The sequence below is a fragment of the Jhaorihella thermophila genome, assembly GCF_900108275.1.
Classification (GTDB): domain Bacteria; phylum Pseudomonadota; class Alphaproteobacteria; order Rhodobacterales; family Rhodobacteraceae; genus Jhaorihella; species Jhaorihella thermophila.
The window spans coordinates 1-55,596 of record NZ_FNVD01000013.1 but is presented as its reverse complement, the minus strand read 5'-3'; the positions used below and the strand labels follow the sequence as shown (position 1 = coordinate 55,596).

Here is a 55,596-nt window from a genome sequence, read left to right as displayed (position 1 = left end):
GCGTGTCCAGCAGAAAGGATACCCAAAGCCCCGCCAGCGCTGACACGGCCCCCAGCAGGGCGGCGCCTATCGCCATTGCCTCGGGCGTGCGGACGAGCGGCCGAGCGGCGGCGGGCGGGATCACCAGCATGGCCGCGATCAGCAGAACGCCAACCACCTTGATCGCCACGGCCACCACGATGGCAAGCGCGAGCGTCAATCCCAACTCCTCGCGCCGCGGGTCAAAGCCGCTGGCGCGGGCCAGATCGGGGTTCAGCGTGGACATCAGCAGCGACGGCCAGCGCCACGCGGTCAGCCCGGCGACCACCGCCGCGCCGCCCCAGATCACCGCCAGATCGGCCCGGTTCACGGCCAGAATGTCGCCGAACAGAAAGGCCATCAGGTCCAGCCGCGCGGCGCCCCGGTCGGCCAGCAGCGCCACCGCCACCAGCCCCGCGGCCAGCGCGGTATGCGCCGCCACGCCCAGCAGGGTGTCCATCGCATAGCCGCGCCCCGACAGCGCCGAAACCGCCAGCGCCATCGCCAGCGCCGCCCCCAGCACCGCCGGCACCAGCGGCAGCGACAGCGCCAGCGACAGCGCCACGCCCAGGATCGCCGCATGCGCCGTGGCCTCGCCGAAATAGGCCATCCGCCGCCATACCACGAAACAGCCCAGCGGCGCGGCGGCCAGCGCCACCCCGACACCCGCCAGCGCGGCCCGGATCAGGAAATCGTCCAGCATGGGTTTCAGGTCTCCGTCTCGTGCGCGTGTCCCGGATGCGGGTTCGGGTGGTCGTGATCGTGGCTGTGGTGGTGCTCGTGGCGATAGAGCGCCAGCGTGCCGCCCGTGCCGGTGCCGAACAAGGCGCGGTATTCCGGGGCGCTGGCGACCACCTCGGGCGTGCCTTCGCAGCAGATATGGCCGTTCATGCACAGCACCCTGTCCGAGGCCGCCATCACCACATGCAGGTCGTGACTGACCATCAGCACCGCGCAGCCGGTATCCCGCCGCACGGCCTCGATCCGGCGGTAGAAGGCGGCCGAACCGGGCTGGTCCAGCCCCTGCGTCGCCTCGTCGAGCATAAGAATCTGCGGATCTTCCAGCAGGGCGCGGGCCAGAAGCACGCGCTGGAACTGCCCTCCCGACAGGTCCGCCATCTGCCGGTCATGCAGGTCGGGGACCCCCGCCTGGTCCAATGCGGCCAAGGCCTCGCGCGTGCCAATGCGGCGCGGCAGGTTCAGGAACCGTTGCACGGTCATCGGCAGAGAGGCGTCGATCGCCAGCTTCTGGGGGACGTAGCCGATCCGCAGACCCGGCGCGCGGACCACGCGGCCCCGCGCCGGCACGATGGCGCCGATCAACGCCCGCAGCAGGGTGGACTTGCCCGATCCGTTCGGGCCGACGATGGTGACGATCTCGCCGGATCGGATCTCGAAATCGACGTCCTGCAGCACCACGCGCCCGTCCAGCCGGACCGACAGGTTTTCGGCACGGATCAGCGGCGCGGTCATCGGCCTGTCTCCGCCGCGCAGCCGGGGCACAGCCCTTCGGCTTCGACCACCACGCGTTCGATGGCAAAGCCCGCCGCCCGCGCCACGGCCCCCAGCCGCCCCTGTTCCAGCGCGGTTTCTGCTTCGGCCACGGCTCGGCATTCGCGGCAGATCAGAAAGGCCGGCACATGCGCCTCTCCCGGATGGCTGCAGGCGGCATAGGCGTTCAGCCGCTCGATCCGGTGCGCCAGCCCGTGCCGCACGAGAAAATCCAGCGCCCGATAGACGACGGGCGGCTGCGAGCCCATGCCGTCCTCGGTCAACACCGACAGGATGTCATAGGCGCCCATCGCCCGGTGCTCCTGCAACAGAATCTCCAGCACCCGGCGGCGGACCGGGGTGAGCTGCACACGCGCCACGGCACAGCGCGCTTCGGCTGCGTCCAGCGCCTGCGAGATGCAATGGCTGTGGTCGTGGCGTTCGAATCCGACGGCAGACATGGGGTTCCCGCAATATCAAGATTGACATGTTATAATGTAACACTTATCAATGCGCGCCGATCCCGACAATATCCAAGGTTCATCGATCATGAAATTTCTTCTGGCCACCCTGATCCTTCTGCTGGCTGCCCCCCTGCGGGCAGAGACGCCCCGCGTTGTCGCCGACATCGCCCCGGTTCATGGCATCGTCGCCGAGGTGATGGAAGGCGTCGGCTCACCCGACCTGCTGCTGTCGCCCGGCGTCTCGCCGCACCACGTCACGCTGCGTCCGTCGCAGGCGCGGGCGATGCAAAAGGCGGATCTGGTGGTGTGGATCGGTCCGGCGCTGACCCCATGGCTGGAAAAGGCGCTGGAATCGCTCAGGCGGGGCGAGCAAATCGCGCTGCTCGAACTGCCGGGCACGATCGTGCTGCCCTTTCGGGACCATGACGATGACGCGCAGGACCGCGAACACGGTGAGGAGCACAGGCACGCCCAAGGCCACGGCGACGACCATGCGCAGGGCGCGGCCCGCCCGCTCGCCCACGACCATGACCAAGATCGTGAGAACGACCACGGCCACGATCATGCCGGAGGACCCGATCCGCACGCCTGGCTGGATCCGCGCAACGCCGCCCTGTGGGCCGGAGCGATCGCCGAACGGCTGTCGCGGATCGACCCGACGAATGCCGACCGATATCGCGCGAACGCGCGCACCTTCGCCGATCGCATGCACGCGCTCGAAGACGAGATTGCGGCGCGGCTGGCCGATACCGGCCCCTATCTCGCCTATCACGATGCGTTTCAGTATTTCGAAACCCGCTTCGGGCTGAAGCTTGCCGGCGTGATCGCAGCCGGGGACGCGGCCGACCCGGGTGCGGCCCACCTGTCGGCGCTGCGACGGCATCTTGCCGAAAAGGGCGTCGCCTGCGCCTTTCGCGAACCGCAACTCGACCCCCGCCTGATGCAGGCCGCGCTGGAGGGGCTCGACCTGCGCATTGGCGTGCTTGATCCACTGGGCCGCGATCTCGAACCGGGGCCGGGATTCTACGACTCCCTCCTGCGCAACCTCGCCGCCGGTTTTGCCCAGTGCAGGCCCGGTAGCTGAGCTGGCGCCGGAACCGCCGGGCCGCCCTTCATCTTGCCCGAAATACTCTGGGGGGTGCGGGGGGCAAAGCCCCCCGCCTCGGTCGGATCGCGTGAGCGATCCGAAACGGCTTGTCCCTTGAAGGGCGCAAGGACGCCCCTAGCTGAACGTGCCCGCCACCCGTCCCAGCAGCATGAACGCCCGCGCCGTGCGGGTGTCGGCCAGGGCCGTGATCTCGGCGTCGGTTGCGGTCTGCTCGAACTCGGTAAAGGTCTTGTCGAAACGGCGCAGAAAATGGTGGGCGGCATCGCGAAAGATCGGATCCTGTTTCATCCGCCCGGCCGTCAGCGCCAGCGAGCTCCGGTCGCGGATCCCGCCCAGCGCGGCCACCTCGCGCCCGCGCGCGCCCTGGGCAAAGCGCCGCCAGATCTCGGGGCGCGCCATGTCCGGGCGCAGGTCATCCATGTAGATCCCGTCCTGGCTCAGCAGGGTCAAAACGTCCTGCGCCGCCCGGATCAGCAACGCCGCCTTGCGGTCGCGCAGCGCCCGGCGCAGGGCGGCAAAGCCTTCCTCGTCCTCGGCGGTTTCGGGAAAGTTCAGCGCGCGGATGAAATCCTCGTGCGTCAGCGGCGGGTCAAGGCTGTCCGCCGGGGTGCCCAGCGCCAGCGCCGCCTGACCCTGCGGGTCGGGCTCGGTCGGCGCGTGCGGCTCGGGGCGGGGGGCATCGCGGCGCACCGAATGAAAGGTGGCCAGCGCCGTCTCGGTTTTTTTCGCCGCCTGCGCGATTTCGTCCAGCTTGCGCGTAACCGAAGGCTCGGCTGGAATGGCGCCGCGCTGGGCCTGAGCAATCTGCGTCTGACGGATCGCCTCGATCGCGGTCTGCAGGCGCTGGCTTTCCTCGCGCATGATCCGCGCGGTGCGCGCCGCCACCGCCGCCACCCAGATCATCGCCACCGGCAGGAAAACCGCCAGCATCGTGATGCCGAACCGCAGACCCGAAAAGCCCGCGACCTGATCTTCGGGCGACAGCACCAGAAACAGCGTTGCCACCACCAGCCACAGCAGTGTCAGCAGCACGGCGGCGACTTCGATCCCGGTGATCCTGGGGCGGTCGGACTCGCCGCCCCGGCCCAGGGGCGACAGCGGGCTCTTGCCGGGGCCGGACGTGGGCGCGGTCATGCGGGATCCCCCGTCAGGAATAGACGATCTTGACGACCTCGTAATAGCGTTCGCCGCCCGGCGTGCGCACCTCGACGCTGTCGCCGACTTCCTTGCCGATCAGCGCGCGGGCGATGGGCGACTTCATGTTCAGCAGGCCCTTTTCGACATTGGCCTCGTGTTCGCCCACGATCTGCCAGGTCTTTTCCTCTTCGGTCTCTTCGTCCACCAGGGTCACGGTGGCGCCGAACTTGATCGCGCCGGTCAGGGTCGAAGGGTCGATCACGTCGGCGCGGCCCAGGATCGATTCGAGTTCCTTGATCCGGCCCTCGATGAAGGATTGCTTTTCGCGGGCCGAGTGATACTCGGCATTCTCGCTCAGGTCGCCATGTTCGCGCGCCTCGGCGATTGCCTTGATGATCGTGGGGCGTTCTTCGGTCTTCAACTGCTTCAGTTCTGCCTCGAGCGCGGCATAGCCGGCGGGCGTCATCGGGATCTTTTCCATGCGAATCCTGTCGATGTTCGTCCATGTGAAAATGCAACGCCCCCGCCGCGGCAGCGACGGGAGCAGGCGTTTGGGTCATGGCATTCCTGACTCAATCCGGGGGGAGAATGCAAGAGAAAGGCGCGACGTCGGCGGCCATCCGCAGGGGATTTCCGCTGCACGGGTCAGGCGCCCGTGATCTGCGGGTCGCCTTCGCGCAGCATGCCGACAAGCGCGGCGTGATAGCCCGCCTCATGCAGCGCGGCCAGCAGTTCGGCCGCCTGCGCCCGTTCCACCGCGGCGAGCAGACCGCCGGCGGTCTGGGGGTCGAACAGCAGGTCGTGGCGCCCCCCCGCCGGCAGGGACAGCGCCAGCGCCCGGTTCTGTGGGAATAGGATGGAGCGGATCCCCGCTTCGGCCAGCTCAGCCGCCCCCCGCATCAGCGGGATGTCGTCGAGGTAAAGTTCGGCCGCGCAGCCCGATGCTTCGCACAGTCCCATGAGATGCCCGGCCAGCCCGAAGCCGGTGACATCGGTCATCGCATGCGCGCCCGACAGGATCCGCGAGGCCGCGCCCTGCGGCTGGCACATCAGCGCGAGCGCATCCGCCACCCAGTCGCCGCGCGCGCGCCCGCCCATCTCGGCCGCCATCAGAACGCCGCTGCCCAGCGGTTTGGTCAGGATCAGCGCATCGCCCGGCCGTCCCCCGGCCAGCGTCACCGGGTCGCCGTCGCACAGGCCGGTGACGGTAAATCCGACCGTCAGCTCGTCGCCCATCGAGGTATGCCCGCCCACGATCGCCGCGCCGGCCTCGCCCATGACCTCCTGCGCGGCGGCCATGATCTCGGCCAGGGTGCGTTCCTGCAACTCGGGCGACATGCGCGGCAGGATCAGCGACGCCGTGGCGGCCTGCGGCTGCGCCGCCATGGCCCAGACGTCGCCCAGCGCGTGGACGGCGGCGATGCGGGTCATCACCGCCGGATCCTCGACCATCGCCCGCAGGTGGTCCGAGCTTATCACCTGCCGCGCGCCGCCCGTTTTCAGCAGCGCCGCATCGTCGCCCGGCAGCGGCTCGATATCCGACCGCGCCGCCCCCGCCACGGGCGCCAGACCCGCCCGCAGCGCCGCGCGCCCCACCTTGGCCCCGCAGCCGCCGCACATCGGCTTGTCGCCGATGGCCTCGGGCAAACCTTCGGCGTGCATCGGCGGCAGTTCGGGCGGCTCCATCGCGGGCAGGTCGCGGAACTTCTCCATGAAGCGCCGGTCGATCCGGTCCTTCCACCGCCACATGAGGCGGCCGGCGTAGGCAGTGCCGAACTTCTCGGCCAGTGCCTCCTTGCCGCCCAGCGAGACCAGTTTCAGGTAATCCTTTTGCGGCCGGTAGGGGCGCAGTCGGTGGCCACTGAGCGTCGCGCAAAGGTTGTCGAACAGAACGGGCGCCTCGCGGACCGCATAGACCCCGGCCTTGGGGCGGGGGGCGTGGGTCAGATGCGCACAATCGCCGGCGGCAAAGACGGCCGGGTCGGATGTGCGCAGGGTTTCGTCCACGGCGATGAAGCCGTCATGCAGCGCAAGCCCCGTGTCCCTGAACCACCCGTACGGCCGTGCCCCCGCCGCCCCGGTGACGAAATCGGCGGCGATGTGTCGGCCGTCGGCCAGTTCGACATGATCCTCCGCGATGCGGGCAATGGGAGCGTGCTCGATCAGGGTGACGCCCAGTTCGGACATCCGGGCGCGGATCAGCCGTTGGGCGCGGGGCACCAGCGCCGACAGCGCCCGCGCGGCGTCGATCAGGTGGATCTCGGTCTCGCGCCCGCGCTGGCGCAGGGCAAATGCCATTGCCATCGCGATCTCGGCCCCCGCCACGCCGCCGCCGATCACCGCCACGCGGGCCGGACCGGTGCGGTCTCGATAATCGGCCCATCGCGCGGCGAATTCGCCCAGCGGCTTGGCCGGGACGGCGTGCTCGGCGAAGCCGGGCAGGTCGGGCATGGCCGAGGTTATCCCGACATTGACCGAGGCCACGTCATAGCCGATCGGCGGCCGCCCGGCGACGTGGATCTGCCGGGTCTTGAGGTCCATCCCTTCGACCGCGCCGAGGATCACCCGCGCCCCGGCGAACCGCGCCAGCCGCACGAGGTCGATGTCCAGATCCGACCGCGTATAGTGCCCCGCGACGAAACCCGGCAGCATGCCCGAATAGGGCGCGGTGGGGCCGGGATTGATCACCGTCACCCGTGCGCCGGGCAGGGGCTGCATCCCCCATTTGCGCAGCACCAGCGCATGCGCGTGACCGCCTCCTACCAGAACGAGATCGCGGGTCAGCGGAAGGCGTGGCATGGCGTGCATCGGGCGCGTTCCCCGTGTCAGTGTGGGTCAGTCCCGGTTCCCGTCCCGGTCCGCGTCATGGGTCGCCCACAGCCGGTCCTCGCCCGGCGTCGGCAGGGTTTCGGGGCGTTCGTTGCGGTGCAGGTGCACCTTGGCGATGAAAAAGGCGGTGACGGGGGCGGTCAGGAACAGAAACAGCGTGATCAGCAGTTCGTGAAACGAGAGATGCCCCTCGAACAGCGGGGCGTGGATCATCGAGGCGATCAGCGTGCCGCCCACGCCCAGCGTGGTCGCCTTGGTCGGAGCGTGCAGCCGCGACATCGGGTCGCGCAGTTTGATGAGTCCGAAAGAGCCCACCAGCCCGAAGATGCCTCCGATGACCAGTCCGGCCGAGATCAGGATTTCCGCAAGGCTTTCCATGGCATCCTCACTCGATGATGTTGCCGCGCAGCAGGAACCGCGCATAGGCCACGGTCGAGACGAACCCCAGCATGGCGATGATCAGGACCACCTCGAAATAGATCTCGGTCCCGAAGGCGAGGCCGTAGAGCACCAGCAGCGCCAGCGCGTTGATGACCATCGTGTCGAGCGCCAAGATCCGGTCGCCGATCTGGTCGGCGGCGGCGACTTTCCACAGGCACATCAGCATGGCCGCACCATAGCAGGCAAAGGCGAAATAGGCGGCGTAGGTGATCATTCGAAAATCTCCTTCAGGCGGCGCTCGTAGCGGTCCTTGATCTCTTCGACGACGCTGTCGGGATCGGGCGCGTGCAGGCAGTGCACCAGCAGATAATGCCCGTCGGCCGAAAGGTCGGCCGACACCGTGCCGGGCGTCAGGGTGATCGTGGCGGCCAGCGCGGTGATCGCCTCGGGATGGCGCAGATCGAGCGGGATGGCGATGAAATGGGGTTCGAGATCCTGCGCCCGCTTGAACAGGATCAGGCGGGCGACGATCACGTTGGCCACGCAGATGTCCCACAGCGCGATGGCCAGGTATTCGGCGATCTTCAGTGGCCCGCGCAGGGTGGGGCGGTCGGGCCAGAACGGGGCGGTGACCACCGGGATCACGAGCCCCAGGAAGAAACCGAACAACAGCGAGTTCAGCGACCAGCGGTTGACCAGCAACAGCCACACCACGGTCAGCAGCGCCGTCAGCAGCGGATGCGGGATGAGGCGGGCGAGGATCTTCATGTCAGGGCCTCCTCAGAACCGTGTCGATCACGGCGGACGGTTCGAACAGCTGCTCGGCCGTGGCCTGCGCATAGGACATCACCGGCCCGGCAAAGACCGTCAGCAGACCCAAGGTGGTCAACAGCGCGCCCGTCGCCACGAAGGGCAGAGTGCGCGGGTGCGGGCGCATTACCCATGTGGGATGGTTGTCCTCTTCCTCGGGCTCCTCGGCGCGGGGTTCGAACCCGTTGGCCGGGTCGAAGGGGCGCCAGAACAGGATACTGCCGGTGCGCGCCAGCCCGACGAGCGTGATGAGCGACGTGACAAGGATCACGGTCCAGATCGTGGTCATCATCGGATCGGTTCGCGCCGCATCCATGATGAACAGCTTGCCGATGAAGCCCGACAGCGGCGGCATCCCGGCCAGACCGATCGCGCCGGCGAAGTAGAAGGCCGAGATCAGCCCCGTCTGCGGCATCGGCCGGGCCACGGCGATGGCGGAGCCGCGGCGTTCGGTCACGAGGTCGGCGACCAGAAACAGCGCCGCCGTCGCCAGCGTCGAATGGATCATATAGTAGATCCCCGCCGCGGCTGCCGTTTGCGTGAACATCGAAATCGCCACCAGCAGCGTGCCCACCGAAGCGATCGCGCCAAAGGCGACCAGCCGTCCAAGCTCGCGCGCGCCGAGAATGCCGACCGATCCCAGCGCCAGAGTCGCCAGCGCCGCCGGCAAGAGCCAGTCTCCGGCCAGGCCCGCCGTCACGGCCACGTCGGGGCCGAACACCAGCGTATACATGCGCAGGATCGAATAGGCCCCGACCTTGGTCATGATCGCAAACAGCGCCGCCACCGGCAGGGGCGCGTTGGCATAGGTCGCCGGCAGCCAGAAATGCAGCGGCAGCACCGCTGCCTTGATGGCAAAGACCAGCAGCAGCAGCACGGCGCCGACCCGGATCAGGGCGCTGTCCCCTGCGGGCAGGGCCGCGACCTTTTCGGCCAGATCGGCCATGTTCAGCGTGCCGGTGACGGCATAGATGGTGCCCAGCGCGAACAGGAAGATGGCCGAGCCCACGAGGTTGTAGACCACATACTGCACCCCGGCGCGAAACCGCGTGCCGCCGCCGCCATGGATCATCAGCCCGTAAGAGGCGATCAGAAGCACCTCGAAGAACACGAACAGGTTGAAGGCATCGCCGGTCAGGAAGGCGCCCATCAGGCCCATCAGTTGGAACTGGTAGAGCGCATGGAACAGCTGTCCCCGCGCGTCCCAGCGCGAGCCGATCACGTAAAGCAGCACGATCAGGGCCAGCACCGCCGTCAGCACGACCATCAGCGCCGACAGCCGGTCCAGCACCAGCACGATTCCGAAGGGAGCCGGCCAGTCGCCCAACTCATAGGTCAGAACCGCGCCGGTCGAGGCCTTGGCCAGCAGCATCAGAGACACCGCCACAAGCGCCACCGTCGCGCCCACCGAAAAGATCCGCGTCAGCGACAGGTGGTGGCGCAGCACCATCACGATGAACGGTCCCATCACCGCCGGCAGGATCACGGGCAGGATGACAAGGTGGCTCATGCGTCCTCTCCCGTCTCTTCGGTCATGTCGATGCGGTCGTCCTTTTCGCTCAGATAGGCGGCCAGCGCGATCATCACGATCACGGCGGTCATGCCGAACGAGATCACGATGGCGGTCAGCACCAGCGCCTGCGGCAGCGGATCGGTATAGGTCGCATCCGCCTTGTAGGGGTTCAGGATCGGCGGGGCGTTGGCCGCCAGCCGTCCCGAGGCGAACAGGAACACGTTTACCGCGTAGGACAGCAGCGACAGCCCGACGATCACCGGAAAGGTGCGCAGCCGCAGGATCAGATAAAGGCCGGCGGCGGTCAGCACGCCGATGCCCGAGGCAACAAGAAATTCCATCTCAGCGCGCCTCCTCTGCGGTGGTTTCCTCGACTTCGCGGGCCGGGTTGATGTCCATCGGGAATTCGCTTGCGATGCCCGGCCGCCAGGCAAAGCGCGCCAGGCTCTCCAGCGCCAGCAGCACCGCGCCCACCACGGCCAGGAACACGCCCAGGTCGAACAGCATTGCGGTGGCCAGTTCGAACTTTTCCAGCGGCGGGAAGTGGAAATAGCCGAAGGCGCTGGTCAGGAACGGCTTGCCCGCCAGCCAGGATCCGATCCCGGTCGCCGCCGCCACCAGCACCCCCGACCCGATCAGCGCCGAATAGGGGAACCGCAGCCGCTCGGCCGCCCAGGAAAAGCCCGAGGCCATGTATTGCATCACCAGGGCGATGGCGGCGATCAGCCCGGCGATGAAGCCGCCTCCGGGCAGGTTGTGGCCGCGCAGGAAGATATAGGTCGCCACCATCAGCGCCACGGGCATCATCATCCGCGTCGCAACCACCATGATCATCGGGTGGGCGTCACCCGATTGCGGCTCGGACGGTTTGCGGTTCAGCAGGTAGGCGCGCACCGGGCTGTTCAGCACCGCTCGGGTGACCGCGAAGATCACGATCGCGGCGATGCCCAGCACGGTGATCTCGCCGAAGGTATCGTAGCCCCTGAAATCGACCAGGATCACGTTCACCACGTTGGTGCCGCCGCCGCCGGAATAGGAATTGGCCAGGTGATAGTCGGAAATGGTGGGGAAGGCGAAGTCTCGCACCATCAGCGCATAGATCAGCCCGCCGACGCCCAGACCGGCCGCAATCGAAAGGGCCGCGTCGCGCATCCGCCGCATGGGCGAACTTTCCAGCGGCGTCTCGCGCGGCAGGAAGTTCAGCGCCAGCAGCATCAGCACCACCGTCACCACCTCGACCGAGATCTGGGTCAGCGCCAGATCGGGCGCCGACAGATAGGTGAAGGCCAGCGACACCACCAGCCCGACCACGCCGATCAGCACCAGCGTCACCAGCCGGTTGCGGTGGAAGATCACCACCAGCGCGGTCGCCAGGATCACGCCGATCCAGCCCAGCAAGGGAATGATCGCGATCTCCATCGTCCGGCGGGTCGGTGCGGCGAGGGTGCCGCTGAACCAAGCATATCCCGTGAGCGCCAGAACAAAGGCCAGCAGGATCGCGCCATAGCGGGTCATCGACCCGTCATGCAGCGTATCGGTCACGGCGCGGCTTGCCCGCGTGGCCGCGCCCACCAGCGCGTCGAAGATCTCCTTGGCCTCGGGCCTTGGCATCGCGTTCCAGACGCGGTCCAGCCAGCCATGCGCGCCCAGCAGGACGACGCCGCCGGCAATGGCGATGATCGACATCACCAGTGCCGGCGTCATCCCGTGCCAGAGCTTGAGATGGACCTGCTGCACCTGCCCGCCGGTCACCGCGCCGGCGGCGGTCTCGACCAGGGTCGAGGCCATCGCCATCGGGAACAGGCCGATCAGCACCACCAGCAGCGTCAACAGTGCCGGCGGCATCCACATGCCCGCGCCGGGGTCGTGCGGCTCGGTGGGATAGTCGTCGCGCACCGGCCCCAGGAACACATGGGCCACATAGCGAAACGAATAGGCAGCCGAAAACAGCGCCGCGAGCGTCGCCAGCGTGGGCACCAGCCAGCCATAATCGGCCCAGACGGTATGCGCGGCTTCCTCCAGCATCATCTCCTTGCTGAGAAAACCGTTGAGCGGCGGGATACCCGCCATCGACAGCGCCGCGACCGTGGCCAGCGTGAAGGTCGTCGGCATCAGCTTGCGCAGGCCCCCCAGCCGCTTGATGTCGCGGGTATGCGCGGCGTGATCGACGATGCCGGCGGTCATGAACAGCGCCGCCTTGAAGGTGGCGTGGTTGATGATGTGGAACACCGCGCCGATCGCCGCGGCCTTGGTGCCAAAGCCCAGCAGCATGGTGATGAGTCCCAGGTGGCTGACCGTCGAAAACGCCAAAAGCGCCTTGAGATCGTCCTTGAACAGCGCGATCACCGCCCCGATCAGCATGGTCAGCAGGCCGGTGGTGCCGACCAGGTAGAACCACGCCTCCGTGCCCGACAGCACCGGCCACATCCGCGCCATCAGGAACAGCCCGGCCTTCACCATCGTGGCCGAGTGCAGATAGGCCGAAACCGGCGTCGGCGCCGCCATCGCGTGCGGCAGCCAGAAATGGAACGGGAACTGTGCCGACTTGGTGAAACATCCCAGCAGGATCAGCACCAGCGCCGGCAGATAGAGCGGCGAGGCCTGGATCGCCTCGCGCTGGTCAAGGATCGCGGTCAGGTCATAGCTGCCCGCGACATGGCCCAGGAGCAGCATTCCCGCGATCATCGCAAGCCCGCCCGCGCCAGTCACCGCCAGCGCCATCCGCGCGCCCTGCCGGCCTTCGGGCAGGTGGCGCCAATAGCCGATCAGCAGAAAGGACGACAGCGACGTCAGCTCCCAGAAGATTAGCAGAAGCAGGACGTTGTCGGACAGGACGATGCCCACCATCGCGCCCTGAAACAGCAGCAGATAGCTGTAGAACTGGCCCATCGGGTCCTCGCGCGAGAGATAGAAACGCGCATAGATGATGATGAGAAGGCCGATGCCCAGGATCAGCCCCGCAAACAGCAGGCCCAGCCCGTCGAGAAAGAAATTCGCGTTCAGCCCCAGACCCGGCAGCCAGTCGAGCCGCGCCGTGACGGTTTCGCCCCGCATCACGGCCGGGGCGTTGAGGAGCAGTCCCACCAGCGCCAGCAGGGTCACGGCGGCGGTGGACAGATAGGCCGAATTGCGCCCCGCGCGGATCAGCAGCGCAGGCAATACCGACCCCAGAAAGGGCAGGGCGACGATCAGGAACAGCGACAAGGGGATCCCTCCAGTCCGTTCGATCCGAAACTTGCCCATGTGGGTAAGGATATTTTTCCCGCTGTCCAGCCCTTGCGCCCCGATTCCTGCCATATCGGGCGATTCTCGGACAACGCCGCGCCTGCGGGGGCGGCGCGGGATGTGGCAATGTGCGGCCGATCGGGCTGCGCGGAGCTGCGGGCCCCCCTCAGGTCAAAACAAAGGGCCGCGTGGCGTCCGACGCGGCCCGATGGGGTCAGCGGGGCGAATCCGCCGGGCGACAGGAGGCCCGGCTACATGCCCAGGGCTTCCTTGTAGAGCTCCAGCACCGCCTCTTCCTCGGCGATTTCGTCCTTGTCGCGCTTGCGCAGGGCGATGATCTTGCGCATCACCTTGGTATCATAGCCGCGCGCCTTGGCCTCGGCCATCACCTCCTTCTGCTGATCGGCGATGTCCTTCTTCTCGGCCTCCAGCCGTTCGATGCGCTCGATGAAGCTGCGCAGTTCGTCAGCGGTCACACGATAGGTCGCATCGGTGGAATGTTCGTCCATGGACAGGCTCCGTCTGGCTGCTAGGGTGGTGACGTGAAGCCACGGGATACAAGGGTGCCGGTGCGGCTGCAAGACGGGATCGGCGCGGGGCGCGCCGCAGCGGCCTTGTGCGGGGGGCGCCGATCGGCTAGAGCCCGCGCACGGATGCCCTCGGCAAGGACGCCGGGCCGAAAGGATTCTGACCAGTGGAGACACGGATGTTCGAGATCATGATCTGGGCGGGCACCGCCGTCACCCTGCTGGGGCTTGTCGGCCTGATCTGGTGCGTCATCCGCGCCAACCGCGTGCGCCGGCAGAATCTGGCCGATGAAGACCTGAAACAGGCCCTGATGGCGCTGTTGCCGCTCAATCTCGGGTCGCTGTTCCTGTCGGCAATCGGTCTGATGCTCGTGGTAGTCGGCATCATCCTGAGCTGAGCCGGGCAGGCCGAACCAGAGGGCGGCCGGGGCCGGCAGTTCAGAGCGGCAGGTTGTCGAACCTGGCCTCGATCGCCTCGTCGGCAAGCTCAGCCTCGAGCTGCAAGAGCCGCCGGGGAATCTCCACCCGCTCCATGCGGAGCCGGTCGAGCACGCGCGAAAATTCAGGTTGCATCGCAAGGCGCCGGTCGGGTTCCGCGTCAAGGATTTCCCGCTCCAGCCGCAGAGCCGTATCCAGCAGGTTCCGTTCGGTCATGGCACTCCTCCTCTTTCCGGTACCGTCTCCGCCCCGGCCCGGTCATGACGCTGTGCAGACGGCGCGCCGGGATCCGCCACGCCGGGCAATCCCCTTCGGGCTGTCAGGATCATGCCGGATTCACTCGAATTCTGCACGGTTTCGCCACCAGCCGCATTGACCGAGGTCAATTCCCAGCGCACGGGCGGATGCGGATCGCCGAGAGACGCGCCTTGAAAACACATTCCAAACAGCTAATTTGAAGGGGCGCGACTGCAATGGAGAATTTCGATGAAGCCGGATGTGACAGCCTTTTTCGACGAAGAAACCAACACGGTTTCCTATGTCGTGCGCGAACCGCAGGGGCGGGCCTGTGCGATCATCGACAGCGTGCTGGATTTCGACCACGCCGCGGGGCGGACTGCGACGCATTCGGCGGATCGGATCATCGACCATGTCCGGTCCGAAGGGCTGACCGTCGAATGGATCCTGGAAACCCATGTTCACGCCGACCATCTGTCCGCCGCGCCCTATCTGCAGGAAAAGGTGGGCGGGCGCATCGGCATCGGCGACCGGATCACGGTGGTTCAGGAAACCTTTGGCAAGGTGTTCAACGAAGGCACCGAGTTCCAGCGCGACGGCAGCCAGTTCGACGCGCTGTTCCGCGAAGGCGACAGTTTCCACATCGGCCAGCTGCGCGGCGACGTGCTGCACACGCCGGGGCATACGCCGGCGTGTCTCACCTATGTGATCGGCGATGCTGCCTTTGTCGGCGACACGCTGTTCATGCCGGATTTCGGCACCGCCCGCTGCGACTTTCCCGGTGGATCTTCCGAGGTGCTCTATGACTCGATCCAGAAGATCCTGTCGCTGCCGGACGAGACGCGTATATTCGTCGGTCACGACTACAAGGCGCCGGGGCGCGACGAGTACGCGTGGGAAACCACCGTGGCCGAGGAAAAGGAGCGCAACGTGCATATCGGGCACGGCCGCAGCAAGGAAGAGTTCGTCCGGATGCGCAACGAACGCGATGCCACGCTGGGCATGCCGCGGCTGATCGTTCCGTCGTTGCAGGTGAACATGCGCGCGGGCCATTTCCCGCCGCCGGAACCGGATGGCAAGGTGTTCCTCAAGCTGCCGATCAACGTGCTCTGATTGCGGCGCGGAGCCGCACTGGACAGCCGTCGGATGCGCGGTTAGGACGTGAGGCATGGATCTTCGACAGCTTGCCCCGAACTATTTCGTCTCGCCTCAGATCGCGCCCGCGGACATGCCCGTGCTCGCGCAAGCGGGGTTCACGTCGGTGATCTGCAACCGGCCCGATGCCGAGGTGACGCCGGACCTGCAGGCAGCAGCGATGCGCGCGGCGGCCGAGGCCGCGGGGCTGCGCTTTGAGGTGCTGGAACTGGTGCACCAGACGCTCACGCCCGAAAACGCGGTTTTGCACCGCGAACTGGTCCAGAACGGCGGCGAAAAGGTTCTGGCCTATTGCCGGTCCGGCACGCGGTCCTCGGTGATCTGGGCGATGGGGCAGATCGGCCCGCGCAGCGTCGAGGACGTCATGGCAGCGACCCGCGCCGCCGGGTACAATCTGGACAGCTATTTGCCGCTGTTTCAGCAGGTCGCGCTGAATCCCGTCTGAAACGGCGGCGGTCCCAGGCGTCACGACGCATCGTCCGTCCCGGTCTTCGCGGGCGCGGAATCCGCCTCCGGCAATCCCGCCAGCGAGGAGATTTCGGCCAGCGCCTGATCGGGGGTCATCTGCGACAGGCGGTCGTGGTAGCCGTCTTCGTCTACGGGCTCCTGCGGCGCGGGCGCGGGCGCGGGTCCGGTTTCGGCCGGCGCGGGCGTCTGCGGCTCGGCCTCGTCCGGGCCGGGATGTTCGACGAAACGCGCGGGGAGATCCGGCGGCGCCGCCGCCTCGCCCCCCGGTGCCAGCCGTAGCCGGATCGCCCGCAATCCCCCCGCCTGACCCAGCTTGCCCGTGGCGATCACCCGCCCGTCCAGCGCCACCAGTTCGGTCTGGTTCAGACGGCCGCGCGCCAGCGGCAGCAATTCCCCCGGTTGCATCCGCGCCAGCTGCGCAAGCGGTAGCCGAAGCCGTTCGATCACGGCCGTCAGTTCGGCCCGGATCGCGCCGAAATTCCGTTCCATCCCGTGCGAGTGCGGCGGCGGCGCGGTGCCGCTTTCGGCCCCGCCGGCCGGTTCGGACAGCACAAGCACCAGTCCGCCCTGTCTCGCGCCTCCGCCGATGTCCAGAGAGAGTTCGAGAACGCGGAACGCGCCGTCCTCGAGCGCGAGCAACAGGCCGCCGGGGTCTTCGGTCATGCCGGCACACCGCAGCCCGGCCACGCAATCGCGGTCTTCGGCCTGCTCGACCAGATCGACAAGCCGGGCGAGGATCCCGTCCAGAAACGGCGCGATCAGCGCGGCGTCGGTGGGGGTGAAGCGGCGGCTGTCGGGCCACGGTGCAAGGATCTGGCCGGTGGTCAGTTGCTGCACCAGCGCCGAGACGAGCTGCCCGTCAACGATGGCGCCGCCCAACCGGCCGTCGTCGCCCGCCAGCAGAACCGGCATCCCGGTTTCGGGCAGGTTTTCGGAAAGCTCGTCTAGCGCGCCCCGGTATTCTGTGGCGCCGATCACGGCGGCCGGGGCGCCGACCTCGTCCGCGGCCGTGCGGGCCACGGCCAGGCGCAGCACGCGCAGCAGCGACCGGGCCGCCCGTTGCGTCCCGCCCCCTGCCGCGAGCTTGCGTGCGAGCACCGATTCCGAAGCCTTCGCCGCTGTCATTCCCTTCGCCCTGCCGTTGCGGTTCCTGCCCATGCACTCCTAGCGCAGGAATGGTTGCCGAGAAGTTGACGCGGCCTATTGCGCCGCCATTTCCGCCGCAGCCGGAAGGATTACCCGGAATGCGCCGCCGGTCCGGTCGGCCAGATAGACGATCTCTCCGTCCAGCCGGTTCATGATTTCGCGGCAGATCGCCAGCCCCAGCCCCGCGCCGCCGGCCTTGTCATGGACGACGCGGGCGAATTTCTCGAACACCATCTTCTGCGCCTCGGGCGGAACGCCGCTGCCGTTGTCGATGAAGTCCACCGCGATCCGCCCCTTCAGGTCATGCACCGCGATCACCAGTTCGGGCCGTGGCGCATCGCAGTATTTCTGGGCGTTGGAAATGAGGTTGATGAACACCTGTGCCAGCCGGTCCAGATCGGTGTGCAGGACGATGTTTTCGGCCGACCGCCTGCGGCGGATCTCGATCGGCCGCTCCAGGCCCGACAACGCCGTCGAGATGGCCCGGTCCAGCACCTCGGCCAGCGTTCCGGTGCCGAGATTCAGCGACACCTCGCCGTTTTCCAGCACGCTCAGGTCGAGCAAATCATCCAGCAACCGGGTCAGGCGAAGCGCCTCGTCGTGGATGATGGCGGCATAGCGGGTCTGCTCCTCGGCGGCCAGCCCCTCGGTGTCGCGCAGGATCTCGGAAAATGCGCGGATCGAGGTCATCGGCGTGCGCAATTCGTGGCTGACCTGGCTGAGAAACGCGTCCTTCTGCTGCGAGATCTGCAAGAGCTTTTCGTTGGCATCGCGCAGCTTGGCGGCGGTGCGGGTCAGTTCGGCCGATTTCGCCTCGAGCCGGCTGGAATATTCCATCAGCTGCGCGGATTCGTCGGCCACCGCCAGAAGATCCTCGACCGATACCGACGACCCGCCCACGATCTGGCCGATCATGGCATGGGCCGTGGCCGCGCCGACCGAGCCGGCCAGCTTGCGTTCGAGACGCTCAAGAAAGGCCGGGGTCGGTTCGGGCAGACCGGCATGGATGCCCTGGCGCGCCGCCTCCTCGCGAAAGAATGCCTGAGCCTCGCCCCCGCCCATGATCCGCTGGGACATGATCATGAGGTCTTCGCTTTGCGCCACCGAGCCGGTCCAGCCGCGCGGGCCGGCGGAATGGTCGAAGACATTGACGAATTGCGCACCCTGCAGCCGCTCCAGCGGGCTGGGGAAGGTCAGCAGGGACACTAGGCTGAACACCGCGGCGTTCAACGCAAGGCTCCACATCACCGCATGCACGGTCGGGTCCAGCCCTTCGATGCCGAACAGCGCCTGCGGCCGCAGCCAGCCGATCCCGAACGGGCCGGATTCGAAGACCGAGGGCGGCATCAGTTCGCTGCCGATCCCCGGCAGCAGCATCGTATGGACCCACAGGCAGAACCCGACCGTCAGCCCCGCCAGCGCCCCGGTCCGGGTGGCCCCGCGCCAGAACAGCCCGCCCACCAGCGCCGGCAGGATCTGGGCGATGCCGGTGAAGCTGATGAGCCCGATCGAGGCCAGCGCCGAGCCGCCGCCCGAAAGCTCGAAATAGAAATAGCCCAGCGCCATGATCACGCCGATGGCGATGCGGCGCGACACCAGCACGATGTGGCGCACGTCGCCGGACACCGAGGCGCCGCTGCCCCGGCGGCTGAGCCAGATCGGCATGACCAGGTGGTTCGACACCATCGTGGACAGCGCCATGGCGGCGACGATGACCATCGAGGTGGCCGAAGAGAACCCGCCGAGGAAGGACAGCATTGCCAGCCCGTCCTGACCTTGCGACAAAGGCACGGTCAGCACGAACAGGTCGGGGTTCGCGCCCTTCGGCATCAGCTCCAGCCCGATCGCGGCGATCGGCACCACGAACAGGCTGATGAGCAGCATGTAGAGCGGAAAGGCCCAGGACGCGGTGCGCAGGTGGCGTTCGTCATCGTTTTCGACCACCATGACCTGAAACATCCGCGGCAGGCAGACGAAGGCCGCTGCCGACAGAAAGGTGATCGCCGCCCAGCGCCCGCCATTCACCTGCCATTGCCCGATCTGCGAGGCGTCGATCCGCGCAAGCGCCGGGCCGACGCCCCCCGCCACACCCCAGACCACGAAGATCCCGACCGCAAGCAGCGCCACCAGCTTGACCACTGCCTCGAGCGCGACGGCCGTCACGACCCCGTGGTGGCGTTCATTGGCGTCCAGGTTGCGGGTGCCGAACAGGATGGCAAACACAGCCAATCCCACGGCGATCCACAACACCAGCCGGGTTTCGCTGAATCCTCGCATGTTGGTTTCGTCGAAAAATATAGAAAATGAAAGAGTTATGGACTGAAGTTGAAGTGATATGTAAGGTGTGATCCCCAGCACGGCGAGCACGGTGACACAGATTGCCAGCAGGTTCGACTTGCCATAGCGGGACGAGATCAGATCGGCGATCGAGGTCACGCGCTGGCTGCGGCCGATCCGCACCAGCTTGCGCAGTCCCCACCACCAGCCGACCATGACCAGCGTCGGGCCAAGGTAGATGGTCACGAACTCCAGACCCGATCGCGCCGCATAGCCGACGGCGCCGTAGAATGTCCACGCGGTGCAGTAGATCGACAGAGACAGGGTATAGATCAGGGGCGATCGGAGCCAGGTGCTGCGGCCCTTTGCGGCCAGCCTGTCGGCGGCGAAAGCCACGCCGAACAACAGCGCCACATAAGCCAACGACACCGCCACCAGCAGGTTGAGCGTCGCCATCAGGCGTCTCCGTCCCGATCCGTTCCGTCCGGCCGGTCGGATGGCTGGTTCATGCCCCTGGTCAGCCGGCCGAATGCCGCGTTGACGACGATCAGACCGGCCCAGACGGAAAAGATGTAAAGGATCGCCGAAGACGTTGGCACGCCGTCACCGACCGCGCTCGCGCGCGGCCAGAGCAGGGGAACCGCGAACAGGGCCGCGCCCATGATCGGCAGCAGGCGCGCCGCGTCCAGCAGGCGCCGCCGGCGATAGCTCTGGCGTTCGAGAAAGACCGGCGGCGCGGCGCGCGTATCTTCGATGGGGCCGGTCGTCATGACCCGGAGGCCTGCGCATGCAGATCGCGCACCGCCGCCAGCACCTCGGCGTTCGAAAACGGCTTGGTCATGAAGCGGGTGACGCCGGCCTCTTCGGCCATCTCGCGGTCGCGGCTCTGCCCGCGGGCCGTCAGCATCAGAACCGGCAGGTCCCGGAACCGCTCGATCCTGCGCAGTTCGCGCACGATGTCGATGCCGCTCTTGCCCGGCAGCATGATGTCCATGATCACCAGATCCGGGCGCTTGTCGCGGATGACGTCAAGCGCATCGGACCCCTCGGAGTGCACATCTACCTGCCAGCCTTCGCGGCTGAGCAGAAAACGGATCGCCTCGACGATATTGGGTTCGTCCTCGACCAGCAGAACGTGTCGGCTCATGTTCGGTTTTTCCTCCCCCGCGCGAACGTCCGCCTTGGCGCAACATTCTTGCCTTGGTGCAGACTATCCCCGGCCCGGCCACGGTGTCAAAACCCTTGCATCAGGCGCCGTCGCTCAGGATGGACGGCTCTCGCCGGGCGCCGCATCCCCGGCGCGGGCAGACCCGGCAGCTGCTGCCCACGGGCTGGGCCTCCTGGCCCGGGTCGTCCGCGGCCGGCAGGATCAGCATGAACGACCGCAACACCGGATCGCTGTCGAAATCGGGCTGCTGCATCGGCCAGGATACGGCAAGACAGTCGAACGCGTGCCGAACCCTTCCCAGTTGGGTCACCCGGCGGCGGATCGGCACCAGCGGGCGGCTCAGCGCGATGTAAAGCGGCCAGAGCGGGCAGGATTCTCCGTGACGCGGCATGGCAAAGCCCGCGACCTGCTTGCGGAACAGGATGCTGCCCGAGGCATCGCAGATCACCAGCCCGCAGCCGCGCGGCAGAACGCCTTCTGGCATCGCCGCCAGCCGCCGGAACACCGCCGGAAGATCGGCGTTGAACGCCCGCGCCAAGGCCACAGGGTCGAGCCCCAGCCGGTCCAATGCTTCGCGGAACGGCCCCAGCGGCATCGCGCGGGCGTCGGCAGCATAGACGTCCAGCACCGCCCGTCCCAGGGCGCGCGCGGCCTTCGAGCCCAGCGAGGATTCCGCCTCGATCACCTTTTCGACCGTCGCGGTTCCGTTTTCCAGCTCGGGGAAGTGGTTGCTGCGGGCGGCCAAGAAGGCTTCGACCTCTTCCTGCGGCACGCCGCGGCGTTCCTTTCCCGCATCGCTTTCGTCCAGATAGGTCATCAACGCCTTGGAGCTTTCCGCCAGCCGCTGGCTGTCCTCGTTCAGGTTGCGGTGGAACCGGTCGCGCCATTCCGGTTCGAGCTCGTCGGTTTCGGCCAGAATGGCGGCGGTGGAACGGATCGAGGCGGCGGTGGACAGCACCTCGTGCAGCGAGGCGGCCAGGTGGGGATCGTGGGTCAGGCGGTCGGACAGGATCTCGACCGTCCGTTCCAGCGAGGCAATGCGCCGATGGGCGGCAGCAAGTACCTCGGCCCAGCCGGGGAAGCGGCCGGCGAATTCCTCGGCCCGGTCCAGTTCGGCATTGACGGTGCCTGCGTCGGCGGCCGCCTCGCGCAGGGTCGAGATCAGCGCCGCCTCGGCCCCTTCGGTGAGCATTGATGGCTCCACCCCCAGCGCGCGGGCGATGTCCACCAGCAGCTTGCCGCCGATTCTGCGCCGGTTGTGCTCGATCAGGTTCAGGTAAGAGGCGGATATGCCAACTTGTCGCGCCAGATCCGCCTGCCGCAGCCCGGCGATCGTGCGGCGTTCGCGGATGCGGCTGCCTGTCAGCGTGTCCCGTGGCATGTCCGGCTCGTCCCGATTTTCACGTTATTTCAATCACTTTCTGCACTGCAACATAAGAAGATTTACAATCTTCGGTGGCCGCTTGTTGAATTGTTTACAGAATTATCGTGTTTTTCAAGGGGTTTATTGCGAAATTTTCGGAAACCGCAGCATACTTTGTTTGCACAATCGTGCCCGCACCGCGCGGAATGAGGAGCCGCGCGTGCGTCAGTCTCAATGGGAGGATATTGATGTCCAAAAGCAATCTCACGCGCCGCGGCGTCCTGAAGACCGGTGCGGTTGCCGGCGCCGGCGTCGCGCTGCCGACGATCTTCACCTCGAGCGCGTCTGCCTTTACCAACGATCCCGGTAGCGCCAGCACCGTGAAGTTCGGCTTCAACGTGCCGCAGACCGGCCCCTATGCCGATGAAGGCATGGACGAGCTGCGCGCCCAGGAACTGGCCGTCGAGCACATCAACGGCATGGGCGACGGCGGCATGCTGAACACCTTCAGCTCCAAGGCGCTGGACGGCACCGGCCTGCTGGGCAAGAAGGTCGAGTTCGTCACCGGCGACACCCAGACCAAGTCGGACGCCGCCCGCGCATCGGCCAAGTCGATGATCGAAAAGGACGGCGTGATCATGATCAACGGCGGCTCGTCCTCGGGCGTGGCCATCGCCGTTCAGGGCCTGTGCCAGGACGCCGGGATCATCTTCATGGCCGGTCTGACGCACTCCAACGACACCACTGGCAAGGACAAGAAGCGCAACGGCTTCCGTCACTTCTTCAACGCCTACATGTCCGGTGCCGCGCTGGCGCCGGTGCTGGCCAAGCAGTATGGCAAGGACCGCCGCGCCTATCACCTGACCGCCGACTACACCTGGGGCTGGACCCAGGAAGAGTCGATCGCGGCCGCCACCGAGGCGCTGGGCTGGGAAACCGTGCAGAAGGAGCGCACGCCATTCGGCGTGGGCGACTATTCGTCCTACATCACGCCGGTTCTGAACTCGGGCGCCGACGTTCTGATCCTGAACCACTATGGCCGCGACATGATCAACTCGATCAACCAGGCGGTCCAGTTCGGCCTGCGTGACAAGATGGTCAACGGCAAGCAGTTCGAGATCGTCGTTCCGCTCTATTCGGAACTGATGGCCGAAGGTGCCGGCGAGGCGATCAAGGGCGTCTATGGCTCGATGAACTGGAACTGGCAGCTGACCGACGAGGGCACCAAGGCGTTCGTCAAGTCGTTCGGCGAAAAGTATGGCCGTCCGCCGTCCAACTCGGCCCAGACCTGCTATGTGCAGACGGTCCTCTATGCCGATGCCGTGGCGCGGGCGGGGTCGTTCAACCCCTGCGCCGTGGTCGAGGCGCTGGAAGGCTTCGAGTTCGACGGGCTGGGCAACGGGCCGACGCTCTATCGCGCCGACGACCACCAGTGCTTCAAGGACGTGCTGGTCATGAAGGGGAAAGAGAACCCGACCAACCAGTTCGACATCCTCGAGATCGTGGACATCACGCCGCGGGCCCAGGTGGAATATGCACCGGATCACCCGATGTTCGCCGGTGGCGATCTCGGCGAGTGCAACCCGGGCGCCTGACGGCGCATCCGGACCGGCCGGCCGCGTGCGCGCCGCGCGGCCGGCCAATCTCTATCCGGCGGCGTGACCCGAACCGCGCCCGGTAACCCGAATTCTCGCATCTGCAAACCCGAAGGTGGGACACTCATGGACGCAATCCTGCTGCAAATCCTGAACGGGCTCGACAAGGGCTCGGCCTATGCGATGATCGCATTGGGCCTGACGCTGATCTTCGGCACGCTCGGCGTGGTGAACTTCGCCCACGGCGCGCTGTTCATGATCGGCGCCTTCTGCGCCGTCACGCTCAACCGGATCCTCAACCTTTCGTATACGGTCGTGGACGAAACCCAGAAGGACTTTCTGGGCAATCCGCTCAAGGTCGATGTGCCCTACGTCAAGGGCATCTTCGGTGATGCCTTCGGCAATGCCATCATCGACTGGTCGGTGCCGCTGGCGATCCTGTTCTCCATCCCGATCATGCTGGCCGTCGGCTATGCGATGGAGCGCGGTCTGATCAAGCATTTCTACAAGCGTCCGCATGCCGATCAGATCCTCGTGACCTTCGGCCTGGCCATCGTGATGCAGGAGATCGTCAAGTATTTCTTCGGCGCCAATCCGATTCCGACGCCCGCGCCGGACGCGCTGAAGGGCTCGATCGACTTTGGCGTGCTGGTGGGTCTCGACGTCAACGCGGTGGTCTACCCGGCCTGGCGCTTCGTCTATTTCTGCTTTGCCGCGCTGGTGATCGGCGGCGTGTTCGCCTTTCTGCAGTTCACCACCTTCGGCATGGTGGTGCGCGCGGGCATGGCCGACCGCGAAACCGTGGGGCTTCTGGGGATCAACATCGACCGCCGCTTTACCATCATGTTCGGCATCGCCGCCGCCGTGGCCGGCCTGGCGGGCGTGATGTACGCCCCGATCAACTCGCCCAACTACCACATGGGCATGGATTTTCTCGTGCTCAGCTTCGTCGTGGTGGTGGTCGGCGGCATGGGCAGCCTGCCAGGCGCGGTGGCCGCGGGCTTCCTGCTGGGCATTCTCGAAAGCTTTGCCTCGATGAACGAGGTCAAGGCGCTGCTGCCCGGCATTGACCAGATCATCATCTACCTGGTCGCGATCATCATTCTGCTCACCCGTCCGAGGGGCCTGATGGGCCGCAAAGGCGTGATGGAGGACTAATTCCCATGTTCGGACTGGACAAGAAAGACACAACCCTTCTGATCGTGGTGACGGCCCTCGTCGTGCTGGCGCCGTTCATCCTCAACCCGTTCCCCGCCGACAGCGCGCTGGCGCAGTTCAACGCGGGCTACCCCGACCTGATGCAGCGCTTTGTCATCTTCGGGATCTTCGCGATCGGCTTCAACCTGCTGTTTGGCCTGACCGGGTATCTGTCCTTTGGCCACGCGGCTTTTCTGGGCGTGGGATCCTACGCCGCGGTGTGGATGTTCAAGCTGCTCAGCTACAACGTGGTGCCGGCGATCGTCCTGGCGGTGATCGTGGCGGGGCTGTTCAGCGTGCTGATCGGTTACGTCTCGCTGCGCCGGTCGGGGATCTACTTCTCGATCCTGACGCTGGCCTTTGCGCAGATGTCCTACAACCTGGCCTATTCGGTGCTGACGCCGATCACCAACGGCGAAACCGGCCTGCAGGTCTATTCCAACGACCCGCAGATCCTGAAGGGCGACGGGCCGGACGTGACCCACCTCTTCGGGCTCGAGATGGGTTCGGCCTACACGCTCGACATCGGGCCGTGGTCCTTCGTCTTCTCGGCGGGATACTATTTCTGCGCGATCTTCATGCTGGTCGCCTTCTACCTGGCGATCCGCATCTTCCGGTCGCCTTTCGGTCTGATGCTGCGCGCGGTCAAGTCCAACCAGCAGCGCATGGCCTATACCGGGCTGAACACGCGGCCCTACACGCTGGCGGCCTTCGTGATCTCGGGCATGTATGCGGGGCTGGCCGGCGGCCTGATGGCGGCGATGGACCCGCTGGCCGGCGCCGAACGGATGCAGTGGACCGCCAGCGGCGAGGTCGTGCTGATGACCATTCTCGGCGGGGCCGGGACGCTGATCGGGCCGGTGCTGGGCGCGGGCTTCATCAAGTATTTCGAAAACATCTTCTCGAAGATCAACGACAGCGTGCTGCACCAATGGTTCAGCTTCATGCCCGACGGGATGGAGGATTTCATGGTCTTCATCGTGCACCCCTTCATCGGCAAGGGCTGGCACCTGACGCTGGGCATCCTGTTCATGCTGGTGGTGATCTTCCTGCCCGGCGGCCTGGTCGAAGGCGGCCAACGGATCGCGGCCTGGCTGCGCGGCCGGGGCAAGAAACCGGCAGGCGGTTCGGGCGACCCTGAACATCACCCCAAGCCCGCCCCCCACGTGGCCGAATGAGAAGGAGCGCCTGACATGGGTATTCTCGAAGTCAAGAATGTCAGCAAGAACTTCGGCGGCCTCAAGGCGCTGAGCGACGTGAACCTGAGCGTTCGGGAGAACACGGTTCACGCCATCATCGGGCCGAACGGCGCGGGCAAATCCACCTTGCTGAACTGCTTGGTGGGCAAGCTGATCCCCGACACCGGAAGCGTCATGTTCGACGGCCAGTCGGTGCTGGGGCGGCACCCCTACGAGATCAACCAGATGGGCATTTCCCGCGTGTTCCAGACGCCCGAGATCTTCGGCGATCTGACCGTGCTGGAAAACATGATGATCCCGATCCTGGCCAAGCGCGACGGCACGTTCGAGCTGAACGCGCTGACCAGCATCGGCAGCCAGAAGGACGTCATCGAACGCGCCGAGCACATGCTGGAAGAGATGAGCATGGCCGACAAGCGCCATTTCCATTCCGGCTCGCTTTCGCGCGGGGACAAGCGGCGGCTGGAAATCGCCATGTGCCTGAGCCAGGAGCCGCGCCTGCTGCTGCTGGACGAGCCGACCGCCGGCATGGCGCGGGCGGATACCAACAACACCATCGACCTGCTCAAGCAGATCAAGGAGGAACGCGACATCACCATCGCCATCATCGAACACGACATGCATGTGGTGTTTTCTCTGGCCGAGCGGATCACGGTGCTGGCGCAGGGCACGCCGCTGGTCGAGGACACGCCCGAGAACATCAAGGGCCACCCCAAGGTGCGCGAAGCCTATCTGGGCGAGTCGGCGTAAGGAGACCGCGACATGAACGTGAAACCGGACTTTTCCAAAAACGCCAACATGGCCGAAACGGCCCCGGCCTATCTGTCGGTCTGGGACATGCACGCCTATTACGGCGAAAGCTACATCGTGCAGGGGGTGAACTTCAACGTGCACGAAGGCGAGATCCTCGCGCTGCTGGGCCGCAACGGTGCGGGCAAGACTTCGACCCTGCGGTCGATCGCTCGGATCGGCTCGCCCTTGGTGACGCATGGCGAGATCTGGCTGGATCACCAGCCGCTGCACCGCATGACCAGCTATGAGGCGGCGCAGGCGGGGCTGGGGCTGGTGCCCGAGGACCGGCGCATCATTCCCGGCCTGACGGTCGAGGAAAACATCCAACTGGCCCAGATCGCGCCGCCGATCGGGTGGGAACTGGATCGCATCTACGAGCTGTTCCCGCGTCTGGGCGAGCGGCGCAAGCAGGAGGGCGTGACGCTGTCGGGCGGCGAACAGCAGATGCTGGCCATCGCCCGCGCGCTGGCGCGGGACATCAAGGTGCTGCTGCTGGACGAACCCTATGAAGGCCTTGCCCCGGTGATCGTGGACGAGATCGAAAAGACGCTGATCCACATCAAGGAACAGGGCATGACCACGATCATCGTCGAACAGAACGCGGTGCGGGCCCTGGAACTGGCCGACCGCGCGGTGATCCTCGATACCGGCAGCGTGGCGTTCGACGGCTCCGCCGCCGAGGTTCTGGGCAATGCCGAGCTGCGCGCCGAATACCTCGCCATCTGACGCAATTCTCCCCGTCGCGCTCGCCGGGTCCGGCGGGCGCTGGCACTGACTGGCCGGCCCCTCTGCGGGCCGGTTTCTTTTTGCGCGCCAAGGGTTGGTCGCCTGTCCCGCGGCGAAATCCTGCCGGGGCGAAATTTAATTCCGATTGTTCCCGATCGGGGACTTGCTTTCTGGTTTGATATCCTTACCAATTGTCGCCAGCTACAAAAAAGGAAGCGGCGTTCGGTCGCCTTTTTAGAGGGACGAATAAATGGCAAAAGTCGCGTTTCTGGGTCTTGGGGTGATGGGCTACCCGATGGCGGGGCACCTCAAGGCAGCCGGGCATGACGTGACCGTCTACAACCGCACCGCCGCCAAGGCCGAGAAATGGGTGGCCGAGCATGGCGGCGCGATGGCGCCGACCCCGGCCAGGGCGGCCGAAGGGGCAGACTTCGTCATGTCCTGCGTGGGCAATGACGACGACCTGCGCGCGGTGTGCCTGGGCGACGATGGCGCCTTTGCCGGGATGGCCGCGGGCACGGTCTTTGTCGATCACACCACCGTTTCCGCCAAGGTCACGCGCGAGCTTTATGCCGCCGCCGGGGAGCGGGGGATTTCCTTCGTGGATGCGCCCATTTCCGGCGGGCAGGCCGGGGCCGAGAACGGCGTTCTGTCAATCATGTGCGGCGGCGACGAAGAGGCCTATGCAAGGGTCGAGCCGGTCATGCAGGCCTATGGCCGGTCGATCAAGCGGCTGGGCGAGAGCGGCGCCGGCCAGCTGACCAAAATGGTCAATCAGATCTGCATCGCCGGGCTGTTGCAGGGCCTGTCCGAGGGGCTGCATTTTGCCGAAAAGGCGGGGCTGGACGGCCGCGCGGTGGTCGAGGTGATCTCGGGCGGGGCGGCCGGGTCGTGGCAGATGTCGAACCGCTATGAAACCATGATCGACGACAAGTTCGATTTCGGCTTTGCCGTGGACTGGATGCGCAAGGATCTGGGCATCTGCCTGTCCACCGCCAACGAAAACGGTGCCTCGCTGCCGGTCACGGCGCTGGTGGATCAGTTCTACAAGGATGTGCAGAAGATGGGCGGCGGCCGCTGGGACACGTCCAGCCTCATCAAGCGCCTCCGGGCATTCGGTTAAGGATTCCGCAAGCGCAAGATTGCGCCCACCACTCACGACGCGGGACAGGGCCCCGGCAATTGCGGCCGGGGCCTTTTTCGTTTCAATGGCGGGGGTCGTCCAGTTCCGTCGGAAAGCGCCGCGGCAGCAGGCCGGCCTGGAACCAATGGACGAAGCTTTCGATCGACCAGACCGGCAGACCGGTGCGGCGGCGGATATCGGTGGCATAGGGGACCATGTTGGTGCATTCCAGCACGATCGCGCCGGCCTCGGGGCAGTCGGCCATGATCTCGTCGGCGGCGTCCAGCATGTCCTGCCGGCAGGCGGCAAAGTCGATCTCGGCCGCATCGCCCAGGATGTCCCGGGTGAAGGCACAGCCGCCATCGGTGCCGTAGATCGGCGTGTCCGGCGCCACGCCGGCGGCCTTCAGATGGTCCGGGCTCAGCGTTGCGCGCGAAATCGTCAGGATCACCGCGCGCTTGCCCGGCGGCAGCATCGCCTGCACCATAGGCACCTGCATAAGAGACGAGGTGGCCACCGGCACGCCGAGCGCCTCGCGCAGTTCTTCCTGCACCAGCGACAGGAACCCGCAATTGGTGGTGATCCCGTCGCAGCCCATCGCCACCAGATCGCGGCCCGCCGCGACAAAGGCCGGCAGCAGCGCGCGCGGATCGCCGCGCACCACCCGGTCGGGCGAGGCCCCGCGCACCACCCGGTATTGCACCGGAAAGGGCCATGTCCGCGCGTTGCCCATGTCGCCGGGGATGCGCGGAAAGCGGGTTTCCAGCATCAGGATGCCGACCGTCGCACCATAAACCGTCTTGCCGCCGGATTGCGTGGTCATGGGATCCTCTTACAGATCGGGAACATAGAGTTGGGCATAGGCTTCGCGCACGGCCTGCGCCGCCTCGTCCCGTCGGCGGGCGATATGGGCGCGCATGGCTTGCGCGGCCGCCTCCGCGTCGCGTGCTGTCAGGGCGTCCAGAATGCGCCGATGCGCGGCCATCATGTCGGGACGGGCCGCGTTGCCGCGCTGCATCGCGCGCAGGTCGATCATGCGAACATACCGGACCCGGTCGTTGAGGTTGTCCAGCAGCCGCGCCAGTTCGCCATTGCCCGAGAGTGCGACGATGCGGCGGTGAAATCCCTCGTCCATCTCCAGCAGCCGCACTGCATCGGTTGCAGTGACATAGTCCGGCGCGATCCGGTCGAGCCAGGCGGCCAGTTCGGCCAGATCGTCATCCGATGCCCGCGCACAGGCCAGCCGGGCGGCTTCGCATTCGATCGCGACGCGGGCCTCGTAGAGATCCAGCACCGCTTCGGGGCTGAGCGGGCGGCAGAAGAAACCGCGCCCGCTCTGGAAGGTCAGAAACCCCTCGGCCACCAACCGGTTCAGCGCCTCGCGGATCGGGGTCCGGCTGGCGTTCAGCTGTTGTGCCAATGCGCTTTCGTTGATCCGTTCGCCGGGTTTGAAGGCAAACTCGGCCGCCATGCCGCGCAGCGCGTCATACAGGCGGTCCACGTTGCTTTCGGCCTTGGCCACGGGCGATCCCTTCGGTTGCTTCGATGGTCACACTAATGGGTGGTTGACTCGTGTGCAATATGTAATGCAAATCTGTATACGATTTTGCGCGCAGAAGGGACGGACGCGATGGAGAACGCCATGAACGGGGCCGAGGCGATGGTGCGGATGCTTCAGGCGCAGGGGGTGCGGCACATGTTCGGCCTCTGTGGGGATACGACGCTGCCGTTCTACGATGCGATGCGCGGGCTGGATCACGGGATCACCCATGTGCTGACCCGCGACGAGCGCAGCGCAACCTACATGGCCGATGGCTATTCCCGCGTGACCGGGCGCGTGGGCGTGGCCGAGGGGCCGTCGGGCGGGGGGGCGACCTATATCCTGCCGGGGCTGATCGAGGCGACGGAAAGCTCCTATGCGCTGTTGGCGATCACCACCGACATCTCGGTAGGGTCTTACGGCAAATACCCCCTGACCGAGGTGGACCAGGAGGCGCTGATGCGCCCGCTGACCAAATGGAACACGGTGATCCGGCGGGCCGATCACATCCCGCGGATGGTGCGCGCGGCGTTTCGGGCGATGACCACGGGGCGGCCGGGTGCTGCGCATATCGGGCTGCCCCATGATGTGCAGTATGATCCGGTGAACCCGTTTGACATCTGGGCCGATCCGGAAACCGCCACTTATCCCGCCTATCGCCAGGCCCCGCCGCCCGGCGCGGCCGAGGCGGCGGTGGAGGCGATCCTGTCGGCGAAACGCCCGCTGATCGTGTGCGGCGGCGGGGTGGTGATCGCGGGCGCCTGGGAGGAGTTGCAAAGGTTGGCCGAGCGGCTGGACGTGGCGGTTGCGACCTCGATTTCCGGGCAGGGATCGCTGGCGGAAACCCATCCCAACTGCCTGGGCGTGGTGGGTTCGAACGGCGGCACCGACGAGACATGGGAGATGATGGAGGCGGCCGATTTGGTGGTGTTCATGGGCTGCCGCGCGGGATCGACCACCACCGCGAGATGGGAGGCGCCGCGCCCTGGCACGCGGGTGGTGCATTTCGATTCCGACCCGATGGTGATGAATGCCAATTACCGGACCGAAGTTGCGGTGGTGGGCGACCTGAAGCTGGCGCTTGGCCAGGTGAACGCGGTGCTGGATGCGCGCGGGCAGGGGGCGCAGAGTTTCGGCGGCGCGGCGGCGGTGGAGGATCGCAAACGCCGCAAGATCGCGGCCTTCGACCGGCTGGCGGCCAGCGATGCCGCCCCGATCCGGCCCGAGCGCGTTGTGAAGGAATTGATGCGCGTGCTGCCCGAGGACGCGGTGGTGGTGTCGGATCCGGGCACGAGCTGCCCCTATTTCTCGGCCCATTATCAGCTGCCGCGTCCGGGGCGGCATTTCATCACCAATCGCGCGCACGGGGCGCTGGGCTATGCGCTGGCGGCGGCGCTGGGGGCGTGGTTCGGCCGGCCGGAGGCCAAGGCCGTGGGTCTGATGGGGGACGGCTCGTTCGGGTTTACCTGCGGTGAGCTGGAAACCGTCGCCCGGTGCGGCGCGCCGATCACCTATGTGGTGTTTTCCAATGCCAGTTTCGGCTGGATCAAGGCCAGTCAGGCCGCCGACAAGGGGGGGCGGTTCTACAATGTCGATTTCGGTCGCGCGGACAATGCGGCCGTGGCGGCGGCCTACGGGATCAGGGCGTGGCGGGTGGAGGATCCCTCCGAACTGGGCCGGGTTCTGGCCGAGGCCGTGGCGCATGGCGGGCCGACCCTGGTTGATGTGGCGGTGCAGCCGCTGGAAGAAGCTGCGGCGCCGGTTCGCCGCTGGATGGGGTAGGCCAGCGGGTTGAATGGGCGCCGGAGGGGGCGGAGGGGGCTCTGCCCCCTCGGCCCTTTCGGGCCTCACCCCCGGGGTATTGGTAACCAGAAAGAAGCAGGAGGCGGGGTGTGTCCGCGGGCGCTTGCCTGGCGGCGTCTTGGGTCAGGGTGCTGCACGGTCGAGGTGCAGCGCGATACAGAGTTTTCCGACCACCGCGTCCAGTGCGGCGTCGAGGGATGCTGCGTGGGCCTTGGCGGCGGCGCGGGCGGCTTCGAGCGCATCTGCGTCGTCGAGCCAGAGGGCGACCTGCCGGGCCAGGGTTTCTGCGTCCTTCACGTCCGCCAGACCGCCGGCGTGCGCGAGCCCATCATAGGCGTCGGCGGCATTGTCGCGGTAGGGCCCCGCCATGATGGCGCAGCCGGACATGGCCGGTTCATACGGGTTGTGCCCCCCCTTTGGCACAAGCGTTGCACCCAGAAAGACGATCGGCGAGAGCGCATACCAGGTGCCGGTTTCGCCGAGGGTATCGGCCAGATACACCTGCGTCTGGGGGCCAATCTCTTCGCCCCGCGAGCGGCGGGAGAGCGTCAGTCCGGCGGCGCGGACCGTGGATTCGACCTCGTCGCCGCGTTCGGGATGTCGGGGTACCAGGACAAGGCACAGGTCGCGGCTGTCCCGAAGCAGCCGGTTTTGTGCGGCTAGGACCACCTCTTCCTCGCCGGAATGGGTCGAACTGGCAATCCAGGCGGGGCGCCCGGCCAGGCCGTCGCGCGCCCGTTTCAGCGCGATCAGGTCCACCGGGGGCGCCGCCGCGCTGGCCTTGAGGTTGGTGCCTGCGACGACACGGGCGGGGGGGGCGCCCATCGAGATCAGGTCGCGGGCGGTGCGCGTGCTCTGGGCCATCAGAAGGTCGAACCGGGACAGCAGAAAGCGGGCGGTTTCGGCGCGTCGCAGCCAGCCACGCACAGACGCCTCGGACAGCCGCGCGTTGACCAGGGCCAGCCTTGCGCCGCGTTCGCGGGCCATGACCAGCATGTTGGGCCAGAGTTCGCTTTCGACGAAAAGCCCGGCCGCGGGCCGCCAGTGGTCAAGGAACCGTCCCACCGGACCGGGGGCGTCGAGCGGCGCGAACTGGTGGCGGGTGCGCGGCGGCAGGCGTTTGGCCACCAGTTCGGCCGAGGTGGCCGTGCCCGAGGTGATGAGAAACTCGGCATCCGGCAGGCGCTGGCCCATGCGGGTGATGAGGGAAAGCACCGAGAGGCTCTCGCCGACGCTGGCGGCGTGGAACCAGATCACCGGCGCGGCCGGTCGCGGCAGCGAGGCGTGGCCCAGCCGTTCCTGCATGCGCTCGGTCGCGACCCCGTGGCGGCGCAGCTTGCGCGATACGCTGGCCCAGGCAAGCGGCACCAATGCGCGCGTCGCGGTCCGGTAGAACCGATAGAGCGGCGTCGGCCCGCCGCCGGATGCACCCATGTCAGCCGCCCGTGTGGCTCATGTGGCGGGTCATCTGGCCGTCGGCGCGCTGTCTTGAATAGTCGAAATCATGGCCCTTGGGCTTGCGCGCGATAGCGGCCCGGATCGCCTGTTCCAGATGCGAGGCATCGCCGGGCCGGTCCCGCATCGGCTTGCGCAGGTCGGCCACGTCTTCCTGACCGAGACACATGTAAAGCTCGCCCGTGCAGGTCAGGCGCACGCGGTTGCAGCTTTCGCAGAAGTTATGCGACAGCGGCGTGATGAAGCCGATCTTTTGCCCGGTCTCCTCGAGCCGCACATAGCGGGCGGGACCGCCGGTGCGTTCGGCCAGATCGGTCACGGTGTAGGACCGTTCATAGGTCGCGCGCACGTCGGTCAGGGGCCAGAACTGGCCCAAACGGTCCTCGCTGCCGATGTCCTCTCCCATCGGCATGACCTCGATCCAGGTCAGGTCCATGTCACGCTCGGCGCACCATTCGGTGATGCGGGGCAGCTCCTCTTCGTTGAAGCCCTTGAGTGCGACGGTGTTGATCTTGATCCGCAGCCCCGCCCGTTGCGCGGCGTCGATGCCGTTCAGCACCTGCTTGAGCCGGCCCCAGCGGGTGACGCGGGCGAACTTGTCCTCGTCCAGCGTATCGAGCGAGATGTTCACCCGGCGCACCCCGGCGGCATAAAGGTCGTCCGCAAAGCGATGCAGTTGCGAGCCGTTGGTGGTCAGCGTCAGTTCCTTCAGCGCGCCGGAGTCCAGATGACGGCTCATACCCCGAAAGAAGGTCATGATCCCCCGCCGCACCAGCGGCTCGCCGCCGGTCACGCGCAGCTTTGCCACGCCGAGACCGATGAAGGCCGAACACAGCTGGTCCAGTTCTTCCAGCGTCAGCAGATCCTTCTTGGGCAGAAAGGTTATGTTCTCCGACATGCAATAGACGCAGCGGAAATCGCATCGGTCGGTGACCGAGACCCGCAGGTAGGTGATCGGGCGGGCGAAGGGATCGATGAGTGGTGCGGTCATGCGGAAATAGGTAGAGTGATCGGGGCTCTGCGGCAAGTGCGGAGTCGCGCGGACAAAAGGGGCAGACGATGCGCCGCATGTTTGAGAACGACAGATTCACCATGGCCCTGCTGGTGGCCTGTATCGTGGCGGGCTATCTGGGGTTTCGGTATTTCTACCAGGTTTCGGGCGATTTCCCCTTTTCGCAGGAACTGCTTCTGGTGTTCATCGGGGCCGTGGCCACGGTTCTGATCACGGCGCTGCTGCTGAACCGGCAGACCGAACTGGAGCTGCGCAAGGAAGGGCAGGTGCTGCTGCTGGACCAGAAAAGCGCGGTCTATTCGGCGCTGATCGAGCATCTCGGCGCGATCGTCGAAAGCGGCACGCTGGAGCGGGACGAGCTGGCGCGGCTGCGTGTTCTGAACCACAAGATCGCAATGTTCGGCAGCGCCGAGGTGATTTCGCGGTTTTCCGAGGTGCTGGGCCGGCTGGATGCCGCCGTCGCGGATCAGTCGATGACCGATGCCGAGCGCAACCGGATCATGCAGTCGGTGGCCGTTCTGACCTATTACATGCGGGCCGATCTTCTGGGGCGGATCGAGGGCGAGGATCAGGCAGCCGTTCTGGCGGCGATCAAATCCAACAACGCCGACCTGGAGCATTGACTGGAGCGTTGACGCGGCGTCCGGCGCCAGTCCGTTTGCGGGACGGTTTCAAGTGCCTCTGCCGCCGGTTCCGATCATCCAAGAGAACCGGAACAGGGGCGGCGTGGATGCGCGTGGCCCGATCCGGGGCCACGCGCGTGTTGTTCAGCTCTTGGCGAGGTTGCGCAGCACGTAGTGCAGCACGCCGCCATGCTCGACATACTCTTTCTCGGGCGCCGTATCGATCCGGCATTTCAGCGTGATCGTCCGGGTCGAGCCATCGGCATAGGTGATCTCGCACGGCACTTCGGCCTGCGGCTGCACGTCTTCCAGCCCGCGGATGGCGATCACCTCGTCGCCCTTCAGCCCCAGCGTCTTGCGGTTTTCGCCGCCGGTGAACTCGAAGGGGATCACGCCCATGCCCACGAGGTTGGAGCGGTGGATGCGCTCGAAGCTCTCGGCGATCACGGCCTTCACGCCCAGAAGCGCCGTGCCCTTGGCCGCCCAGTCGCGGCTGGAGCCCGCGCCATACTGTTCGCCGCCGATCACCACCAGCGGGGTGCCTTGTTCCTTGTAGGCCATGGCGGCGTCGAACACGGTGGTCACCTGGCCGTCGGGGCCCTTGGTAAAGCCGCCCTCGACCCCGTCCAGCATCTCGTTCTTGATGCGGATGTTGGCGAAGGTGCCGCGCATCATCACCTCGTGGTTGCCGCGCCGCGACCCGTAGGAGTTGAAGTCCTTCGGCGCCACCTGCCGTTCGATCAGGTATTTCCCGGCCGGCGTGTCCGCGGTGAACGATCCCGCGGGCGAGATATGGTCGGTGGTGATCATGTCGCCCAGGATCAGCAGCTCGCGCGCGCCCTCGATATTGGTGATCTTGCCCTTCTCCGGCCCCATGCCCTGGAAATAGGGCGGGTTCTGGATGTAGGTCGAGGTCGGCGGCCAGTCATAGGTTTCCGCATCGGTGGTCTCGACCGACTGCCACTTTTCGTCGCCCTTGAACACGTCGGCGTATTTCTTCTGGAACGCCTCGCGGGTGACGGTTTCGTGGACCAAGTCGGAAATTTCCTTGCTGGTCGGCCAGATGTCCTTCAGGAAGACATCGTTGCCGTCCTTGTCCTTACCGATCGGGTCGCGGGTGAGGTCGATGTTCATGTCGCCCGCGATCGCGTAGGCCACCACCAGCGGCGGGCTGGCCAGATAGTTGGCGCGCACGTCGGGGCTGATCCGGCCCTCGAAGTTGCGGTTGCCCGACAGAACGGCGGTCGCCACCAGGTCGTTGTCCTGAATCGCCTTGCTGATTTCGGGCTGCAGCGGGCCCGAGTTGCCGATGCAGGTGGTGCAGCCATAGCCCACCAGGTTGAAGCCCAGCGCGTCGAGATCGTCCTGCAGCCCCGCGGCCTCGAGATATTCCGACACCACCTGGCTGCCGGGCGCCAGCGAGGTCTTGACCCAGGGTTTGCGGGTCAGACCCAGCGCGCGCGCCTTGCGCGCCAGCAGGCCTGCGCCGATCAGAACATAGGGGTTCGAGGTGTTGGTACAGGAGGTGATCGAGGCGATCACCACCGAGCCGTCGCGCAGCGTATAGTCCTGCCCCTCGACCGGGGCGGACTTGCGGGGATCGCCCGGGATCGGGTCCGAGGCGGGGCCTTCGTCGGCCATGTTCGCGGCCTCCAGCTCGGCATCCTCGCCGCGGTATTCCGACACGACCTTGAAGAAGCCCTCGGCCGCCTGCGACAGCGGCAGGTAGTCCTGCGGCCGCTTGGGCCCCGAGATCGCGGGCACGATTTGCCCCATGTCCAGTTCCAGCGTGTCGGTATAGACGGGCGCGTAATCCGCCCCGCGCCAGAAGCCGTTTTCCTTGGCATAGGCTTCGACCAGCGCGATGCGGGCCTCGTCCCGGCCGGTTTGGCGCAGGTATTTCAGCGTCTCGTCATCGACGGGGAAGAAGCCGCAGGTCGCGCCGTATTCGGGCGCCATGTTTGCGATCGTGGCGCGGTCGGGCAGCGGCAGGTGATCGAGGCCGGGCCCGTAGAATTCCACGAACTTGCCGACCACGCCCTTTTCGCGCAGCATCTCGACGATCTTCAGCACCAGATCCGTGCCGGTGGTGCCCTCCACCATCTCGCCGGTCAGTTTGAAGCCCACGACCTCGGGGATCAGCATGGAAATCGGCTGGCCCAGCATCGCCGCCTCGGCCTCGATGCCGCCCACGCCCCAGCCCAGAACGCCCAGGCCGTTGACCATGGTGGTGTGGCTGTCGGTGCCCACCAGCGTATCCGGGTAGGCCACGGTTTCGCCCGACTGGTCGGTGTCGGTCCAGACGGTCTGGGCGAGGTATTCCACATTCACCTGGTGGCAGATGCCGGTGCCCGGCGGCACCACGCGGAAGTTGTTGAACGCCTTCTGGCCCCACTTGAGAAAGGTATAGCGTTCCAGGTTGCGTTCGTATTCACGCTCCACGTTGCGCTTGAACGCATCTCCCGTGCCGAAATAGTCGATCATCACCGAATGGTCGATGACCAGATCCACCGGGTTCAGCGGGTTGATCTTCTGCGCATCGCCCCCCAGCGCCTTGATCCCGTCGCGCATGGCGGCAAGATCCACCACCGCCGGCACGCCGGTAAAGTCCTGCATCAGCACCCGCGCGGGGCGATAGGCGATCTCGCGCGGGTTGCGGCCGCCGTTTTCCGCCCATTCGCCGAACGCCTTGATGTCGTCGATCGAAACGGAAAACCCGCCATCCTCGAACCGCAAGATGTTTTCCAGAACCACCTTCAGCGAGGCCGGCAGTTTCGAGAAATCGCCAAAGCCCGCTTCTTGCGCGGCGGGAATCGAATAATAGGAAACGGTCTGATCGCCGACTTTCAGGCTGCGGCGCGTCTTGGCCGTGTCGTGACCTACGGTAATGGGCATGTGCGTGCCTCCCTCTCGAATGGATGGGACAGGGTTCGTTCCGGGGCTATCTGCAACAGCCCGCCCCCGCGTTCAATAGCGGAAACACGGACTGCGTCAATTTTTGTATACTATTGCACACATATCCGCGGCCTGTCTGCACCGGTTCGGCGAAAATCACCGACGCTTGATTCGCGCTGTGATGCCTTCGGCGCTAGACCGAGGGTGAGACCAGAGGAGAATCGCGCCCCATGACCCGCCTTGTGACCGCCATCTGCGCGGCCGTCGTGGCCCTGACCGGCCTTGCCAGACCGGCCGAGGCGAACCCGGTCGTGGTCGAGCTGTTCACCTCGCAGGGCTGTTCCTCGTGCCCGCCGGCCGAGGAGTTGCTGGGCCGGATTGCGGACCGCGACGAGGTGCTGGCGCTGTCGCTGCATGTGGATTACTGGGATTACCTCGGCTGGAAAGACGAATATGCCCTGAAAGACTGCACCCGGCGGCAGCGCGGCTATGCCCGTGCGGCGGGCCGGAACATGGTCTACACCCCGCAGATGATCGTCAACGGGCGCGAGGCGCTGACCGGGACGGACACGATGGAGCTTGCCGAACTCATCATGAAATACCAGCATCCGGGCCGGGATGCGGCGCAGGTCGAGGTCGTGGCGCGCCGCACGGGCAACGCCCTGTCGGTAGAGGTCGCGCCGCGAGAAGGTGCCGCCGGGAAAAGGGCCGATCTGGTTGTGCAGTTGGTTCAGTATGTGCCCAGGGCCAGCGCCGACATAACCAAAGGCGAAAACGCCGGTCGTCGGACCAACCATTACAATGTCGTTCGCGACTGGCGGGTGCTGGGCAGATGGGACGGCACGGCGCCTCTGCGTCTCGAAGCGGACCTGACCGACGGTTTGCGCGCGGCCGTGATCGTGCAGCAGACCGATTACGGCCCCATCGTCGCGGCGGCGCGGGCCGACTGATCAATTGCCGGCCCGTCTTCTGGATTGGACCATTTCCTCGGGGTCGATGCCCAGCCCGTTCCACTGTTTCCAGCGTTTGTGAATCCAGAACCACTGTCCCATGTGTCGGCGGACCATCGCCTCGAGGTCGTCATTGACCTGCTGCATCATGGTTCGGGGATCCGAATGCGGGATCGGTTCGTGCAGCTCGATGCGGAAACTCAGCCCGTCCGGCTGGCGGATGCCATAGACCGGAATCAGCGGCGCGCCGTATTTCAGCGCAAGTTCCGCCATCACCACAGAAGTCAGCGCCGGCAGGCCGAAAAAGCGCAGCTCTTCGCCCCCGTTGACGTGGATGTCGGTGAGGATCGCGATCGTGCCGCCGCCTTTGAGGTGCCGCACCATTTCCACCATGCCGCGCCGGCCCTGCTCGAACAGATCGCCGCCGATCGCGCGCATGGCACGCACATAGCGGTCGTTGAAATAGGGGTTTGCCATCCGCCGATAGAGCCCGCCGAGGTGAAATCCCCGCGCCACAAGAGCCGCGCGCGCGGCGTCGTAATTGCCGAAATGCGACACTGCCAGGATCACCGGGCGGCCCTCGGCGCGGGCCTGTTCCAGCGCGGCCAGACCGGGGCCCTCGATCGGCGTGTCCTTTACACGATCCACGAATTCCCGGCCCGAGAACATCTCGATCATGTAGCGCCCGGCATTGTCGGGCACCGCGCGCAGCAGGTGCGTGACCTCCTGTTCGGACAGATCGGGGCGGGCGACGGCAAGATTCGTGCGGATGCGCCGGTCAAAGCCCGCCAGACGCCCCCCCAGCCGGGCCAGCCGGCCCATCATGGGGACGCGTAGCTCATAGGGGACAAGCCGCGCCGCGCCGATCAACCCCTGCGCGAACAGATTCGACACGAAATAGGCCGCCTTTCGCGCGCGGCTCAGCTTGGACGGATCAACGGGCATTCAACGGACTCGGCGCGGATAAGTTTCGCGGTGCCAGACATATAGCCCCGCCCCCGCGATCACAAGCGCGCCGCAGACGGTCCAGATGTCGGGATATTCCGCAAAGAACAGCGCCCCCCAGCAGGCGGCGAAGATCAGGCCCGAATAGGAATAGGGCGCCAGCATCGCCGCCTCGCCCAGCGAGAACGCGCGGATCAGCGCCATTTGCCCGATCGTGCCGAACAGCACGACCGAACCCATCAGGGCCAGCGCCGGCCCGTCCGGGGTTTTCCAGGCAAACGGCACTGCCAGCGTCAGCAGGGCCGTTCCGACCAGGCCGGTGTAGAACAGCGAGGTCCAGGGATCCTCGCCCGCACCCACGCGGCGGGTGATCAAGGCATAGCCCGAATAGCTCGCTGCCGCCGCCAGAGGCAGCAGGGCAGGGAGAGAGAACACTTCGCTGCCGGGGCGGATCACGATCATCGCGCCCACCAGCGCCACCGCGATCCCGATCAGGCGGCGCGGTCCCAGCGCCTCGCCCAGAAACAGCGCGGCGCCCAGCGTGATGAAGACCGGGTTCACCGACATCAGCGCGGCGGCATCCGTGATCGGGATCAGGCTGAGGCTGAGGAAGAAGAACGCGGTGGCTGTCATCAGCAGAACCGAGCGTGCAAATTGCAGCCCCGGATAGCGGGTGCGCGCCACGGTCCTCAGCCGCGGCGCAACCAGCACCAGAACCAGCATCATCTGCCCCGCATAGCGGGCCCACAACGCCGGCAGCACCCCCACCCTTGGCGCCAGCGCCTTCACGCTGGCATCCATCAGCGTAAAGCAGAAGATGGCCCCGATCATCAGCAGAACCGCCCGGCTGTGATCCGGTCGCGGCGTCATTCGGTGGTCCCGGTCCGCGGGCGGTCGCCGGCAGGGCAGATCGTTCTGAACATGTGAACCGTTTATGCCGAACTTGCGCGGCTGTCCACGGTGTCAGTCTTCTTCGTCAACGGGCACCAGTTCGATTTCGCCGTCCTGTTCCAGTTGACGGATTGCCGCGACCACGGCGTTCATCGCGGTTTCGGCCTCCTGTGGTTTGACGCTTCCCTTTTCGGTCACCTCCTCGCGCAGGGCATCGGCCATCCGGCCGGGGATGTTGGACAGAAGGAACTCGGCCGCGGCGGCGTCTTCCGCACCGGTTGCCCCGGCAAGGGCGATGACCAGCGTGGGTTGATCCACGGCACGGACCAGTTTGGGCACGTCCCGCGCGGAGATCCGGCGCGGGATATGCGCGAAGGTAAAGATCGCCTTGCGAACGGAACCGGCAAAGACCGCGTCGGCTTCGTCCAGCGCCTTCAGCACGTCCTCGCGCGTGGCGGCAGGCGAAAGATTCAGGATCGCGCCCACCCGCTCGCCCGGACCGTCGTCGAAGGCCGGCACCGGTCGGCTGTCCAGTTGCGCGGCCAAGGCGCGCCCGATCTGGGTAACGGTCTGGGGCGTGATGCTGGCCGTCTTCGATACGGCAAAGGCGATGCGCCGGGCGTCGGGGCCGGGCAGAAGGCCCAGCATTTCCGCGGCCTTTTCGGTCGGCAACTTGGACAGCAGGACGGCGGCGACCTCGGTGCTTTCGGCCTGCGCCATCTCGGCCAGTTCGGCGGCGGGCAATGCACGCAGCCGCGCCCAAGGGTCGCCGGCGTCCTTTCCCACCTCGCGCCGCAGCCGCGCCGCGGTCTGCGGGCTGATCCGGCCGTCCAGCATCGCCAAGGCACCTTCGATCCCGCCGGGAAAGGACAGGCCGATGCCGTCCAGCGCGGCCGCGAATTCGGACACCACCTCAGTCAGCGTGTCGCGGTCCACCAGCCCCATGTTGCCCATCGTCTGGGTCAGCACGGCCTGCAGTTCCTCGGGCAAGTCCTCAAGCGGGATGTCGGCCCCTTCGCTGAGCAGCAGGCGCACCACGATCGCGGCCTTGGCCCGCCCCGAAAGCGGGCTCCGGCGCTGCCGGGGCGCGGCGGCCCCCGGCAGCGTTCCGTCCTCCGGCGGCGGCACCACCGGGCCGCCAGGTCCGCCTTGTCCGGGCAGCGGCGTCAGCATGTTGTCGTCCGGCATGAATCAGCCCCCTGTGCATCCGCTCCGATCATTGGAAGGCTAGGGCTGGAATCGTGAAAAAAGGCTGAAACCGGGAGCGTCAGAAACTGTAGGTCCTGCCGCTCAGGATCGCGTCGCGCAGCGAAACCTCGGGCCATTTCCCCGCGCCGCCGCGCATGCGGATTTCGCGCAACTGGTCCCAGGCGGCGGCAATGTCTCCGTCTTCGACCATGCCCTGTCCCATGTAGGACCGGGCCAGCAGGTTGTCGGGATTGCGCGTGATTGCTTTGACGTAGTAGGCGCGCGCCAGCTCGCCCCTGCCCATCTTGCGCCAGGTAAAGCCCCAGTAGGTCAGCACCCGGTCGTCATTCTGATCCGGCATTGCTGCCAGAACGGCCTGGGCGTCCGAATATCGGCCGGCATAGGCCAGTTCGCGCACCGCTTGATACAGCTCATCCTCGTTTAGCGACGATTTCTGCGGCTTCACGCATTTCTTGCGCGTCTTGTCCCAGACCTTGGCCCCCTTGCATTTCTTGGTGGTTTCCGACGGTTTGGGCGGAGAGGCGGGCATGTTGTCCCCGCCCGCGGCCAGTGCCAGCGCGGGGCCAAGGAAAAGCGCCGCAAGAACGGGAACCAGTTTGCGCATTGGCAACCTCGTTTGAGTTCACAGAAACAGAAAGGGATAGGAGCACCCGCGCGCCCCGTCGATCAGCCCGGATGCCAACCGGCTCAGCTGTTGACCTGCTTCACGCAGGACTGCGACGCCGCATCCCATACGGTGCCCGGCGCGCAGGACTGTGCCTGGTGGCCGCGGCTCGAACAGCCTGCATAGGCGGCGGCCGGCAGAACGGCGAGGCAAAGGGTAACGATCACGGTCTTGACGAACATCGCACTTCTCCGGTCAGGGTTTGACCCGGAGGACGATAGCGCATTTGGCCCGCGTGACCAAAGAAAACCCGATCACGGTCGCGTCAGCGTCCCGAAAAAGTCCCCCGCAGCGGCGCTTCAGGGGGCGGCGACATCACTCTCCGAACACGCGCCTGAAGATCGTGTCCACATGCTTGGTGTGATAGCCGAGGTCGAATTTTTCGTTGATCTCGTCCTCGGAGAGCGCGGCGCGTACGTCCGGATCGGCCAGCAATTCCTCGCGGAAATCCTTGCCTTCCTCCCAGACCTTCATCGCATTGCGCTGGACCAGCCGATAGGCGTCCTCGCGGCTCACCCCCGCCTGAGTCAGCGCCAGCAGCACCCGCTGGCTCATCACCAGGCCGCGGAACTTGTTCATGTTCTTCAACATGTTCTCGGGATAGACCACGAGGTTCTCGATCACGCCCGCCAGCCGGTTCAGGGCAAAATCCAGATGGATCGTCGCATCCGGCGCGATGCCGCGTTCGACGGAAGAATGCGAGATGTCGCGTTCGTGCCAGAGCGCCACGTTCTCCAGCGCAGGCACCACGGCCGAACGGATCAGCCGGGCCAGACCGGTAAGGTTCTCGGTCAGCACCGGGTTGCGCTTGTGCGGCATCGCGGACGATCCCTTTTGACCCTTGGAGAAGAACTCCTCGGCCTCCAGAACCTCGGTGCGTTGCATGTGGCGAATCTCCACGGCGATGTTTTCGATGCTGGAGGCGATCACGCCCAGCGTGGCAAAGAACATCGCGTGGCGGTCGCGCGGGATCACCTGGGTGCTGATCGGCTCGGGGCGCAGGCCCATTTTCTCGCAGACATGTTCCTCGACGCGCGGGTCGATATTGGCGAACGTGCCGACGGCGCCGGAAATCGCTCCCGTGGCCACCTCCCAGCGGGCCTTTTCCAGCCGGTTCTTGCCGCGCGCCATCTCGGCATAGAACCGGGCAAAGGTGAGGCCCATCGTGGTGGGTTCGGCATGGATGCCGTGAGACCGGCCGATGCGCACCGTGTCCTTGTGCTCGTAGGCGCGTTTCTTCAGCGCCGCCAGCACCCGGTCCATGTCGGCGAGCAGGATGTCGGCGGCGCGCACAAGCTGCACGTTCAGCGTGGTGTCCAAGACGTCCGAGCTGGTCATGCCCTGGTGGACGAAACGCGCCTCCTCGTTGCCAATGATCTCGGCAAGATGGGTGAGAAAGGCGATCACGTCATGCTTGGTCACCGCCTCGATCTCGTCGATGCGGGCGACGTCGAATTCGACATCCCTGGCCTTCCAGACGGCCTCGGCGTTCTCCTTCGGGATCACGCCCAGTTCAGCCTGCGCGTCGCAGGCGTGAGCTTCGATTTCATACCAGATGCGGAACTTGGTTTCGGGGCTCCAGATGGCAACCATCTCGGGGCGGGAATAACGGGGGATCATGGGCGGTGCGGCCTTTTCTCTGCGGGTGTTTCTGCGGTCACGGGATGGGCGCCTATTAGACCGCGCCGCGTGCCGCGGCAAGGGCAGGGGGCTGGGACGGATTGCCACCCGCGTTTGCGTGTCCGGCGCGGCGTCAGATGACCTCGCGCCGGCCGCTGACCTCTTGCGCCTTGCCGATGATGTCCGCATCCGCCGCAGCCACGATGCGGGCGATCTCGGCGCGGGCATCCGCATCCGGCAGTCCCGGGGGCGGAGGGGCCGCCATCAGCCGCAGCGCCTTGTCGCGCGCCTCTTCCCACGCCCCGCGCCGGCCGCCCTTGTCATAGTCGTCGCGCCCCTGCCGCCGGAACACGGCAGGGCGATACTGGTCGCGGCAGCCGGCCAGCGTGTGCGGCGAGGCGAGGAAATGCGCGCCGATCCCGATCTCGCGCGCCTCGTCCCAGTTGAGCGCGGCATCATCCACCCGCGGTGTGGCAATGAGCGCCCGCAGATAGGCGCCCAGTTCGTCATCCAGCACCGCCTGCACCGGCGAGAACACGGTGGCCGTCTCCAACTGCCCGACGCCGCCCAGAATGTCCGCACCGGCTAGCGCCACCATCTGCCCCAGCATCGCGCGTTCCGCCATCGACTGCCGTCCGGCGTCCGGCGTGTCGGACCCCGCCCCGTAGGTGTGGCAGATCAGCCCGGCCTCGTGTTTCAGCACGCCAATGGCCAGCGCCTTGGCCTGAAGACTTTCGGGGCAGGCATGCAGCGCCTGGCCCGTGGCCATGTCCAGCGTGAACATCAGCGGGGTCGCAATCACCGCCGTTCCCGGCGTCAGCACATGTGCCAACGTCACCATCGCCAGGATCTCGGCCACCGCCATCAGCGCGTTGCCTGCCACGGACAACGGCGCCGTGCCTCCCGCCGAGGGCAACGAACAGGCATGCACCGGCAGCCCCGCGCGGCCCGACTGGATCAGCGCTTCGACATCCATCACCTTGAATTCCAGCGGCGAGAAGGAACACATGATGGTCGAGGCAATGGGCCGCGCCCGCAGCTCTGCCTCGCCGCCCGCGGCCACGGTGACGATGCGGACCAGGTATTCGACGTTCTCCACATTGTAGGGTTGCAGCCAGATATGCTTGTCGGTGGCACAGACCAGTTCGGCCACGCCGTGAATGTCGCTGGTCAGTTCGTGCACCCCATAGCTGAAGGGATGCGCCACGAATCCAACCTGATCCAGCCCGTTGGCCAGCGCCGCGATCCGTGCCACGTCCGAAATGTCCATGTTGCGATAGCGCCCGTCCGGCTCGACGAAGCCATGCGCGCCGGTGCCCGTGCGCATGATGAAACCGTGATCGGCGCGCGGCAGGTGAGCGTCGCGATCGGGACGCTTGCCCGCCAGCGTCACCGCCTTTGGGGCCGCCGCGATCGCCTCGCGCACCATCTCGCGCGGAAGGCGGACCTGCGCGGCCTCTCGCCCCGGCGCGGCGCCCGCCTCCAACATCGTCGCGCGTGCCGCGTCGTGAATCAGCGCCACCCCATGCTCGGCCAGCAGATCCATCGCGCGGGCCAGCAGAAAGGCGCGCTGTTCGGCCGGGCAGATCGAAAAGGCCGGTCGCGGACGCGGATCCGCTGCCAATGTGAACGCATCGGCGGCTCTCGGTGCGGTGCTGGTCTGGATACGTTTCGCGCGGCGGGCCATGTCATCCTCCTCTGAAGACCGGAACGCGGCACACACCGTTTAGGCTCACTGCGGACCCACTTGAGCGTCCTCATGATTCCCGCCCGCACCGCGCCGGTCAAGGCCGCCTTGCCGGCCCGAGAGTCAGAACCCGGCCCGGCCATGAAACCACCCCGCACCAGCGCCTTCATCTTGCGAAAAATACTCTGGGGAGCGCGAGGGGCAAAGCCCCTCGCATCGGTCGGATCGGCGCAGGCCGATCCGAAATCTTCACCTTGGAAAAGAAAACGGCCCCGACGATCGTTTTCGCCGGGGCCGGGCAACCGGATCGGGGTCGGCTCAGCCGTCCTTGCGAATCGCCTCGTTCTTCGGATCGTAGGGGCTGTCGGGCACGACCTCGGCATCCCACAACTGGTCGAACATCTTGACCTTCAGCTTCTGCCCCGGCGTGGCCAATTCCGGCTTGACGTAGCCCATGCCGATCGACTTGCCGAACACCACCGAATAGCCGCCCGAGGTCAGACGTCCCACGCGGGTGTCGCCGTCGTACAGCGCCTCGCGCCCCCAAGGGTCGGCATCTTCCGGTCCCTCGATCAGAAGCGTCACGCATTTGCTGCGGATGCCCTTGTCCAGCATCGCCTGCTTGCCGTGGAACTCCTTGGACAGATCGACAAATCTGTCGAGGCCGGCCTCGAGCGGCGTGGCATCGCGGCCAAGCTCCGTGCCGAAGGCGCGATAGCTCTTCTCCTGCCGAAGCCAGTTCTGCGCCCGCGCGCCCACCGGCTTCAGCCCATGCTTCGCGCCGGCCTCCATCAGTTGGTCCCACAGATAGTTCTGCATCTCGATCGGGTGATAGAGCTCCCAGCCCAGCTCGCCGGTATAGGCCACGCGGACCGCATAGACCGGGCACATGCCCAGTTCGATCTTGCGCATCGAAAGCCAGGGGAATCGCTTGTTGGACAGCACCGTTTCCGGCTCGGCATCCTTGACGATTTCCTTCAGCACGTCGCGCGACTTAGGCCCGGCGATGGCGAAGGTGCCCCACTGGGTGGAGATGTCGTGGATATCCACCCAGTCGCCGCTCGCGCTGATGAAATCTTCCGCCGCCTTGCGCAGGTAATCCGCGTCATAGGCTGCCCAGGCCCCGGCCGAGATCAGAACGAACTCGTTTTCGGCAAAGCGGACGATGGTGTATTCGGTCCGCGTGGTGCCCGCCCCGGTCAGCGCGTAGGTCAGGTTGATCCGGCCCACATTGGGCAGCTTGTTGCAGGTGAAGCGGTCGAGGAAGGCCACCGCGCCAGGGCCGCGCACCAGATGCTTGGTAAAGGCCGAGGCGTCGATCAGCCCGACGCCCTCGCGGATCGCCTTGGCCTCGTTCACGGCATATTGCCACCAGCCACCGCGGCGGAAGCTGCGCGCGTCGTGGTCGAAATTGTCGGGCGCATCGACGGGTCCGTAATAGTTCGGCCGCTCCCAGCCGTTGACCTGCCCGAACTGCGCCCCGAGCGCCTTCTGCCGGTCATAGGCCGGCACCGTCCTGAGCGGGCGGCAGGCTTCGCGCTCTTCGTCCGGGTGGTGCAGGATATAGACGTGCTCGTAGCATTCTTCGTTCTTGCGGGCGGCATATTCGGTGGTCATCCAGTTGCCGTAGCGCTTGGGGTCGAGGCTCGCCATGTCGATCTCGGCCTCGCCCTCGACCATCATCTGCGCAAGGTAATACCCGGTGCCGCCGGCGGCGGTGATGCCGAAGGAAAAGCCTTCGGCCAGCCACATGTTGCGCAGCCCCGGCGCGGGGCCCACCAGCGGGTTGCCATCGGGCGTATAGCAGATCGGGCCGTTGAAATCGTCCTTGAGCCCCACCGTCTCGGTCGAGGGGATGCGATGGATCATGCTCATGTATTCCTCTTCGATCCGCTCCAGATCGAGCGGGAAGAGGTCGGCGCGGAAGCTTTCCGGCACGTCATAGAGGAACCGCGCCGGGGCGCCGCGCTCGTATGGCCCCAGGATCCAGCCGCCCCGTTCCTCGCGCACATACCACTTGGCATCGGCATCGCGCAGGACGGGGTGTTCGGGGTTGCCGGCCTTGCGCCATTCCACCAGCGCGGGGTCGGGTTCGGTGACGATATACTGGTGCTCCACCGGGATCGCGGGGATCTTCAGCCCCAAGAGCCGCGCGGTGCGCTGGGCGTGGTTGCCGGTGGCGGTGACGACATGTTCGGCGGTGATGACGACCTGTTCGTCGGTCGGCACAAGGTTTCCGCCCTTCTCGGTCATCTTCGTGGCGGTCACCTTCCATTCCGAGCCGGTCCATTCATAGCCGTCCACCTGCCACTTGCGCTCGATGACGACGCCGCGCTGGCGCGCGCCCTTGGCCATGGCTTGCGTCACGTCGGCGGGGTTGATGTAGCCGTCGGTGGGGTGATAGATCGCGCCCTTCAGATCCTCGGTGCGCACCAGCGGCCAGCGCTCCTTGATCTGCGCCGGGGTGAGCCATTCATAGGGAATGCCCACGGTTTCGGCCGTGGAGGCGTAGAGCATGTATTCGTCCATGCGCTCCTGCGTCTGGGCCATGCGAAGGTTTCCGACCACGTAGAAGCCGGGGTTCAGGCCCGTCTCCTCCTCCAGCGTCTTGTAGAACTTGACGCTGTAGTCGTGGATGTGGCTGGTGGCGTAGGACATGTTGAACAGCGGCAGCAGCCCCGCCGCGTGCCAGGTGGAACCTGCCGTCAATTCGTCGCGTTCCAGCAGCATCACGTCCTGCCAGCCCGCGCGGGCGAGGTGATAGGCGATCGAGGTGCCGATGGCCCCGCCACCGACGACCAGTGCTTTGACATGGGTTTTCATGGAACCCTTCTCCCGTTTGGATGTGCTGTCATTGGTTTAGGCCCAAGCCGCGCCGGTGCGCCAAATCCATCCGACCGGTTTGTGCGCAAATGCGACCTGTCCCATTCAATTCCGACGATTGCGCCCGTGGCGAGGGGGCGCAATGGGTATTTGAAACCAGAAAGAAGCAGGTGGGCCGTATTGGCGGGCGGGCGGTTTTTTCTTTGGTGTCGTGTGGCTGGCGGTTTGGCGGCGCGGAGCCGCAACGGGTCGAAAAGGCGCGGTGAGGCAACATCATCCCCGACCCTCGGGGCCTGACGCGGCTGGCGACTTGTTCCCGCCCCGATCCGCCTATATGTCCGGTCGCATCAAAGTCACGAGGATGCCATGCCCGTCTTTCTCGACACTACCCAGCCCGGTTTCGACGATGCCTTTGCCGCGCTGTTGAATGCCAAGCGGGAGGAAAGCCCCGACGTGGATGCGGCGGTGGCAGCCATCATTGCCGACGTGCGGACCCGGGGCGATGCCGCGGTGATCGAGCTGACGGCACGTTTCGACCGGCTCGAGCTGACCGCCGACCGACTGGCGATTACTGCGGACGAAGTGGATGCCGCGATCGCCGCGGTGCCCGCCGAGGAGCGCGCGGCACTTGAACTCGCCGCCGAACGCATCCGCGCCTATCATGAGAGGCAGATGCCCGCGGATGATCAATGGATCGACGCGACCGGGGCCACGCTGGGCTGGCGCTGGACGCCGGTGTCGGCGGCGGGGCTCTATGTGCCCGGCGGATTGGCCTCCTATCCGTCATCGGTGTTGATGAACGCGATTCCCGCCAAGGTGGCAGGGGTTGCGCGGCTGGTGATCGCGGTGCCCACGCCTGGGGGCGAGGTGAACCCGCTGGTGCTGCTGGCGGCGCGGCTGGCGGGGGTGGACGAGATCTATCGCATCGGCGGGGCGCAGGCGATCGCGGCTCTGGCATATGGCACGGAAACCGTCGCCCCGGTGGACAAGATCACCGGCCCCGGCAATGCCTATGTGGCCGCTGCCAAGCGGCGCGTCTTTGGCAAGGTGGGGATCGACATGATCGCGGGGCCGTCTGAGATCCTGGTGATCGCGGATGCCGACAACGACCCCGACTGGATCGCGCTGGACCTGCTGAGCCAGGCCGAGCATGACGAAAGCGCGCAGTCGATCCTGATCACCGATGACGCGGGCTTTGGCCGGGCGGTGGCCGAGGCGGTGGACAGGCGGCTGGAAACGCTCGACCGGCGCGCGATTGCCGGGGCCAGCTGGCGTGATTATGGCGCGGTTATCACCGTGCGCGACATGGACGAGGCGGCGCGGCTGTCCGACAGAATCGCGCCAGAACACCTGGAGCTTTGCGTTGCCGATCCTCAGGCGCTGGCCGAGAAATGCACCCATGCGGGCGCGATCTTCCTGGGCCGTTTCACGCCCGAGGCGATCGGCGATTATGTCGGCGGGCCCAACCATGTGTTGCCCACGGCGCGGTCGGCCCGGTTTTCGTCGGGCCTGTCGGTCATGGATTTTCTCAAGCGCACCACGCTTGCCCGCATGACGCCCGAGGCGCTGGCCGCGATCGGCCCGGCGGCCGAGGCGTTGGCGCAGTCGGAAAGCCTGCAGGCGCACGGGCTGTCGGTCCGGGCGCGTCTCGATCAACTCAACAGGTAGGCCCCCATGTCGCGGATCATCGACATATCTCTGGACGATTCGAACCTGCCCCCGCCCACGCCCGAGATCGAACAGGAGCGCAAGGTCGCGATCTTCGATCTGCTGGAAGAGAACAGCTTTGCGCTGCCGCAAAGGGATGATCGTGTCGTGCCGGAGGGGCCATACCGCGTGCACCTGTCGATCCGCGACAAGCGGCTGGTGTTCGACATCGCCACCGAGGACGACGCCAAGGTGGCGGAATTCCACCTGTCGCTGGGTCCCTTCCGGCAGGTGGTGAAGGATTACTTCCAGATCTGCGAGAGCTATTTCAACGCGGTCAAGACGCTGCCCCCCAGCCAGATCGAAACCATCGACATGGCCCGGCGCGGCATCCACAACGAAGGCAGCCGGGTGCTGAAGGAGCGGCTGGAGGGCAAGGCGATCATCGACGACGACACCGCCCGCCGCCTGTTCACGCTGATCTGCGTGCTGCATTTCGGAGGCTGAGGTGGTCGATCCGCTGCCTCAGTCGGTCCTGTTCTGCTGCGACCACAATTCCTGCCGCTCGCCGATGGCCGAGGGGCTGATGAAGAAATTCTATGGCCGGGGCGCCTATGTTCAGTCCGCCGGTGTGCGCAGCGAGATGGAGATCGACGGTTTTGCCGTCGCGGTCTGCCAGGAACTGGGTGTCGAATTGTCCCGCCATCGGGTGCGCTCCTTCGACGACATGGAGCAATGGGGCGATGACCTGTCGCAGTTCGATCTGGTTGTGGCGCTGTCTCCGGCCAGCCTGCGCCGGGCGCAGGAACTGACCCGCTATTTCCATATCGACGTGGAATACTGGCCGATCCTTGACCCGACGGGCATCGGCGAGACGCGCGAGGACAAGATGGCGGCCTATCGTCAGGCGCGCGACCAGATCATCCAGCGCATGGTCGCCAAATGGGGCGAGCCCGTCGAGGACGGCGACTAGGTTCAACAGCGGGGGACGTTCAAGAAAAAGGGGCAGGGCGCGCGTGTTCCCCCGCTCGCTGCGGTTGCCTGCAATCCGCAATGGCGCGACCATCGCACAGATGTGAACACGCGGCTCTTGAGCCTGTAGCAGATACAGGGCGCATATCGGTTCCGAAGCAGAAACCGCAAGGACCAAAGAGGACAGCGCCCATGCACACCGACACGACCCAAGCGGAAAGGCGGGAAACTCCGGATCGGACCGGGTGGATCGCCGCCGGCGGCATATTGGGGGCGATCCTTGCATCCAGCTGCTGCATCATCCCGCTGATCCTGTTTGCCTTTGGCATTTCGGGGGCCTGGATCGGGACATTGACCGGGCTGGCCGTTTACAAGCCGATTTTTCTGACCGCCGCCTACGGGTTGATCGGGTATGGGTTCTGGATGGTCTATCGCAAGCAGCAGGCGTGCTGCGAAGGGCAGGTCTGCGCCCGCCCGCTGCCAAACCGGCTGGTCAAGGGGTCGTTGTGGTTCTCGCTCGTGATGGTGGTGATCGCCACGTTCTGGACCTGGATCGCGCCGTTCGTCGCGCCGTTGCTGCTGGGCCTTTGAAACCGAAGAGGAAAGACCGATGAAGAAACTTGCCCTGACCCTGGCCCTGGTTCTGGCGACCCCGGCGGCCTTTGCCGGTGAACAGGTCGTCAAGCTTTCGGTGCCGGGCATGTATTGTGCCAGCTGCCCCTTTATCGTGCAGTCCGCGATCAGCGCGGTGGACGGTGTGGAGCAGGTCGAAGCCGATCTTGAGACCCGATCGGCGACGGTCACCTTCGATGACGGGGTGGCGACGGTTGACGCGATCATCGCGGCATCGACCAATGCCGGCTATCCGGCGACGGTCGAGAAGGCGGGATCCTGAATCCCGCCCCTCGGCTGGCCGGACGGGCACGCAGTCGTCCGGGGCGGTGGCCGCGACCGTTTCCGTCGTACTGCCCGATTTGCCACACCGGCGCGTCGCTTTGGCAACAAAACCCGTGAAACAGGGGTGTTTGCGCTTGAAAATCGGCGAAAAAAGGCCCATTTAAGGCCGCGTCCCGCATCCAGGCGGGTCGATTGCTACAGGAGTAATCATGGCCAAGGAAGATACGCTCGAATTTCCCGGTGTCGTGAAGGAACTCCTGCCGAATGCGACGTTTCGGGTCGAGCTGGACAACGGCCATGAAATCATCGCGCATACGGCAGGAAAGATGCGCAAGAACCGCATCCGCGTTCTCGCCGGCGACCGAGTTCAGGTGGAAATGACCCCCTACGATCTGACCAAGGGTCGGATCAACTACCGCTTCAAGTAACGCCTTTCACATGGCGTTCATTCTCGGATCGGGCAGCCCCAGGCGGCTGGACCTGTTGGCGCAGCTTGGGCTGACGCCCGACGCCGTGCGTCCCCCTGAAATCGACGAAGACCCCCGCAAGGGCGAACTGCCGCGCCCCTATTGCGCGCGCATGGCGCGGGAAAAGGTGCAGGCGGTCGAGGCTGATCCGGAAGATGTTGTGCTGTGTGCGGATACCACAGTGGCGCTGGGCCGGCGCATTCTGGGCAAGCCGGCCGATGCAGCCGAGGCCGAGTCGTTTCTGCGCATGATGTCGGGCCGGCGCCACCGTGTCATCACCGCCGTCGCAGTGCGGCGCGGCGACAGGGTCTGGGAGCGCGACGTTGTGACCCAGGTGCGAATGAAGCGCCTGTCGGACGCCGAAATCTCCGCCTACGTCGCCTCGGAAGACTGGCGGGGGAAGGCCGGCGGCTACGCAATCCAGGGGCCGGCAGGGGCCTTCATTCCGTGGATCAACGGATCCTTCACTGCCGTGGTCGGCCTGCCGCTGGCGGAAACCGCAACTCTCCTGCAGGCCGCGGGCCTGCCGCTGTGGCGGCGCGTGGCATGAAGGGGCGCACCATCATTCTGGATGAAATCCGGGGCCGCGCCGCCGCCGCGCTGATGGTGGATGGCCGGCTGGACGATTTCCTGATCGAAGGCGACGCGCCCGCGCCGGGCACGATCTATCGCGCCCGCGCCGAACGCCCTATGAAGGGGCAGGGCGGGTTGTTCCTGACCACGCCGGACGGCACCGCCTTTCTGCGGCAGGTCAAGGGGATCTCGCCGGGCTCGACGATGCTGGTGCAGGTTTCGGGCTATGCCGAACCGGGCAAGGCGATGCCGGTAACGACGCGGCTGCTGTTCAAGAGCCGCTACGCCATCGTCACGCCCGCTGCGCCAGGGATCAACATCTCGCGCCGGATCAGGGACGAGGCCGAGCGCGACCGTCTGCTCGAGATCGCGCACGCGGCGATGGGCGGTTCCGCGCATGGTCTGATCCTGCGCTCGGGCTGCGCGGGCGCGGCTGACGAAGAGATCGCGCAGGACATCGCCGACATGCTGGATCTCGCCGACCGTGTTCTTGGCGATGACGGCGCCGAGGTAGAGAAACTGGTGGATGGCGATGGCCCCCATGCGCTGGCCTGGCGCGAATGGACCGACCCGGCCGAAGTCGTCACCGCGCCGGGCGGCTTTGCCGAACACGGCGTGCTTGAGGAAATCGACCGCGCGCTTGGACCCCGCGAGCCTTTGCCGGGGGGCGGGTTCATGATGATCGAACCCACGCGCGCTCTGGTGGCGGTGGACGTGAACACCGGCGGCGACACGTCGCCTGCGGCCGGGGTGAAGTCCAACATGGCCTGCGCCCGCCGCCTGCCCGCAGCGCTGCGGGTGCGGGGGCTTGGTGGGCAGATCACGCTGGATCTTGCGCCCATGCCGAAAAAGGACCGCCGGGCATTCGAGACCGCCCTGCGCGCGGCCTTTCGTTCCGATCCCGAAGAGACGATTCTGGCCGGCTGGACGCCCCTGGGGCATTATGAGCTGCAACGCAAGCGCGGCCGCGTGCCGCTGGCGGAGGTGCTGCGATGAACTGTCCGATCTGCGGCGAAAAGACGGATCCGAAATACCGCCCGTTCTGTTCGCGCCGTTGCGCCGATCTGGACCTGGGCAAGTGGTTGCGCGGCGCTTATTTCATCCCGACCGACGAGCCGCCGGAAGACGGTGAGACCGGTTCCGCGGAGACCGGATCCATGGGGCGCGAACACTGAAAAAAATCGCGAAAAAGCCTCTGGACACCGCCCGCCGGAGACCCTAGAAGACCCCCACCCAAAGGCGAACGCCTTTCCCGTGCCCGGGTAGCTCAGGGGTAGAGCAGTGGATTGAAAATCCTCGTGTCGGTGGTTCGATTCCGCCCCCGGGCACCACTTCAACCCGATGAAATAAAACAGAAATTCGCCACTATGAGCGCTGCGACTCAGTGCTGAAGTCGGTCGAATCTCGGTCTGGGGCAACACTGGGGCAACAAATCCGCGTGATGCATCTCGGGGCAACGCACGGGCAGACCTGTCTCGCCGAGACCTGGATCTGCCGTGCAATACCCGGTGCCACCAGAATCGCCCCTCACCGGTTCGCGATGCACTGCCGGATGTAGTCCTCGATCTCGGCCGCGAGGAACCGCGACCCAACCGGGTCCATCCTGATCTTCTTGGGGAAGCCCGGCCGTTCGCGACACCAGCGGTCGATCGTGGTCCGGTCGCGCCGGAAGATTTCCGCCACTTCTTCGACGGTGAGCAGTTTGAGTTTCGGGTCGATAGCCATTCGCAATCTCGCTTTGCTGTTGTCTGTGGTAACGAAAAATGTCGCGGGTTGCCGGTAGGCAATGGTGCGCGCGGGGTTATCCACATAAGAGTTCATCCCGAACTTTCCGGCGGCCCCGGGTTGTGGATCGCGGGTTCGGGCTGGACCGGCTTGGCGTTGGTCGGATGCAAACCTTCCACAAGCTCCCTGCACCGTTCCTTCGACATCTCCCTCTCGGTCAGCAACAGCTCTGCTACAGCGGTCAGCTTGTCCCGGTTCTGCCGGAGGATGCCCTGCGCCTGTTCGAGGCAAGCGCTGAGAGCTTCCTGCACGGCCCGATCGACGGCATCGCCGGGCCGGAGGATGGCCCCGCTGGCCGGGAGGTGTGTCAGCGTATCGCCCATGCCCCATTCGAAGAGCATGCGTCGGGCGAGGTCGGTGGCGTGGGCGAGGTCCGAGGCGGGGCCGTTGCCCGCCCCGCTGGAGACCTCGCCGAAGACCAGCTGTTCGGCGGCGTAGCCCGCCAGCAAGGTGGTCAGGCGGGCCTGCGCGCTCTGGCGGGTCTCGATGCGCGGGCGCGGGTATTCGACCGAGCCGCCATCCACGGTGAGCACGGCGCGCTCGGGCAGGCCCAGCCCGCAGACGGTGCCCACGACCATGTGGCCAGCCTCGTGGATCGCGGCCCGCCAGAGGAAATCCGCGTCGGGCGGCGGCGCGATGCGACGGGCGGCGGCCTCCAGGTGGCGCTGCTGCAGGGGGTGACCCGCGGCCCGTGCCAGTCCGCGCGCGTCCCGGACAAGCGCCGTGACCTGCGCGCCCGAAAGGCCCAGCA

The 55,596-nt window shown here is 66.2% G+C and carries 55 protein-coding genes, 1 tRNA gene and 1 pseudogene (1 of these 57 only partly in view); 23 read left to right on the top strand and 34 right to left on the bottom strand.

Annotated elements, in window-relative coordinates; genetic code table 11:
• The 3 genes in view from C4S70_RS14170 to C4S70_RS14160 are tightly spaced (at most 5 nt apart) and all read right to left on the bottom strand, a layout consistent with a single transcriptional unit that may run on beyond the window.
• Window positions 1-721, bottom strand: partial view of a metal ABC transporter permease gene (locus tag C4S70_RS14170; protein ID WP_104008766.1) — the 5' portion only. Its footprint begins 83 nt before the window's first position; only the first 721 of its 804 coding nucleotides appear in the window; its start codon is at window positions 719-721; its stop codon lies off the left edge, out of view.
• 5 nt (window positions 722-726) lie between these two features.
• On the bottom strand, window positions 727-1,491 hold the full coding sequence (locus C4S70_RS14165) for a metal ABC transporter ATP-binding protein (RefSeq protein ID WP_104008794.1): 765 nt from the start codon (window positions 1,489-1,491) through the stop codon (window positions 727-729).
• Window positions 1,488-1,970, bottom strand: coding sequence for a Fur family transcriptional regulator (locus C4S70_RS14160; RefSeq protein WP_104008765.1), 483 nt, complete (start codon window positions 1,968-1,970; stop codon window positions 1,488-1,490). The genes C4S70_RS14165 and C4S70_RS14160 overlap by 4 nt, the downstream gene beginning before the upstream one ends.
• 88 nt (window positions 1,971-2,058) lie before the next feature.
• Between C4S70_RS14160 and C4S70_RS14155 the strand changes: the two genes are divergently transcribed.
• On the top strand, window positions 2,059-3,057 hold the full coding sequence (locus tag C4S70_RS14155) for a zinc ABC transporter substrate-binding protein (RefSeq protein ID WP_104008793.1): 999 nt from the start codon (window positions 2,059-2,061) through the stop codon (window positions 3,055-3,057).
• Between the two features lie 138 nt (window positions 3,058-3,195).
• Here the strand turns inward: C4S70_RS14155 and C4S70_RS14150 are convergent, their stop codons facing one another.
• The 10 genes from C4S70_RS14150 to C4S70_RS14105 all read right to left on the bottom strand — a co-directional run bounded on the left by C4S70_RS14150 (window position 3,196) and on the right by C4S70_RS14105 (window position 13,485).
• Window positions 3,196-4,215, bottom strand: a complete 1,020-nt coding sequence (locus C4S70_RS14150; RefSeq protein WP_104008764.1) for a hypothetical protein — start codon at window positions 4,213-4,215, stop codon at window positions 3,196-3,198.
• A gap of 13 nt (window positions 4,216-4,228) precedes the next feature.
• Window positions 4,229-4,699 (bottom strand): transcription elongation factor GreA, encoded by a 471-nt coding sequence (gene greA / locus C4S70_RS14145; protein WP_104008763.1) that lies wholly within the window; start codon window positions 4,697-4,699, stop codon window positions 4,229-4,231.
• A 164-nt stretch (window positions 4,700-4,863) separates the two neighbouring features.
• Window positions 4,864-7,026, bottom strand: coding sequence for a selenide, water dikinase SelD (gene selD / locus C4S70_RS14140; RefSeq protein ID WP_104008762.1), 2,163 nt, complete (start codon window positions 7,024-7,026; stop codon window positions 4,864-4,866).
• Window positions 7,027-7,053: 27 nt separating this feature from the next.
• A complete protein-coding gene (locus C4S70_RS14135) occupies window positions 7,054-7,425 on the bottom strand; it encodes a Na+/H+ antiporter subunit G (protein WP_104008761.1) in 372 nt (123 codons plus the stop codon).
• A gap of 7 nt (window positions 7,426-7,432) precedes the next feature.
• Entirely contained in the window at window positions 7,433-7,702 is a 270-nt protein-coding gene (locus C4S70_RS14130) for a K+/H+ antiporter subunit F (RefSeq protein ID WP_104008760.1), read from the bottom strand.
• Window positions 7,699-8,196, bottom strand: a complete 498-nt coding sequence (locus C4S70_RS14125; protein WP_104008759.1) for a Na+/H+ antiporter subunit E — start codon at window positions 8,194-8,196, stop codon at window positions 7,699-7,701. The genes C4S70_RS14130 and C4S70_RS14125 overlap by 4 nt, the downstream gene beginning before the upstream one ends.
• A gap of 1 nt (window position 8,197) precedes the next feature.
• Entirely contained in the window at window positions 8,198-9,748 is a 1,551-nt protein-coding gene (locus C4S70_RS14120) for a monovalent cation/H+ antiporter subunit D (protein ID WP_104008758.1), read from the bottom strand.
• Window positions 9,745-10,092 (bottom strand): Na+/H+ antiporter subunit C, encoded by a 348-nt coding sequence (locus C4S70_RS14115; RefSeq protein WP_104008757.1) that lies wholly within the window; start codon window positions 10,090-10,092, stop codon window positions 9,745-9,747. Before C4S70_RS14115 ends, C4S70_RS14120 begins: the two co-directional genes overlap by 4 nt.
• Window position 10,093: 1 nt before the next feature.
• Window positions 10,094-12,955: a monovalent cation/H+ antiporter subunit A gene (locus C4S70_RS14110; protein WP_104008792.1), complete on the bottom strand. Its 2,862-nt coding sequence runs from the start codon at window positions 12,953-12,955 to the stop codon at window positions 10,094-10,096.
• Window positions 12,956-13,227: 272 nt separating this feature from the next.
• Complete coding sequence (locus C4S70_RS14105) at window positions 13,228-13,485, bottom strand: DUF2312 domain-containing protein (RefSeq protein ID WP_104008756.1); 258 nt, start codon at window positions 13,483-13,485, stop codon at window positions 13,228-13,230.
• Window positions 13,486-13,682: 197 nt separating this feature from the next.
• Here C4S70_RS14105 and C4S70_RS14100 point away from each other — a divergent pair, with 197 nt between their 5' ends.
• Window positions 13,683-13,901, top strand: a complete 219-nt coding sequence (locus tag C4S70_RS14100; protein WP_104008755.1) for a hypothetical protein — start codon at window positions 13,683-13,685, stop codon at window positions 13,899-13,901.
• A gap of 40 nt (window positions 13,902-13,941) precedes the next feature.
• Here C4S70_RS14100 and C4S70_RS14095 read toward each other — a convergent pair whose 3' ends face one another.
• Complete coding sequence (locus tag C4S70_RS14095) at window positions 13,942-14,157, bottom strand: hypothetical protein (RefSeq protein WP_104008754.1); 216 nt, start codon at window positions 14,155-14,157, stop codon at window positions 13,942-13,944.
• Between the two features lie 270 nt (window positions 14,158-14,427).
• Here C4S70_RS14095 and C4S70_RS14090 point away from each other — a divergent pair, with 270 nt between their 5' ends.
• Together C4S70_RS14090 and C4S70_RS14085 are read left to right on the top strand one after the other, a co-directional pair.
• A complete protein-coding gene (locus C4S70_RS14090; protein ID WP_104008753.1) occupies window positions 14,428-15,291 on the top strand; it encodes an MBL fold metallo-hydrolase in 864 nt (287 codons plus the stop codon).
• 55 nt (window positions 15,292-15,346) lie between these two features.
• The gene (locus C4S70_RS14085) at window positions 15,347-15,778 is read left to right on the top strand and encodes a TIGR01244 family sulfur transferase (RefSeq protein WP_104008752.1); all 432 of its coding nucleotides are present in this window, start codon (window positions 15,347-15,349) and stop codon (window positions 15,776-15,778) included.
• A 20-nt stretch (window positions 15,779-15,798) separates the two neighbouring features.
• Here C4S70_RS14085 and C4S70_RS19325 read toward each other — a convergent pair whose 3' ends face one another.
• From C4S70_RS19325 to C4S70_RS14060, 5 genes are all read right to left on the bottom strand, one after another.
• Window positions 15,799-16,926, bottom strand: coding sequence for a FliM/FliN family flagellar motor switch protein (locus C4S70_RS19325; RefSeq protein WP_160114881.1), 1,128 nt, complete (start codon window positions 16,924-16,926; stop codon window positions 15,799-15,801).
• Window positions 16,927-17,001: 75 nt separating this feature from the next.
• Window positions 17,002-19,680, bottom strand: a complete 2,679-nt coding sequence (locus tag C4S70_RS14075) for a sensor histidine kinase (protein WP_104008750.1) — start codon at window positions 19,678-19,680, stop codon at window positions 17,002-17,004.
• Window positions 19,680-19,994, bottom strand: a complete 315-nt coding sequence (locus tag C4S70_RS14070) for a hypothetical protein (RefSeq protein ID WP_104008749.1) — start codon at window positions 19,992-19,994, stop codon at window positions 19,680-19,682. Before C4S70_RS14070 ends, C4S70_RS14075 begins: the two co-directional genes overlap by 1 nt.
• Window positions 19,991-20,371, bottom strand: a complete 381-nt coding sequence (locus C4S70_RS14065) for a response regulator transcription factor (RefSeq protein WP_104008748.1) — start codon at window positions 20,369-20,371, stop codon at window positions 19,991-19,993. The genes C4S70_RS14070 and C4S70_RS14065 overlap by 4 nt, the downstream gene beginning before the upstream one ends.
• A gap of 100 nt (window positions 20,372-20,471) precedes the next feature.
• Window positions 20,472-21,773: a helix-turn-helix domain-containing protein gene (locus C4S70_RS14060; RefSeq protein ID WP_104008747.1), complete on the bottom strand. Its 1,302-nt coding sequence runs from the start codon at window positions 21,771-21,773 to the stop codon at window positions 20,472-20,474.
• A gap of 230 nt (window positions 21,774-22,003) precedes the next feature.
• Between C4S70_RS14060 and C4S70_RS14055 the strand changes: the two genes are divergently transcribed.
• From C4S70_RS14055 to C4S70_RS14030, 6 genes are all read left to right on the top strand, one after another.
• Window positions 22,004-23,350, top strand: a complete 1,347-nt coding sequence (locus tag C4S70_RS14055) for a substrate-binding protein (protein ID WP_104008746.1) — start codon at window positions 22,004-22,006, stop codon at window positions 23,348-23,350.
• 126 nt (window positions 23,351-23,476) lie between these two features.
• The gene (locus C4S70_RS14050; protein ID WP_104008745.1) at window positions 23,477-24,508 is read left to right on the top strand and encodes a branched-chain amino acid ABC transporter permease; all 1,032 of its coding nucleotides are present in this window, start codon (window positions 23,477-23,479) and stop codon (window positions 24,506-24,508) included.
• Between the two features lie 5 nt (window positions 24,509-24,513).
• Complete coding sequence (locus C4S70_RS14045; RefSeq protein WP_104008744.1) at window positions 24,514-25,725, top strand: branched-chain amino acid ABC transporter permease; 1,212 nt, start codon at window positions 24,514-24,516, stop codon at window positions 25,723-25,725.
• A gap of 15 nt (window positions 25,726-25,740) precedes the next feature.
• Window positions 25,741-26,496, top strand: a complete 756-nt coding sequence (locus C4S70_RS14040; RefSeq protein WP_104008743.1) for an ABC transporter ATP-binding protein — start codon at window positions 25,741-25,743, stop codon at window positions 26,494-26,496.
• A gap of 12 nt (window positions 26,497-26,508) precedes the next feature.
• The gene (locus tag C4S70_RS14035) at window positions 26,509-27,264 is read left to right on the top strand and encodes an ABC transporter ATP-binding protein (RefSeq protein ID WP_104008742.1); all 756 of its coding nucleotides are present in this window, start codon (window positions 26,509-26,511) and stop codon (window positions 27,262-27,264) included.
• Between the two features lie 250 nt (window positions 27,265-27,514).
• Entirely contained in the window at window positions 27,515-28,387 is an 873-nt protein-coding gene (locus C4S70_RS14030; protein WP_104008741.1) for an NAD(P)-dependent oxidoreductase, read from the top strand.
• Window positions 28,388-28,469: 82 nt separating this feature from the next.
• Here the strand turns inward: C4S70_RS14030 and C4S70_RS14025 are convergent, their stop codons facing one another.
• Window positions 28,470-29,210: an aspartate/glutamate racemase family protein gene (locus C4S70_RS14025; RefSeq protein ID WP_104008740.1), complete on the bottom strand. Its 741-nt coding sequence runs from the start codon at window positions 29,208-29,210 to the stop codon at window positions 28,470-28,472.
• A gap of 9 nt (window positions 29,211-29,219) precedes the next feature.
• Window positions 29,220-29,909 (bottom strand): GntR family transcriptional regulator, encoded by a 690-nt coding sequence (locus C4S70_RS14020; RefSeq protein WP_104008739.1) that lies wholly within the window; start codon window positions 29,907-29,909, stop codon window positions 29,220-29,222.
• A 108-nt stretch (window positions 29,910-30,017) separates the two neighbouring features.
• Here C4S70_RS14020 and C4S70_RS14015 point away from each other — a divergent pair, with 108 nt between their 5' ends.
• Complete coding sequence (locus tag C4S70_RS14015) at window positions 30,018-31,709, top strand: thiamine pyrophosphate-binding protein (protein ID WP_104008738.1); 1,692 nt, start codon at window positions 30,018-30,020, stop codon at window positions 31,707-31,709.
• Between the two features lie 144 nt (window positions 31,710-31,853).
• On the opposite strand, the gene C4S70_RS14010 is transcribed toward C4S70_RS14015, so the two are convergent.
• Together C4S70_RS14010 and moaA are read right to left on the bottom strand one after the other, a co-directional pair.
• Window positions 31,854-33,164 (bottom strand): 3-deoxy-D-manno-octulosonic acid transferase, encoded by a 1,311-nt coding sequence (locus C4S70_RS14010; protein ID WP_104008737.1) that lies wholly within the window; start codon window positions 33,162-33,164, stop codon window positions 31,854-31,856.
• A 1-nt stretch (window position 33,165) separates the two neighbouring features.
• Window positions 33,166-34,176 carry a GTP 3',8-cyclase MoaA gene (moaA, locus tag C4S70_RS14005; RefSeq protein ID WP_104008736.1) on the bottom strand — a complete coding sequence of 337 codons (1,011 nt, stop codon included), beginning with the start codon at window positions 34,174-34,176 and terminating at the stop codon, window positions 33,166-33,168.
• A 77-nt stretch (window positions 34,177-34,253) separates the two neighbouring features.
• Here moaA and C4S70_RS14000 point away from each other — a divergent pair, with 77 nt between their 5' ends.
• A complete protein-coding gene (locus tag C4S70_RS14000) occupies window positions 34,254-34,820 on the top strand; it encodes a hypothetical protein (protein ID WP_235003834.1) in 567 nt (188 codons plus the stop codon).
• A 144-nt stretch (window positions 34,821-34,964) separates the two neighbouring features.
• On the opposite strand, the gene acnA is transcribed toward C4S70_RS14000, so the two are convergent.
• Window positions 34,965-37,715 carry an aconitate hydratase AcnA gene (gene acnA / locus C4S70_RS13995; RefSeq protein ID WP_104008734.1) on the bottom strand — a complete coding sequence of 917 codons (2,751 nt, stop codon included), beginning with the start codon at window positions 37,713-37,715 and terminating at the stop codon, window positions 34,965-34,967.
• 230 nt (window positions 37,716-37,945) lie between these two features.
• On the opposite strand from acnA, the gene C4S70_RS13990 reads away from it, so the two are divergent.
• Window positions 37,946-38,665, top strand: a complete 720-nt coding sequence (locus tag C4S70_RS13990) for a DUF1223 domain-containing protein (protein WP_104008733.1) — start codon at window positions 37,946-37,948, stop codon at window positions 38,663-38,665.
• Here the strand turns inward: C4S70_RS13990 and C4S70_RS13985 are convergent, their stop codons facing one another.
• From C4S70_RS13985 to C4S70_RS13950, 8 genes are all read right to left on the bottom strand, one after another.
• Window positions 38,666-39,610 (bottom strand): lysophospholipid acyltransferase family protein, encoded by a 945-nt coding sequence (locus C4S70_RS13985; protein ID WP_104008732.1) that lies wholly within the window; start codon window positions 39,608-39,610, stop codon window positions 38,666-38,668.
• On the bottom strand, window positions 39,611-40,480 hold the full coding sequence (locus tag C4S70_RS13980; RefSeq protein WP_200822770.1) for a DMT family transporter: 870 nt from the start codon (window positions 40,478-40,480) through the stop codon (window positions 39,611-39,613). It lies immediately after the preceding gene.
• A gap of 93 nt (window positions 40,481-40,573) precedes the next feature.
• A complete protein-coding gene (locus C4S70_RS13975) occupies window positions 40,574-41,689 on the bottom strand; it encodes a flagellar motor switch protein FliG (protein ID WP_104008731.1) in 1,116 nt (371 codons plus the stop codon).
• Between the two features lie 79 nt (window positions 41,690-41,768).
• Window positions 41,769-42,314 (bottom strand): hypothetical protein, encoded by a 546-nt coding sequence (locus tag C4S70_RS13970; protein ID WP_104008730.1) that lies wholly within the window; start codon window positions 42,312-42,314, stop codon window positions 41,769-41,771.
• An 83-nt stretch (window positions 42,315-42,397) separates the two neighbouring features.
• Complete coding sequence (locus C4S70_RS13965) at window positions 42,398-42,556, bottom strand: carbohydrate-binding module family 14 protein (protein ID WP_104008729.1); 159 nt, start codon at window positions 42,554-42,556, stop codon at window positions 42,398-42,400.
• A gap of 133 nt (window positions 42,557-42,689) precedes the next feature.
• On the bottom strand, window positions 42,690-43,994 hold the full coding sequence (gene purB, locus C4S70_RS13960; protein WP_104008728.1) for an adenylosuccinate lyase: 1,305 nt from the start codon (window positions 43,992-43,994) through the stop codon (window positions 42,690-42,692).
• 133 nt (window positions 43,995-44,127) lie between these two features.
• On the bottom strand, window positions 44,128-45,681 hold the full coding sequence (locus C4S70_RS13955; RefSeq protein ID WP_104008727.1) for a trimethylamine methyltransferase family protein: 1,554 nt from the start codon (window positions 45,679-45,681) through the stop codon (window positions 44,128-44,130).
• Between the two features lie 318 nt (window positions 45,682-45,999).
• Window positions 46,000-48,504, bottom strand: a complete 2,505-nt coding sequence (locus C4S70_RS13950; RefSeq protein WP_104008726.1) for a GcvT family protein — start codon at window positions 48,502-48,504, stop codon at window positions 46,000-46,002.
• 366 nt (window positions 48,505-48,870) lie between these two features.
• Between C4S70_RS13950 and hisD the strand changes: the two genes are divergently transcribed.
• The 10 genes from hisD to C4S70_RS13900 all read left to right on the top strand — a co-directional run bounded on the left by hisD (window position 48,871) and on the right by C4S70_RS13900 (window position 54,391).
• Window positions 48,871-50,172 carry a histidinol dehydrogenase gene (hisD, locus tag C4S70_RS13945; RefSeq protein ID WP_104008725.1) on the top strand — a complete coding sequence of 434 codons (1,302 nt, stop codon included), beginning with the start codon at window positions 48,871-48,873 and terminating at the stop codon, window positions 50,170-50,172.
• Between the two features lie 6 nt (window positions 50,173-50,178).
• Window positions 50,179-50,658 (top strand): UPF0262 family protein, encoded by a 480-nt coding sequence (locus tag C4S70_RS13940; RefSeq protein ID WP_104008724.1) that lies wholly within the window; start codon window positions 50,179-50,181, stop codon window positions 50,656-50,658.
• 1 nt (window position 50,659) lies between these two features.
• A complete protein-coding gene (locus C4S70_RS13935; RefSeq protein WP_104008723.1) occupies window positions 50,660-51,124 on the top strand; it encodes an arsenate-mycothiol transferase ArsC in 465 nt (154 codons plus the stop codon).
• 191 nt (window positions 51,125-51,315) lie between these two features.
• Window positions 51,316-51,714, top strand: a complete 399-nt coding sequence (locus C4S70_RS13930) for a mercuric transporter MerT family protein (protein WP_104008722.1) — start codon at window positions 51,316-51,318, stop codon at window positions 51,712-51,714.
• A 19-nt stretch (window positions 51,715-51,733) separates the two neighbouring features.
• The gene (gene merP, locus C4S70_RS13925; RefSeq protein ID WP_104008721.1) at window positions 51,734-52,018 is read left to right on the top strand and encodes a mercury resistance system periplasmic binding protein MerP; all 285 of its coding nucleotides are present in this window, start codon (window positions 51,734-51,736) and stop codon (window positions 52,016-52,018) included.
• Between the two features lie 211 nt (window positions 52,019-52,229).
• The gene (infA, locus tag C4S70_RS13920) at window positions 52,230-52,448 is read left to right on the top strand and encodes a translation initiation factor IF-1 (protein WP_023849011.1); all 219 of its coding nucleotides are present in this window, start codon (window positions 52,230-52,232) and stop codon (window positions 52,446-52,448) included.
• Window positions 52,449-52,458: 10 nt separating this feature from the next.
• Window positions 52,459-53,037, top strand: coding sequence for a Maf family protein (locus tag C4S70_RS13915; RefSeq protein ID WP_104008720.1), 579 nt, complete (start codon window positions 52,459-52,461; stop codon window positions 53,035-53,037).
• Window positions 53,034-54,056 (top strand): ribonuclease E/G, encoded by a 1,023-nt coding sequence (locus tag C4S70_RS13910; protein WP_104008790.1) that lies wholly within the window; start codon window positions 53,034-53,036, stop codon window positions 54,054-54,056. Before C4S70_RS13915 ends, C4S70_RS13910 begins: the two co-directional genes overlap by 4 nt.
• Window positions 54,053-54,235: a DNA gyrase inhibitor YacG gene (locus tag C4S70_RS13905; protein ID WP_104008719.1), complete on the top strand. Its 183-nt coding sequence runs from the start codon at window positions 54,053-54,055 to the stop codon at window positions 54,233-54,235. Before C4S70_RS13910 ends, C4S70_RS13905 begins: the two co-directional genes overlap by 4 nt.
• 81 nt (window positions 54,236-54,316) lie before the next feature.
• A tRNA-Phe gene (locus C4S70_RS13900) sits at window positions 54,317-54,391 on the top strand.
• Window positions 54,392-54,587: 196 nt separating this feature from the next.
• On the opposite strand, the gene C4S70_RS13895 is transcribed toward C4S70_RS13900, so the two are convergent.
• Window positions 54,588-54,785 (bottom strand): helix-turn-helix transcriptional regulator, encoded by a 198-nt coding sequence (locus tag C4S70_RS13895; RefSeq protein ID WP_104008718.1) that lies wholly within the window; start codon window positions 54,783-54,785, stop codon window positions 54,588-54,590.
• A 92-nt stretch (window positions 54,786-54,877) separates the two neighbouring features.
• A pseudogene (locus tag C4S70_RS13890) lies at window positions 54,878-55,596 on the bottom strand (AAA family ATPase); the annotation flags it as partial.

Coding starts and splice junctions, on each gene's coding strand:
- C4S70_RS14120 (WP_104008758.1), bottom strand. CDS start 9,748: ATGAGCCACCTTGTCATCCTGCCCGTGATCCTGCCGGCGGTGATGGGA.
- C4S70_RS14040 (WP_104008743.1), top strand. CDS start 25,741: ATGGGTATTCTCGAAGTCAAGAATGTCAGCAAGAACTTCGGCGGCCTC.
- C4S70_RS14130 (WP_104008760.1), bottom strand. CDS start 7,702: ATGATCACCTACGCCGCCTATTTCGCCTTTGCCTGCTATGGTGCGGCC.
- C4S70_RS14100 (WP_104008755.1), top strand. CDS start 13,683: ATGTTCGAGATCATGATCTGGGCGGGCACCGCCGTCACCCTGCTGGGG.
- C4S70_RS14090 (WP_104008753.1), top strand. CDS start 14,428: ATGAAGCCGGATGTGACAGCCTTTTTCGACGAAGAAACCAACACGGTT.
- C4S70_RS13970 (WP_104008730.1), bottom strand. CDS start 42,314: ATGCGCAAACTGGTTCCCGTTCTTGCGGCGCTTTTCCTTGGCCCCGCG.
- C4S70_RS14025 (WP_104008740.1), bottom strand. CDS start 29,210: ATGACCACGCAATCCGGCGGCAAGACGGTTTATGGTGCGACGGTCGGC.
- C4S70_RS14165 (WP_104008794.1), bottom strand. CDS start 1,491: ATGACCGCGCCGCTGATCCGTGCCGAAAACCTGTCGGTCCGGCTGGAC.
- C4S70_RS13940 (WP_104008724.1), top strand. CDS start 50,179: ATGTCGCGGATCATCGACATATCTCTGGACGATTCGAACCTGCCCCCG.
- C4S70_RS14000 (WP_235003834.1), top strand. CDS start 34,254: ATGTTTGAGAACGACAGATTCACCATGGCCCTGCTGGTGGCCTGTATC.
- C4S70_RS14055 (WP_104008746.1), top strand. CDS start 22,004: ATGTCCAAAAGCAATCTCACGCGCCGCGGCGTCCTGAAGACCGGTGCG.
- C4S70_RS14095 (WP_104008754.1), bottom strand. CDS start 14,157: ATGACCGAACGGAACCTGCTGGATACGGCTCTGCGGCTGGAGCGGGAA.
- C4S70_RS13895 (WP_104008718.1), bottom strand. CDS start 54,785: ATGGCTATCGACCCGAAACTCAAACTGCTCACCGTCGAAGAAGTGGCG.
- C4S70_RS13930 (WP_104008722.1), top strand. CDS start 51,316: ATGCACACCGACACGACCCAAGCGGAAAGGCGGGAAACTCCGGATCGG.
- C4S70_RS14135 (WP_104008761.1), bottom strand. CDS start 7,425: ATGGAAAGCCTTGCGGAAATCCTGATCTCGGCCGGACTGGTCATCGGA.
- C4S70_RS13910 (WP_104008790.1), top strand. CDS start 53,034: ATGAAGGGGCGCACCATCATTCTGGATGAAATCCGGGGCCGCGCCGCC.
- C4S70_RS14105 (WP_104008756.1), bottom strand. CDS start 13,485: ATGGACGAACATTCCACCGATGCGACCTATCGTGTGACCGCTGACGAA.
- C4S70_RS13975 (WP_104008731.1), bottom strand. CDS start 41,689: ATGCCGGACGACAACATGCTGACGCCGCTGCCCGGACAAGGCGGACCT.
- C4S70_RS13905 (WP_104008719.1), top strand. CDS start 54,053: ATGAACTGTCCGATCTGCGGCGAAAAGACGGATCCGAAATACCGCCCG.
- C4S70_RS13985 (WP_104008732.1), bottom strand. CDS start 39,610: ATGCCCGTTGATCCGTCCAAGCTGAGCCGCGCGCGAAAGGCGGCCTAT.
- C4S70_RS19325 (WP_160114881.1), bottom strand. CDS start 16,926: ATGACAGCGGCGAAGGCTTCGGAATCGGTGCTCGCACGCAAGCTCGCG.
- C4S70_RS14070 (WP_104008749.1), bottom strand. CDS start 19,994: ATGACGACCGGCCCCATCGAAGATACGCGCGCCGCGCCGCCGGTCTTT.
- C4S70_RS13950 (WP_104008726.1), bottom strand. CDS start 48,504: ATGAAAACCCATGTCAAAGCACTGGTCGTCGGTGGCGGGGCCATCGGC.
- merP (WP_104008721.1), top strand. CDS start 51,734: ATGAAGAAACTTGCCCTGACCCTGGCCCTGGTTCTGGCGACCCCGGCG.
- C4S70_RS14150 (WP_104008764.1), bottom strand. CDS start 4,215: ATGACCGCGCCCACGTCCGGCCCCGGCAAGAGCCCGCTGTCGCCCCTG.
- greA (WP_104008763.1), bottom strand. CDS start 4,699: ATGGAAAAGATCCCGATGACGCCCGCCGGCTATGCCGCGCTCGAGGCA.
- acnA (WP_104008734.1), bottom strand. CDS start 37,715: ATGCCCATTACCGTAGGTCACGACACGGCCAAGACGCGCCGCAGCCTG.
- C4S70_RS14015 (WP_104008738.1), top strand. CDS start 30,018: ATGGAGAACGCCATGAACGGGGCCGAGGCGATGGTGCGGATGCTTCAG.
- C4S70_RS14125 (WP_104008759.1), bottom strand. CDS start 8,196: ATGAAGATCCTCGCCCGCCTCATCCCGCATCCGCTGCTGACGGCGCTG.
- C4S70_RS14010 (WP_104008737.1), bottom strand. CDS start 33,164: ATGGGTGCATCCGGCGGCGGGCCGACGCCGCTCTATCGGTTCTACCGG.
- C4S70_RS13955 (WP_104008727.1), bottom strand. CDS start 45,681: ATGGCCCGCCGCGCGAAACGTATCCAGACCAGCACCGCACCGAGAGCC.
- C4S70_RS13915 (WP_104008720.1), top strand. CDS start 52,459: ATGGCGTTCATTCTCGGATCGGGCAGCCCCAGGCGGCTGGACCTGTTG.
- infA (WP_023849011.1), top strand. CDS start 52,230: ATGGCCAAGGAAGATACGCTCGAATTTCCCGGTGTCGTGAAGGAACTC.
- C4S70_RS14115 (WP_104008757.1), bottom strand. CDS start 10,092: ATGGAATTTCTTGTTGCCTCGGGCATCGGCGTGCTGACCGCCGCCGGC.
- moaA (WP_104008736.1), bottom strand. CDS start 34,176: ATGACCGCACCACTCATCGATCCCTTCGCCCGCCCGATCACCTACCTG.
- C4S70_RS14045 (WP_104008744.1), top strand. CDS start 24,514: ATGTTCGGACTGGACAAGAAAGACACAACCCTTCTGATCGTGGTGACG.
- selD (WP_104008762.1), bottom strand. CDS start 7,026: ATGCACGCCATGCCACGCCTTCCGCTGACCCGCGATCTCGTTCTGGTA.
- C4S70_RS13980 (WP_200822770.1), bottom strand. CDS start 40,480: ATGACGCCGCGACCGGATCACAGCCGGGCGGTTCTGCTGATGATCGGG.
- C4S70_RS14060 (WP_104008747.1), bottom strand. CDS start 21,773: ATGCCACGGGACACGCTGACAGGCAGCCGCATCCGCGAACGCCGCACG.
- purB (WP_104008728.1), bottom strand. CDS start 43,994: ATGATCCCCCGTTATTCCCGCCCCGAGATGGTTGCCATCTGGAGCCCC.
- C4S70_RS14065 (WP_104008748.1), bottom strand. CDS start 20,371: ATGAGCCGACACGTTCTGCTGGTCGAGGACGAACCCAATATCGTCGAG.
- C4S70_RS14085 (WP_104008752.1), top strand. CDS start 15,347: ATGGATCTTCGACAGCTTGCCCCGAACTATTTCGTCTCGCCTCAGATC.
- C4S70_RS14160 (WP_104008765.1), bottom strand. CDS start 1,970: ATGTCTGCCGTCGGATTCGAACGCCACGACCACAGCCATTGCATCTCG.
- C4S70_RS14030 (WP_104008741.1), top strand. CDS start 27,515: ATGGCAAAAGTCGCGTTTCTGGGTCTTGGGGTGATGGGCTACCCGATG.
- C4S70_RS13965 (WP_104008729.1), bottom strand. CDS start 42,556: ATGTTCGTCAAGACCGTGATCGTTACCCTTTGCCTCGCCGTTCTGCCG.
- C4S70_RS14050 (WP_104008745.1), top strand. CDS start 23,477: ATGGACGCAATCCTGCTGCAAATCCTGAACGGGCTCGACAAGGGCTCG.
- C4S70_RS14075 (WP_104008750.1), bottom strand. CDS start 19,680: ATGGCGACGCTCAACCTGCTGGTGGCGGTGTCGTTGGCTTATGTGGCG.
- C4S70_RS14155 (WP_104008793.1), top strand. CDS start 2,059: ATGAAATTTCTTCTGGCCACCCTGATCCTTCTGCTGGCTGCCCCCCTG.
- hisD (WP_104008725.1), top strand. CDS start 48,871: ATGCCCGTCTTTCTCGACACTACCCAGCCCGGTTTCGACGATGCCTTT.
- C4S70_RS13990 (WP_104008733.1), top strand. CDS start 37,946: ATGACCCGCCTTGTGACCGCCATCTGCGCGGCCGTCGTGGCCCTGACC.
- C4S70_RS14035 (WP_104008742.1), top strand. CDS start 26,509: ATGAACGTGAAACCGGACTTTTCCAAAAACGCCAACATGGCCGAAACG.